Raw genomic sequence first — 51470 nt, 5'->3', positions numbered from 1 at the left:
CTGCCAGCCATCCAATGCAAGGCGCCGGGCAACTTCCCGGCCGATGCCGGTTCCCGCGCCGGTGACCCAGGCCATTTTCCGCGATGCCATGCTGCGCTCCTGTTCCACTTAGATACGGGCTGGAGGGAATACTGGTTCACTCATGCTCCCGAAACGAGGCGCGATTTGAGTCGGTCCGATGAAGGAGGCGGCACTGCGCGCGCGAGCATCACTTCTCATTGGATGCCCGCGACCGCAGCTCGGTTACAGGCCGCTTGTCGAGGGTCGATGATCGCTCAACGCTGTCCGATCGGATCAGGCATCTGGTAGGTTGTGACGGAAAAGCTCGAGAGGGTCGCGGGGCCAAATTGAGTGGACAGCGCAACATCCGTAGCATCGCGCCCTCTGGCCATCAGGATTCTCCCAATTCGCGGTTCATTGTGGCGAGCGTCCGCCGAATACCAGTGCCCCCCCAGGTAGACTTCGAACCACCCGGAGAAGTCCATCGGGTCCGGGTTGAATGGTACTCCGATGTCTCCCAGGTACCCGGTGCAGTACCTGGCCGGAATATTCATGCACCGGCAGAAGGTCAGGGCCAGATGGGCGAAGTCGCGGCATACTCCGGTCTGATCGATATAGGCACCGTAAGCAGTCCGGGTTCGGTCCGCCTTCTGGTAGTCGAACGCAATGTGCTGATGGACGAAATCAAGAATACCTTGGACGCGCGGCCAGCCCGGGGGAGTCTGACCGAAGAGATTCCAAGCAATGTTGGCCAGTTCATCGGTCTCGCAGTATCTGGATCCCAGGAGGTAGATCAGGGTTTCATCGGGGAGGTCGCGGATATCGTGCTGCCGAGCATCCAGGGGCACAATGTCAGGAAGCCCAGCGTCATAAAGCTCGAACTCAGTGGAGATCGTCAACTGACCTGCCGGGGCGGTTATTCGGGTGCAGACGTTCCCGTAAACATCCAGATATTCCCAGGGCTCTACCTCCGGTGAGAAGCTCAATAACTGCGGGGTGAGCAGGTCTACACGGCGCGATGGGTGGATGTTCAGGGTCAGCAGCATCGGGGTCGGCTGTGGGCAGTCGTAGGTCAGCGAGAATCCGGACTTGATCTGCATTATGGGTCGCACCTTCTTTGCGCACCCAATGTGCTAGATGCCGGCAGGTTCCGCAGGACGGCGCTATTTTGGGGCTCATCTTCACCTCTTGGACATCGTCACGCGGGACGCTGCCGGACACGAAGCGGACGGGGAACGGTCTAAGAATTGCGCCAGCTTGATTTCGCGAAACGCCAAAGGCGCAAAATCGTCGTCACGCCCGCAGGGCGATGCATCACTGATAGATCGAGTGCGAGAGGTGGCGGGGGGACGACTGCTGGATGGCCCCGAGTGCTCTGCGGCCGCTAAAGAAAGCTTAGGCCAAAACGCTCGTCCTGATGCCACACAAGGCGGCAAGGCTGCAGAGTATTGTCCGGAATCAGCATGTAAATCTCCCCATGGAGTGGGAAGGAAGGTCTAAATGCGAGGCGGGCGCCGAGGTCGGACATATCGGTTATTGCTACCGTCATGCGGTCAAGTCCGTTGCCGGCAACCAGCGTGGCGCTGATCTTCACTGGATGTCTGACTTGCCTGCGGCGCTCGGGTTCCATTCTCCTCTTATAGGAGTGCCGGTACTTCAAATTGCTCAACGAGGTCGGTAAAATCCTTATCGAAAGTGACCTTGGCCGAGAGGAAATCGTCAGCGACGCAAACTGGCAGCAGGTCAAGCCTCGCCGTTCTACCGGTGGAACTGGAACGAGGAGACGGCCATTCCCCCGGTCCATGTGGCAGCGTGGCGGCAGATCGACATTCGCCCTGAATTCAACCGGCCTTCGGCACGGCTTTGCCCTTCTGGATCGAGGCAGATCGAGGCGGCAGCCGCCGCGCTGCCGAGAAAGTTCATTTTCGGTGAAACGATGAAACCGGCCACAAACTGGGTTCGAGGGTGTTGGTAAAGTTCTAGCGGGCTGCCGACCTGTTGGACCACACCAGTTGAGCTATCGTTAACTAGAACGAGATTGCCAAATGACAGCAACCGCACCAACTAATTGTCTTCCCGCGCTGGAATTCTGCGCTCATTTCGATGCTACGACGACATTGCCGGCCCGCGCAGATGGTGGCCAATGATCTATACAGCGCCCACAGGTGCTCATGCCAGCCAACAGCGAGATAGTTGGTTGCCCAGCGTTCGAATACCCTGGGGCTGCGCCGGCATGGAACACCCACCTGTCCCTGCCGCTACGCGGTGGGTCCATGGCCGTAGGGAGCTGCGGATCGAAACGTCTTCCACTCCGCCCGCCAATACGAGCGCGCCACGAACCTGATCGTCGGCGCTGACAGTAGCCCATTTGATAGCCCGAACCGGCGATATCAAAGAACTGATCTATAGGTCACGTTGCATCACTGATGCAGGCACCTGTCTCGCCGGCTGCTAGCAATGGGCGGGAGGACGAGATCTAAAATACGGTGTCCAGTTGTTTCAAGAATGCAAGCCGTCAAAATTACTTTGACAATTAACCAGAGATTTACTCATATATATTCGATCGATAAGCAGATGATACCTCTTAATCTAGGATAATCTTCCGGAGCAAGAAATGCGTGACGGCAAGACTACCATCGCTATCGTCGACGATCATCCCATTGTGGTCGAGGGGGCCAGGATGGTGTTCCTGGCAGAACCTGGTTTTGATGTGGTAGCAACTGGAGCCACTGCAAGCGATGCAACGAGCATCGCTACGCTACTGGGCCCCGATGTCATGTTGATGGACCTCAGCATGCCGGGGGAAGTGTTCAATGCGATCACGCAGATCTCGCAGACCACAACAACCAAGGTCGTCGTGTTCACTGCCTATTCGAGTCTTGATTCAGCTCTGAGGGCGCTGGATGCTGGCGCATTGGGATTTGTTCTTAAGGGGGCAAGTTTTGACGAAGTGCTCAAGGCCATTCAATTCGCACAAAATGGCGAGCTCTACATTGCCCAGCAATACGCTAGCCAGGTGATGCTGGCGCTTCGGGCGCGTGGCCGTCCAGACGTCAATGCGCCGATGCGGTTGAACGTCCGTGAAAAGCAGATCGTCAGCCAGTTGCTTCACGCCAGGACAAATCGAGAGATTGCCACAACGCTGAGCCTCAGCGAAAAAACCGTAAAGCGCTATATGACGGTGCTGATGCAAAAACTACACGCGAGAAATCGCGTCGAGGTTGCGGTGAATGCCCAAAGGCATGAGATTTCCGAGAGGTCTATTGCAGAGGCAACTCTACAATAACCAATGTGCCCTGCCCCACAGCGGGCGATACGATTTCGATCGTCCCCTTTAGGGCATGGACACGATTGCGCAGCCCGTTCAGCCCCAGCCGGTGATAGGAAGGCGTTATCTCCGTTGGAGTGATGCCGTGCCCCTCGTCCGCTATCGCGATGCGCACCGACTCGTTTGTCACCGCAGACGTCACCATGACTGAGCCCGCTCCCGCATGTTTGTGCGCATTGTTGAGAGATTCTTGAACCACCCGATAGGCGCAGATCTTGGTCGAGCGCGATGCCTCGACGTCGCTATCTGCAATGTGCGTCACCACTTGAGCGCCCGTTATCTGGCGATGCCGGACCACGGCAAGCTCAATGACTGCCCCTAGCGACAAACCGTCAATCTCGGGCAGGATCAATCCAACCGAAATGTTGCGCAGGTTGTCGAGAACCTCGCTGGCAATCTGTTCCATGCGCTCGGTATCCAGCGATGGGTCGTCTGCCTGGCCAAACCTTGCGATCGCGCGGCGAAACATCGACATCCGGAGCGCGACCACGCTGAGGAGCTGGATTGGGCCGTCATGCAGCTCGCTCCCCAGACTCGACAGCAGCTTTTCGTTCGCATCGACCGCGTCGTGGCGGTCTTTTTCTGCAGCCAGCCTGAGTTGATCGTTCTGAAGCGCCAACGCTTCGGCTTCCCGCACTCGTATCCGCAATTCAGCTCTTTGCAGGGCAATAGTCCGGCTGCCCTTTTTGACGATGAGAAACAGCGCCCCCAGCGTCAGCAGCGTGGTTCCGCCCACCACGAGCCAGGTCAGCTCTCGTGATCGGTCGCGCTGCTCCTCGAACCATTGGGCGTTCTCGTAGTACTCGCCGATCGCGACGATCTTGCCCGTGCCGTAGTGGTGCAAAGGCGCATAGACTTCGATGACATGCAGGCCGGTTTCGCGCTCAAACCTGGCCTCGTCGTCGTCCTCGTCCATGACGTCGTAGGACGCCACGATTTCCCCCGCGGCCGCACGGGCAATTTCGTCGGTTTCGAACTTCTGGCCGACGATGTCCCGGTGGGTGCTGTACACTATCGTGCCGTCGAGCCCCCAGATCTTGACCGAGATAATCCTGTTGTCGAGCGGAGCCTCCTCCAGCGCCCGGTCCAACTGGTCCTGGGCCGCGACTGAGAGCGTGTCGCTGGTCAGGAGCGATTGCACGTTCGGTTCGATAACCAGGTCCATGAAGGTAGAGCTGGCAATTGCCGCGCTCTTGAGGGCGGTCTCCGAGACGATCACCGCGCTCCACACCGCCATGCCCCCCATTGCAACACTCAGCACTGCTCCGGCGGCGATCAGGAATTGGGCTGAAAGGCCCAAGTTTTGGAACAGGGTCGCCAACCATGCGATCGGTCCCCAAGGGCGATTCATTTTGGGCCCATTAGGGGACATCGGCGCTGCGACTGAAGTCATCATACTTCGCTCGACTTTCCGGGCTCGGCCCACGTGTCGATCTGATCAACATTAGGTCATCTTAACCGGCCTTTGCCAGCAACCCAAGTTACCGGCTGAAGGCCACATCTCGGTCAGGCGCACACGTCGACTGCGACAGGGGGTTTACTATGGCCAATTATATTAAGAGCGATCTGGAATTCATTCTGGAGCAGATCAAGATCGCCGAAAAACATGCCGCTTATGTTGCCAATCCGAACGATCCGAACGCTGCGCCACTGTATGGTGTGGGCGAGGCCGGACAGGTGGGTTCGGTGCCCGCCTATACGCTCAGTTTGGGGCTGCGGACGGTCGATGGCTCCTACAACAACCTGTTGCCGGGCCAGGAGCAGTGGGGCGCCGCTGACCATCCTTTCCCCGAATTGCTGGATCCGGTGTACAGAAATGCCGACGGTACGCCGCTGGTCATGGGTCCCGGTGCTCCTGTTCCCACCGCGCCGAACTACAATCCCTCAAACAATCCAGGCGCGATCGTCGTCGACTCCAGCCTACGCACCATTTCCAACCTGATCGTCGACCAGACGCTGAGCAATCCAGCCGCCATCATGACGGCCCTCAGGAGCGCCGGAATTGTAGCGGCAGACCAGATTTTGGCCGTCACCGGGCAAATCCTGACCGCGTTCCAGCCAATCAATCCGCTGTTTGACGCCGTTACTTTGGCTGAAGTGGCTTCGGCCGCAGCCTCGGCCGCCGCCGCCGCCAATCCTGGCGACGCGGGCCTTGCGGCAGCCGCAGACGCCGCCGCAGCGACGCTGGCCGACGCAACAACGGCCCTGACGTCGGCCCGTGGCGCGCTCGATGCCCTGCTCGAGGTCAATGGCATCGTGCTCGATGGCGAAAACGTGCAGATCCAGAACGTCGCGCCGGACGCTGGCCTGTCGGCGCCGTTCAATTCCTGGTTCACGCTGTTCGGCCAGTTCTTCGATCATGGCCTCGATCTGGTGAACAAGGGCGGCAGCGGCACGGTATTCATTCCGCTCAAGCCCGACGATCCCCTGTATGATCCAAACAGCCAGACCAATTTCATGGTGCTCACACGCGCCACCGTCACTGCAGGCGCCGATGGCGTGATGGGCACGGCGGATGACGTCCGCCCGATCAATACCACGACGCCCTTCGTCGATCAGAACCAGACATACACCTCCCACTCATCGCACCAGGTATTCCTGCGTCAATACGCTGTGGGTCCCGACGGCAAGCCGCATGCGACCGGCAACCTCATCGAAGGCGGTGGGGCCGAACCGGGCGGCATGGCAACGTGGGGCGAAGTCAAGGAACAGGCCAAGATGCTTGGCATCCTCCTGACCGACCAGGACGTGGGCAACGTGCCGCTGCTGCGCACCGACCAATATGGCAATTTCATCCCCAACGCGGCCGGATATGCCCAGGTCGTCATCGGAATCGGCGCAGACGGCATTCCCAACACAGCCGATGATCTCGTGATTTCAGGCACGCCGGCCGCGCCGGTTAGCCTGGTTGGCGCCTTGCGCATCGATCACGCTTTCCTCGCCGACATCGCCCATAACGCGGTTCCTTCGGGGCTTGCTGACGGCGACATCGAGGTCGGTCTGGGCAATAACTCTCCCAATGCCACTCCCGGCTATGACAACGAACTGCTCGATGCGCACTTCATTGCCGGCGATGGTCGCGTCAATGAAAACATCGGCCTGACCGCCGTGCATCACGTCTTCCATGCCGAACACAACCGGCTGGTGGAGCACACCAAGGAAGTGGTGCTGGCCAGCAAGGATATGGCCTTCATCAACGAGTGGCTGGACATCGACCTGACGCAGACGCAGGTCAATGCCATTCCGACGAACCCGGCGGCCCTTTCGGCTTATGCCGCTACACTGACCTGGGACGGCGAGCGCTTGTTCCAGGCCGCCAAGTTCGGCACCGAAATGCAGTACCAACATACCGTGTTCGAGGATTTTGCCCGCAAAATCCAACCCAACATCGATTTCTTCGTGGTTCCCGACGGCTATCATGCCGACATCAACCCGGCCATCGTGGCCGAGTTCGCCCATGTGGTTTACCGGTTCGGGCATTCCATGCTGACCGAGCAGATCGACCGGCTCGATGCCTCGTTTACCAATGATCAGATCAGCCTGATCGAGGGCTTTCTCAATCCGATCGAGTTCGATGCGGGCCATACCATCGCCGACAACATTGCGGCGGGTGACATCATCCGCGGCATGACGCGCCAGGTCGGCAATGAAATTGACGAATTCGTTACCAGCGCGCTGCGCAACAACCTGCTCGGCCTGCCGCTCGATCTGGCCACCATCAATCTGGCGCGTGGCCGCGATGCCGGCGTGCCGTCGCTGAACGCCGCCCGCCGCGAGTTTTTCGAGGTCAGCTCGCACGCCCCCGAACTCAAGCCATACGATAGCTGGGTGGAGTTTGCCGGCAACCTCAAGAACGAGGCATCGGTCATCAACTTCATGGCCGCTTATGGCCTGCATTCGTCCATCACCAGCGAAACGACGATCGAAGGCAAGCGCGCCGCGGCGATGGCCATCATCTTCGGCGTGCCACAAACAATCCTGGACAACCCCGCGACCGCTGCGAACGAAGCCCGCGTAATTGGCGTGCCGCTTGACGCGGAGGCTTTCCTCAACGGCACCGGTGCCTGGGCTAGCAACCCGACCACGGGCGTGACCAATACTGGCCTCGATAACATCGACCTGTGGATCGGTGGTCTGGCGGAAAAGATCCTGCCCTTTGGCGGCATGCTCGGCTCAACCTTCAACTTCGTCTTCGAAGTGCAGCTCGAGCAACTGCAGGACGGCGATCGGTTCTATTACCTGCAACGCCTGGATGGCATGCATTTCCTGTCCGAGATGGAAAACAACACCTTCGCCAAGATCATCAGCCTCAATGCCGACGCGGGACATTTGCCCTCCGACGTGTTCTCCACCCCCGGGCTGATCCTCGAAATCGATAGGACCAAGCAGTGGAACCCCGGTCTCGGCGAAACGGCAGGTGCCGATGGCATCTTGCTTGACGATCCCAACACGGTGATCGACGAATCCGCGGACAACCTCGGCAACGATCCGACCGGCGGCAGCATCCTTACCCCGCTGGTTATCCGCAACAATCCCGGCACCGTCGGCCCGGACTCCAACTATTTGAAATATACCGGCGTCGAGCACGTTCTGCTCGGTGGCACCGACGGCAACGATATCCTGATCGGCAGCGAGGGCGACGATACGCTCTACGCCGATGCCGGCAATGACCGGCTCGAAGGCGGCGCCGGCAACGACTCATACTTTGGCGGCGACGGCGACGACATCATCACCGATCTGTTCGGCGACGACATCATCCGTTCCGGCGCCGGACACGATGCCATCAATGCCGGCGCCGGCGTCGATCTGATCGTCGGTGACGCGGGCCAGGACTTCATCGTCCTGGGCGCCGACCTGCTCGATGAGGCCTTTGGCGGCGTCGGCAACGACTTCGTGCTGGGCAGCAAGACCACCGAGCAGACGCTTGGCGGCGAGGGTGACGACTGGATCGAAGTCGGCGCCTGGACCGGTGCCGTCGGCGATAACTTCGATGACCAGTTCCAGGCCGACGCGGTCAAGGGACACGACGTGTTCCACGGTGACGGCGGCTTCGACGAGTTCGTCGGCGAAGGCGGTGACGACATCTGGTTCGGCAGCCTCGGCCGCGGCAAGTTCGACGGCATGTCGGGTTACGACTGGACGACTTACGGCGACATGAACTTTGCTGTGGATGTCGATCTCGCGCGGCAGATCCTGCCCGGCGTCCCAGTCCTTCCGGCCAACGTGGCGCTGGATACCTTTACCCAGGTCGAAGGTGCATCGGGCTCAACCAAGGATGACGTGATCCGCGGCACTGACGTTACCGCTGCCGACGTGCCGACCGAAGGCTTCCGGGGCAGTGCCCTGGATGCCGAGGGCCGGGCCCTGATTCAGGGACTGCAGGCACTGCTGGTCGGTGCAGGGCCCGACTCGTTCGATGCCCAAGGCAACTTCGTCGGCGGCAATATCCTGCTCGGCAGTGCTGGCAGCGACCTCATGGAAGGCCGCGGCGGCGACGACATCCTCGATGGCGACAAGTGGCTGAGGGTGCGCATCGCGGTGATGTCCACCTTTGACGCCAATGGTCCGACCGGCACCACGGTGCTGAGTTACCACGACACGATGAAAACGCTGGTTTCACAAGTACTGTCCGGCGCGATCAACCCCGGCCAACTCAAGATCGTCCGCGACATCACGAGCGATGGCGTCAACAGCGCCAGCGACACCGACGTCGCCTTGTTCTCCGACATCCGTGCCAACTATTCGATCACGGCCAATGTCGACGGCTCGATCCGGGTCGAACATCTGGTTCCCGACGGGGCGGGCGGCTTCACGCCCGGCGGCATCGACGGCATCGATACGCTGCGCAACATGGAGCGGCTGCGCTTCTCCGACGTCGAGATCGACGTGCCAAGGGCACCCACCGATATCCAGTGGAACGGCGTGACGCCGAACAACACCACCCTGCCCGGTAACGGCACGATCGCCACCTTGAGCGCGCTTGATCCCAACGGCGCGGGTGCCTTCACCTACGCTCTGTTGGCGGGAAGCAGCGCGGGCTTTACAGTCAGCAATGGCGGCACCGTGGCGCGCACCGGCGGCACGATGGGCACGAACGCCACCTATACGCTCAATGTCCGGGTGACGGATGACACCGGCCTGACCCGTGTCGAGACCTTCACCATCAGAACCGGATCGAACGCCAGCGATACGATCACCGTAACGCTTACGAACGACGACATCGTCTACGGCGGCGTTGCTGGCAACGACATCCTGAGCGGCAATGCCGGCAACGACACCCTGTTCGGTCAAACTGGCAACGACACGCTGAACGGCAACGGCGGCAACGACGTGCTGCTGGGCCAGGACGGCACCGACACGCTGAACGGCGGCATCGGCAACGACACCCTGATCGGTGGCGACGCCAACGATATCGTCAACGGCGGTGCCGGCAATGACACCATTCGCTATGCGTTCGGCGACGACACCGACACCGTCGACGGCGGCGCCGATATAGATACGCTGGAAATCACCGGAACTGGCGGCGGCGAAACGCTCGACGTGACCTTCAACGGCACGGCGCTCACCGTATTCGAAGGCGGCACCATTGCGGGCGTTGAATCGGTTACGGCCGACCTGGCCGGGGGCACCGATACCCTGGTCTACACTTCGGCTGGTCCCGTCACGGTGGACCTCAACAACGGCGCGGCATCGGGCTTCTCGTTCGTGTCGTGTATCGAAAACGTCACCTGCGGCTCCGGCACCTATACGATCACCGGCGACTGCAATAACAACACATTGCTGGGTCTCGGCGGTGCCGACACCATCGAAGGCGGTGCTGGCGCAGATGCCATCAACGGCGGCGCGGCCAACGACACCATCCGCGGCGGCTCTGGTAGCGATACCATCACGCAACTCGCCACCGACGGCCGCGACATCATCGATGGCGGCACGACAGCGCTGGTTGCCGGTCGGGATACGTCCTCGGACACCTATGTGCTGACTGGCGTAGCCGCCGTCGAACAATTCCGCATCTACACCAGGGCAGCCTGGCTTGCCGTCGCCGGCAATACCGCCGCCTCGCTGGCCGCGGGTACGGAAATCGTCATTACCCGCAACGGCACCAACAATGCCTCGGTCATCGCCGAACTCGACAATATCGAGGAAATCCAGGTCAATACCACCAACGTCACTGCCAACGACGGCGGCGGCTTGAACGGCGGCGTATCGGGCGGCGATACCATCACCGTCATCGGCGACTTCAACCTGCCCAACACCAGCCTCAACTTCAGCACCATCACCATCGATGGCAATGTGGGCGACGACACGGTGGATATCTCGGCCCTGAGCTCCGCCCATCGCATCGTGTTCCGCTCCAATGGCGGCCACGACACCATCGTGGGCACGCTGCGGCCACAGGACGTCATCGAATTTCCGGACGGCATGTCGGCGGACGACTTCACCTCCAGCACCAATGCCAGCGGCGTGACGACCCTGACCAACGGGGAGCACACGATATCCTACGTTGCCGAGGGTGATGGCCCACAGGTTGGTGGCGGCGACGACGATGATGATGATGATTGCGACAACGACGACGATGATGACGATGACAACGGCGGCTATGTGCCCCCGGCCAATAGCGGCGCGCCGATCGTTGGAACGCCGAACCAGGATGTGCTGATGGGCACTTCCGGCGCCGACCTGATCTTCGGGTTGGATGGCAAGGACTACATCGTGGCCGGTGCCGGCGCGGACGTCGTTCGCGCCGATGAGGGAAACGACTTTGTCGACGGCGGAGCCGGTCGCGACGTCATCTTCGCCGGTAATGGCGATGACGACGTGTTCGGCGGTGACGACGACGACATGATCGATGGCGAAGCTGGTAACGATCGCATCTTCGGCGATGCCGGCAAGGACATGATCGATGCCGGAACCGGCGACGACGACGTCTTCGGCGGGGCGGGCAATGACATGTTCGTCGGCCATATCGGGGACGGCAACGACAAGTACGACGGCGGCGCGGGCAGCGACACGCTCGATTTCGGCTCGCTCACCCAAGCTGTCAGCGTCGATCTCGGCACTGGTGTGGGCGGACGTGGCAGTGTCGTCGGGGGCCAGTCGGGCACCGACACCCTCTATGATGTCGAAAACATCACTACCGGCTCCGGCAACGACACCATTGTCGCCAGTACCGCCGTCAACGTCATGGATGGTGGCGACGGCGATGACATGTTCGTCTTCGGCTCGGTGGCCGCAGCCGATGGCGACACCATAAGGGGCTTTGAAACCGGCGATACCATCGATCTATCCGGCATCGATGCCAATGCCGGTGCGGCTGGGGTGCAAAGCTTCACTCTGGTCAGCGGCCAGGCGGCAACGGCGCCAGCCCAGATCGTGATCACCCACGAAAGCCGCGACGATGGGGACTACACCATCGTCTCGGGCAATGTGAATGCCCAGCCCGATGGCGATTTCCGCATCGAGATCGCCGGCAATCACACACTGACCAACCAGGACTTCAATCTCTGACAACCACTGGCCCGGCCGAGCGATCGGCCGGGTTTCCACAACGCCAGTCGGGGGGATTGAATCATGGCATCGAGCAACACCAAGGCATTGTCCGAGCATCGCGGCGACGCAATGCTCAAGGCCGAGTTCAAGGGCATCGGGATATTCCTGTTCTGGATCTCGGGCATCATCAACGTGCTGGCGCTGACCGGCTCGTTCTACATGCTCCAGATCTACGACCGCGCCTTGACCAGCGGGTCGGTCCAGACCCTGGTCGCATTGTCCATGCTGGCCATCGGCCTCTATCTGTCGCAGGGCGTGTTCGACATCATCCGCTCGCAAATCCTGGTCCGCATTGGCGGCCGTCTCGACCGCATCCTGGCTCCCATCGCCCACCGCGTCAGCGTCGATATGCCCCGCTTCGGCTTTTCGACATCGGAAGCGCTGGAGCGTGGCCGCGACGTGGATACGCTGCGCGGCTTCATGGGCAGCCAGGGCCCGATGGCGCTGTTCGACCTACCTTGGGTCCCGATCTACATCCTCTTCGTCTATCTGCTGCACCCGGTCCTGGGAGCCGTGACGCTGGGCGGAGCAATCGTGCTCACCCTGCTCACGGTGCTCACCGAACTTCGCTCGCGCAAGCTGTCCAGCACCGCCCAGCAAGCCAACGTCCTGCGCAACAACATTGCCGACTCCAATGCCCGCAATGCCGATATCCTCAAGGCGATGGGCTTTGCCGGCCGCGCCGTGGCGCGCTTCACCGCGGCAAACCAGGAACACGTGCAGCTCCAGACCAAAGCCAGCGACATTATCGGCACGTTTAGCGCACTCTCGCGCGTGCTGCGCATGCTGCTGCAATCGGCGCTGCTGGGGATCGGGGCCTATCTGACCATCAAGGGGCAGATGTCAGCCGGCTCGATCATCGCCGTCTCTGTTGCCTCCTCGCGGGCGCTGGCGCCTATCGATCTGGCGATCGGCAACTGGAAAGGCGTCGTCGCGGCCCGTCAGGCGTTCAAGCGCCTGCGCGAAACCATGGTCGCGCTGGGCGGCGTCAGCGGGCCCCTTGATCTGCCCGCTCCCAAGCATTCGGTGAAAGTAGAAAAGATCACCGTCTCGGCGCCGGCTACCGGCCGTGTCCTGCTGTCCGAAGTCAGTTTCGAGCTCAAGGCCGGCCAGGCACTGGGTATCATCGGCCCGAGCGGTGGCGGCAAGACCACCCTGATCCGCGCCCTTACGGGTATCTGGCCCACCCTGCGCGGCGGCGTGCGCCTGGACGATGCCGACCTCAACCAGTGGGATGAGGACGTGATCGGCCAATATGTTGGCTACCTTCCCCAAGAGGTAGCCCTGCTCGACGGCAGTGTGATCGAAAACATCTCCCGGCTGGACCCACAGCGCGACGGCAAGGCTATCGTCGCCGCCGCGATGGCAGCGGGCATCCATGAGATGATCGTTCGCCTGCCGGAGGGTTACGACACCCAGCTCGGGCCGATGGGCACCGCTCTGTCGGCGGGCCAGCGCCAGCGCGTTGGCCTGGCCCGTGCACTCTACAAGGACCCGTTCCTCGTCATCATGGACGAGCCCAATGCGTTCCTCGATGCCGAAGGCGAACAAGCCCTTAACGTCGCCATCTCCCGCATCCGCGCCCGCGGCGGCATTGCCATCGTGGTGGCGCATCGTCCCAACGTGCTGGCGGAGGTCGATCTGGTCGCGGTGATTCAAAATGGCAAGCTGACCGCCTTTGGCCCCAAGGATCAGGTCATCGCCACCCATCGGCCGACCATCGTTCCGAACCCGGTGAACACCCCCGCGCCGGCGGCCGCTACTGCCGCGCGCACCGAGTACCGGACGATCCAGAACGGGAGTGCCACGGCATGATCATCGAGGCCAAGAGTACCAGACTGGACCCGGAGCCCGTCGACGGGCGCAAGCGCTACGAAACCAAGGGCGCCGAAAAGCTCTCCCGGATGCCGCTCTATTTCGTCCTCTTCGTCACCGCGATCGTGGCCTACCTCAAGAGCGCCCTCCCGGGGCAGGCGCAACCGCTGGAGGAGCCTGATACGGGCGGCGGCAAAGGCACCGGTGAAAACGGCACTGGTCCGCACAATCACGCCGATGAGGTTCCGGGCATAGACGACCTGATTGACCAGACCGAGACCGGCAGCATCGCGGAAGACGAGCCCGGCAACAGCATCGGTCGCAGACACGATTGGCATGTGGATTATCTTTACCCAGATCCGCCCGCGCTGCGCTTTGCCGAAATGGCGGATCCCGACGCCCGCCTCAGGGCGTTTTTCCCTGTCGCCTTCAGCTATTTCCCCTCCAACGACAACGGGTCGAGCGGCACCCCCGCCATGGTCGGCGGTGGCACCCGACCCGACCTAACAATCGTCCCTGACGACAGCGATGATGACCGCGACGACACAGACGAAGACGATGAAGAAGACGAGGATGACGACGACACGCACGCGCCCAACCGTCCGCCCGTGGTGGGCGGCCCCGTCAAACTGCATGATGTCTTGGCCGGTCAGGCCGTTCTGATCGCTCTCAGCCAGTTGCTGCGGGGTGCCAGCGACCCGGATGGCGATCCCCTCGTGGTCATGAACGTCAGCGTCGCCGGCGCGCCGGTGACGCATACGGGAAGTGGTTGGTCGATCGAGACCATGCCTGGCACGCTCGGCCGCGTCAGCTTCACCTATCAGGTCAGCGATGGCGAAGCCTCGGTCAGCCAGACGGCCTATTTCGATATTGTGCGCAACGTCGTCGTCCTGACGCCATGCGACGACCTATTCGTCGGCACTCCCTATGACGACGATATCGATGGCCTCGCGGGTGACGATATCATCGCTTCCCTGGCCGGCAACGACCTCGTCGTCGGCGGAGCTGGCGATGATCACATCGATGGCGGCGATGGCGACGACGATCTGTTCGGCAACGCCGGCAACGATGTGATCGTCGGCGGCAATGGCAATGACACCATTTCAGGCGGCAGCGGCAACGACCGCCTGTTCGGCGATGACGGCGACGACATCGTGACCGGCGACAGCGGCGACGACTATCTTGCGGGCGGCGCGGGCAACGATATTCTCGACGGTGGCTCTGGCGACGACGTCGCCGATGGTGGCGAGGGCGATGACCTGCTGGCTGGCGCATGCGGCGACGACACGCTCGATGGCGGCCAGGGCAATGACGGCCTCGATGGTGGCGACGGTAACGACACCATGCGCGGCGCCGGCGGCGCCGATGTGCTCGAAGGCGGCGACGGGTGCGACGACATCGACGGCGGCGCTGGCGACGATCTGCTGATCGGCGGACGCGGCGATGACAGCATTGCGGCCGGCGACGGCGACGACACCATTATCGCCGATGCTGGCGACGACGTGATCGATGGCGGCGCCGGCGCCGATACACTCAGCTTCGCCGAAGTCTGCGACGATGTGATCGTCGATCTCATCGGCGGCGTGCTGATGAGCGAGAGCCTTGGGGAGGATAGCCTCTCCAGCATCGAGCTGGTGGTTGGCGGCAACGGCGACGATCTGTTCATCGTCAGCGCCAGCGTCGAGGTCACTCTGACCGGCGGCAGGGGGCGTGACCTTTTCGTTTTCGAAGCGATCGGCGAAACCGCCACGGTCAGCGCCGATGTCGTTCACGACATTCTCGATTTCGTGGTCGGAGATCGCATCCGCGTCAAGGATTATGGCATCAGCCGACAGGCCGAAGACGCCGAGAGCGACTTCTTCCGCGCCCTTTACGAGGATGACAACGACGACTGGTTCGCGTCCGAGCTGCCCATCCTGATGCGGTACGAACGCTACGATGACGTCGATCACACCATCATCCAGGCCGACATGAACCGTGACACGATCTTCGAAGTCACGATCGACATTCACGGCATTCATCTGCCTGGCCCCCCCGAATACCAAGTCGCCTGAAGCATAACCCTCTAAACGCAGCGTATTGCGGAGTTGACGATGACGACCATGGATATGACGGCGCCCTACGGGTCCAGCCTTTCAACGTTCAAGAGCAAGGCGAGCAAACCCGATGCCTTCTCGATGCGCGGGCGGGTGATCTGGGGCCTGATCTTCGCCGTGCTGCTGGTGTTCGGGGTGGGCGGCTGGTCCGCCACCGCAAAACTGTCCGGCGCCATTATCGGCTCGGGCACGGTGCTGGTCGACGAGGATCTCAAGGTTGTCCAGCATGTCGACGGCGGCGTCGTGCGCGAGATCGCCGTTCGCAAGGGCGACGTCGTCGCCGCGGGGCAGTTGCTGATCGGGCTCGATGACGTCCAGATCCGCGCCGAGCAATCCATCATCCGCGGCCAACTCGCCGAATTGCTAGCTCGCCAGGCGCGTTTGACGGCCGAGCGCGACAGCGCAGAGACTATCGCCTTTCCGGCCGAATTCCTGTCGCTTTATCCCGGTGCGGACCTGATTGCGCAGGGCGAACGGCAATTGTTCGACAGCAATCTGGTCAACCGGCAATCCGAGGAACAGCAGCTCAGCCTGCAAGCCGATCAACTCGGCCAGGAGATTGGCGGCCTGAAATTCCAGCAGACTGCTTTGGCCGAAGAGCTGGCGCTGGTCACCGACGAACGCGATCGCGTCAAGCCGCTCGTCGCCAAAGGCCTGGTCGAAACCCCTCGCCTCAGTGGCCTGGACCGCGATATCGCCCGCATGATGGGCCAGCGAGGCGAACTTGAAGCCAATCTGGCCCGTGCCCAGTCCCGTATCACCGAAATCGAGTTGAAGGTCATCGGCCTGCACCAGGTGGTCCAGAACGACGCCCAGCGTGAATTGCGCGATATCCAAGCGCGCATTGCCGAACTCAAGGAGCGCCTGGGCGCCGCCGACGAGCGCTTCTCCCGCACTGAAATCCGCTCGCCCGTCGACGGCATCATCAACGAGCTCAACGTGTCGACGCTGGGCGGCGTTGTCACGCCGGCCGAGCGACTACTGACCATCGTGCCCGCCAATGCCGACCTGAGAATCGAATTCCGGCTCGCCACCCGCGACATCGACCAGATCAGCATCGGCCAGGCCGCCAAGCTGCGCTTCTCCGCCTTCAACCAGCGCACCACTCCTGAAATAGACGGGGTTATCTCGCGTCTCGCCGCCGCCGCCCAGCGCGATCCCCAGACGGGGGAGAGCTACTACCTCGCCCAGGTGGAGGTGACTGGCGATCTCTCGGTCCTCGGCACCCGCGGCCTGATTCCCGGCATGCCCGTTGAGGTCTTCGTCCAGACGGCCGAACAGACGGCAATCGCGTACTTCGCCAAGCCATTCACCGACCAGATCAACCGCACCTTCAAGGAAGAATAGCCCGCCAACCACGCGGCTATCCACCGCGATTTCATCCTGCACCAGCGCCTACACGCATACGACGATGGCCATAGCTTGTCGGCATCGTCTATGCAGTTGCCCCAGAAACGCCCTTGACCAACTCCGCTTAGAGACCCTAGTGAACACAGGCGTTTCGACGCAAAGGGCCTATAGCTCAATGGTTAGAGCCGACCGCTCATAACGGTCTGGTTCCAGGTTCGAGTCCTGGTGGGCCCACCAGCCTTTCCGGGCGTCTCCGAGCGATCGGCGACGCCCGCCTCCCGCCAGCCTGCGACAGGTCACCAGCGAGGCTGGCAGAACAGCGACGTCGCCGGCGCATGAACCATTTCGCGCGCCCCGCGAAGCGTCTCCGTAAAATTCCCGACGTCGCTGTCTGAATTCTCCCGCCCCGTTCGTCGTTGCCTTGAGAGCCCAAGGGCTCGCGCGGCCCGATGCCGCCGAACAGCAGTGAGAGGAGAATTCAAATGGCTCGCACAACCGCAGTGCTTCTTGGGCGGCTCATCTTCGGATGCGTATTCCTGATGGCCACCTATTTCAAATTCACCGGCATGGAGGCGACCGCCGGCTATATCGCCTCCATCGGTTTTCCGCTGCCACTGGTCTTCGCCTGGCTCGCAGCTCTTTTCGAGCTGGCGCTGGTCGTCGCCTTCTTCACCGGCATCCTGTTCTCACCGGCCGCAGCGCTGGCGGGGCTCTATGTCCTCTTTCTGGCCTTTGCGTTTCACGGCCCCGCCACCTGGACCGCCAGCCAGATGGAGTTCGGCCTCTTCGTCGATCATTTCAGCTTCTTCGCCGGCCTGATGTTCGCTGCCGCCCACGGGCCGGGCGACAAGCTCGTGATCAAATGGCCCCGATGATGGGCGTCAGTCCCAGCTCAGCGCCCCACCATTCTGATATTCGATGACGCGGGTCTCGAAGAAGTTCTTCTCCTTCTTGAGGTCCATCGCCTCGCTCATCCATGGGAACGGGTTTTCCGTCTCGGGATAGACCGGCGCCAGGCCAAGCTGGGCGCAGCGGCGGTTGGCGATGAAGTGCATATACTGCTCGCACAGCGCCGCGTTCAGCCCGAGGAACCCGCGCGGCATCGTATCGCGCCCATAAGCCGCCTCCAGCTCCGCGGCCGTGCGGATCATGCCGCGAACTTCCTCCTGGAACTCCGCCGTCCAGACATGCGGGTTTTCCGCCTTAATCTGGTTGATCACGTCGATGCCGAAATTGAGGTGAATGCTCTCGTCGCGCAGGATGTATTGATACTGCTCGGCAATGCCGACCATCTTGTTGCGGCGTCCCAGCGACAGTATCTGCGCGAAGCCGGTATAGAACCACATCCCCTCGAAGATCACGTAGAAGGCGATGAGATCGCGCACGAAGGCCCGGTCGGTGTCAGGCGTGCCGGTGGTGAAGTCGGGATCGTCCAGATGTTGCGTGAAGGTGATGGCCCACGCCGCCTTGTCGGTGATCGAAGGCACCTCGCGATACATGTTGAAAAGCTCGCCTTCATCGAGCCCGAGCGACTCCACGATGTACTGGAACGTGTGCGTGTGCACCGCCTCCTCGAACGCCTGCCGCAGCAGGTACTGCCGGCATTCCGGATTGGTCAGGTGCTTGTAGATCGCCAGCACGATATTGTTGGCGACGAGGCTCTCCGAAGCCGCAAAGAACCCCAGATTGCGCTTGAGCGTGTGCCGCTCATCATCGGTCAGTCCATCCTTGGACTTCCACAGCGCAATATCGGCCTGCATCGAGACTTCGGTGGGCATCCAATGGTTGTTGCAGCCATTGAGGTATTTCTCCCACGCCCATTTGTATTTGAGCGGCAGAAGCTGGTTCACATCGGCGCGGCAATTGATCATCGCCTTGTCGTCCACCGACACGCGACCGCCCTTGGGGTCGATGTGGGTTTCGGGGATGGCAGGACTTGGTTTAGGGAGGTCCGAGGACCAATCGAGGGACATTTGGATTCCTTGAGTTGACATGACGGACCCCGCCGGAGTCGGCTTCGTGCGCTATCGCGTACCGATCGCAGGGCGGCTCCTCCCCCTTGACGGGGGAGGATGGGTGGGGGTGTTCGGAGCCACGATGTTGGTATGGGGCCAACCGTCCCCCACCCTTAATCCCTGCCCGCAAGGGGGAGGGTATCGACTGCACCATCTCGTTCCTTCTTACTGACAAGCCTCACAGTCGGGATCGTCGATCAAACAAGCCGGCCCATCGATCACCGGCATGATCAGCGACGTGCGTAGTGACGCCGCTTTAACTACCGGCGCCGCCACCATTGGCCCACTCACCGCCACCGCGTTCAGCTTCCCATCAGTCCCCTTCAGCGTCGACTTCTCCACATGCGTCGCCGAGCGCGACCGCAGGTAATACGTCGTCTTTAGCCCCGCCTTCCACGCCGACCGATAGAGCTGGTCCAGCGCCTTGCCAGACGGATTTGCAAGATACAGGTTCAAAGACTGCGCCTGGTCGATCCACGTCTGTCGCCGCGACGCTGCCGCAATGATCCACGCAGAATCCATCTCGAATGCCGTGGCGTAAATCGCCTTGATGTCGTCCGGCACCCGGTCGATCTGCCCCACCGACCCATCGAAATATTTGAGGTCCGAGATCATCACCGTGTCCCACAGCCCGCGCGCCTTGAGGTCACGCACCAGGTGCGCATTCACCACCGTGAAATCGCCGCTCATGTTCGATTTCACATAGAGGTTCTGATAGCCCGGCTCGATCGACTGGCTCACCCCGCAAATGTTAGAAATCGTCGCCGTCGGCGCGATCGCCATCGTGTTGGAATTGCGCATCCCAACGCTCTTCACCCGAGCCCGCAACGTCTCCCAATCCAGCCGCTGGGTGCGGTCCACATTGATCTCGCTGCGCGTTCTCGCCAGCAATTCCTGGCTATCGATCGGCAAAATGCCCTGGCTCCACAGCGACCCTCGGAAGCTCGCATAAGCCCCCCGCTCCTCCGCCAGATTGGTCGACGCCGAAATCGCAAAATAGCTGATCGCCTCCATCGAGCTATCGGCAAATTCCACCGCTGCGTCGGACGCATAGGCAATGCCCTGCACCTGCAGCGCATCGGCAAATCCCATCAGCCCCAACCCAACCGGCCGATGCCGCAGGTTGGACTTTCGTGCCTCCGGAATGGTGTAGAAATTGATGTCCACCACATTGTCGAGCATGCGCATGGCCACATCGACCGTGTGCTTGAGCCGCGCCATATCCAGCCCGTTCGGCCCGATATGCGCCAAGAGGTTGATGGAGCCGAGATTGCACACCGCCACCTCGTCCTTGCTCGTATTGAGCGTGATCTCGGTGCACAGGTTCGACGAATGCACCACGCCCACATGTTGCTGCGGCGAGCGGATATTGCACGGGTCCTTGAAGGTGATCCACGGATGCCCGGTCTCGAAGATCATGGTCAGCATCTTGCGCCACAGGTCGAGCGCCTTGACCGTGCGATGCACCTTCAGCCCACCCGCTGCCGCCTTGGCCTCATAGCCCTCATAAGCCGCTTTGAATGCCGGCCCATAAAGATCATGCAGGTCCGGCGCCTCGTCGGGCGAAAACAGCGTCCAGTCCGCCCCCGCCTCGACGCGCTCCATGAACAGATCCGGCACCCAGTTAGCGGTGTTCATGTCATGCGTGCGGCGGCGGTCGTCACCGGTATTCTTGCGCAGGTCGAGGAACTCCTCGATGTCGACATGCCAGGTCTCGAGATACGCGCAGACCGCCCCCTTGCGCTTGCCGCCCTGGTTGACCGCAATCGCCGTATCATTCGCCACCTTCAGGAACGGCACGACGCCCTGGCTCTCGCCATTGGTGCCCTTGATATGCGCGCCCAGCCCGCGCACCGGCGTCCAGTCATTGCCCAGCCCGCCCGAATATTTGGCCAGCAGCGCATTGTCCTTCACCGCCTTGAAGATGCCGTCGAGGTCATCGGCCACCGTAGTCAGGAAGCACGAGGAAAGCTGCGGCCGCAGCGTGCCCGAATTGAACAGCGTTGGCGTCGAAGCCATGAAATCGAAGCTCGACAGCAGGTCATAAAACGCGATCGCCCGCGCCTCGCGATCGATCTCGCGCACCGCCAAACCCATGGCCACGCGCATAAAAAACGCCTGCGGCAGCTCGAACACAGTGCGTTCGACATGCAGGAAATACCGGTCATAGAGCGTCTGCAGGCCCAGATACTGGAACTGCATATCTCGCTCCGGCTTGATCGCCGCCGCGATGCGCTTGAGGTCGAACCGCGCCAGTTCCGGGTCGATCAATTCGGCCTTGATGCCAACTGCCAGATAGTCCGGAAAATACTCCGCATAGCGCGTCGCCATATCGGCCTGCGTCGCCAGTTCGGTGCGCCCGGAGATATAGCTCAGCGCCTCTCGGCGCAGCTTGTCGAGCAAGAGGCGCGCCGATACCAGCGCATAATTCGGCTCGGTTTCCACCAGCGTCCGCGCCGCCAGGATCGGCGCCAGCGCCAGCTCATCCAGCGAAATGCCGTTGTAGAGGTTGCGCCGGGTTTCCTCCAGAATGGTCTCGGCCGACGTGCCCTCCAGCCCGTCACAAGCCTCGCCAACCACCGTCGCCAACCTCGCTTCATCCAGCGGCACCAGAGTGCCATCCGACAGCGTCATGCTCAGCGCCGAGGTCGAAGTTACCACCGGCTGGGTCGCTGCGCGCGCCTTGGCGTGTTCCTCGCGATACAACACATAGGCCCGCGCCACCTTCTGGTGCTCCCCGCGCATCAGCGCCAGCTCGACCTGGTCCTGTACGTCCTCGATATGGAACACGCGCCCGTCCTTGGCCCGCCGCGTCAGCGCTGCAAACACCTCCCCCGTCAGCCCCTCGACAATCTCGTGCACCCGGCGCGAAGCGGCCGCCTTGTTGCCTTCGACCGCCAAAAACGCCTTGGTCAGCGCCACCGCGATCTTGGACGGATCGAACGGCACCGTGCCGCCATTGCGCTTGATGATGGAATAGCCCGGCTCGGCCGCAGGCCGGCGCTCCGCAGCGTCATAGGCGAAAGGCGCGACAGCATCGTCGGCGCGCTCAATAATATCGAGTTCAGTCATGTGGACCCCCAGAGACCCCGTAGGTGGAAGCGGGGATGGGGGACGCGCGCGAACTGGCCAACAACGGGCCACAGTTTCGCATGCGACCAACCGGACACCCCGCCGTGGACGAATTAACCTGTCGTGGCAGGTATCTGGCTGACGTGATTTTCCGGATTGTCGCGCTTCCGAACCGGAAAAGTGGTGTCCACTTTTCCTGGAAACGCTCCGGGGAGCACGCTTTCACAGTTGCGGGGGCAGCGCTGGACTGGAACCGAAGTTCGCACCAGCTTCCCTATTATCACCCGTCCTTGCGACCCGGATGACCACGACACACCACATATAGTGTTCCCGCGCATGATTCGCGTCAATGGCTTGTGACAGATTCTGTCGCAACGCGATCGCCACTGTGGAAAGCGGAGATATAAAGAAATCTTTATATCCCGATTGACAGCCCTGCCGCCCCTATTGCATGCTCACCCTGCCCAATGGTCCCCGCAAGGGATAACAGGGAATCCGGTGCGGCCAATGCCCAGTCCGGAGCTGCCCCCGCAACTGTAGGCGGTGACGGGTGCTCATCGAGCCACTGGCGCAAGCTGGGAAGGCGAGCATCCGGCGATACCCGCGAGCCAGGAGACCTACCTTGGGATTGAACGCTCACGTGACGCCGGTCGGGTGGACTGGTCGAGGACATGCTATGACGATCTACCCGCTGCCGATTGTATCAATGCCCAGGTTCCGAATGCGTCGCTCCTGACGCTCCGAACCTGGGACCGATCGATAGTCAGCTCAGGCTGAGCCGAAAATGTCGGTTTTCGAGAACCGGACCGGAGCGTACGTTTGGGTACGTGAGGACCGGAAGCGCAGAAAACCGGCATTTGCAGGCCAGCATCAGCTGAATAGCGATTGGTCTCCCCATTTTTCGACGCCCTGACCGTGGCGGCCCTTTGGCCCGCCGGCGGGCGCGTAACCTTGCATCGGCACCACCATGACCAAATCCGCCAATCTCGGCTTTCCCCGCATCGGCCTCCACCGCGAGCTGAAAAAGAGCCTCGAATCCTACTGGAAAGGCGAGACCGACGCCGCCGCGCTCCACGCCACCGGCCAGGCCCTCCGCGCCCGCCACTGGCAGCTCCAGCGCGATGCCGGCATCGACATCATCCCCTCCAATGATTTCGCCTATTACGACCACATGCTCGATACCACCGCCATGCTCGGCGCCATCCCGCCGCGCTTTGCCGGCATAGCCGATCCCGATCAGCTCTATTTCGCCATGGCCCGCGGCACCGCCGCTGCCCCGGCCATGGAGATGACAAAGTGGTTCGACACCAATTACCACTACATCGTCCCGGAGTTGCACGCCGGCCAGCGCTTCCATCTCGCCACCACCAAGGCGCTCGACCACTATCGCGAAGCCAAGGCTTTGGGCATCGACACTCGCCCGGTGCTGGTCGGCCCGGTGACCTGGCTCAGCCTCGCCAAGTCCAAGGACGACGGCCTCGATCCCGTATCGCTGCTCGATAACGTGCTGCCCGTCTATGCCGAACTGCTCGCCGCCCTCAAAGCCGAAGGCGCCACTTGGGTGCAAATCGACGAGCCCATCCTCGTGCTCGATCTCTCCGACTCCCAGAAAAACGCCCTGTGCCAAGCCTACGCCGCCCTTTCCACCCCCGGCCCGCGCATCATGCTGGCGACCTACTTCGACGCCCTGGGCGACAATACCGACCTCGCCACCCAACTCCCCGTCGATGGCCTGCACATCGATCTTGTCCGCGCGCCCGAGCAATTGCCCCGCGTCCTCAAGCTGCTCGACACGGACAAAACTCTGTCCGTAGGCGTCATCGACGGCCGCAATATCTGGCGTGCCGATCTCGACAAGCAGTTGGCCCTGATCACCACCGCTTGGGACGCCATCGGCCCCGATCGCCTGGAAATCGCCCCTTCCTGCTCCCTGCTGCACATCCCGGTCGATCTCGATGGCGAAACCGCGCTGGACGACGAACTGCGCTCCTGGCTTGCCTTCGCCAAACAAAAGCTGGCCGAAGTCTCCGCCCTCACCCTGGCCATGCAAAAGGGCCGCAGCGCCGCCAAACCCGCCTTCCATGCCAGCGCCACCGCCGTCGCCGCGCACAAGGCCTCAACCCGCATCCATAAGCCCGCGGTCAAAGCCCGCGCCGCCGCCAAAATTGCCCTCGGTCGCGGCGGCGTCTTCTCGACCCGCCGCGCCTTGCAGCGCCAGCGCTACAACTTGCCCGCATTCCCCACCACAACCATTGGCTCCTTCCCCCAAACCGCCGAAGTCCGCGAACAGCGCGCCGCCTTCAAAAAAGGCCAGATCGACCAGAGGACCTACGACGCCTTCCTCGAAGCCGAAACCAAACGCGCCGTCCGCATCCAGGAGCGCATCGGCCTCGACGTGCTGGTGCATGGCGAATTCGAGCGCAACGACATGGTGGAATACTTTGGCGAACAGCTCGACGGCTTCGCCTTCACCCGCAATGGCTGGGTCCAGTCCTATGGCTCCCGCTGCGTCAAGCCGCCAGTGATCTATGGCGATGTCAGCCGCCCTGCCCCCATGACCGTCCGCTGGTCCGCCTACGCCGCCTCACTCACCGACCGCCCGATGAAGGGCATGCTCACCGGCCCGGTGACCATCCTGCAATGGAGCTTCGTGCGCGTCGACCAGCCCCGCTCGGAAACCTGCCGCCAGATCGCCCTCGCCATCCGCGACGAGGTCATCGATCTGGAGACAGCCCGCATCGGCATCATCCAGATCGACGAGCCTGCCCTGCGCGAGGGCCTGCCGCTCCGCCACAGCGATTGGGACACCTACCTCCGCTGGGCCGTCGACTGCTTCCGCGCCTCCGCTTCCGGGGTCTCCGACGCCACCCAGATCCACACCCATATGTGCTATGCCGAGTTCAACGACATCATGCCCGCCATCGCCGAGATGGACGCCGATGTCATCTCCATCGAAACCTCGCGCTCCGATATGGAACTGCTCGAAGCCTTCCGCGATTTCAAATATCCCAACGAGATCGGGCCCGGCGTCTGGGACATTCACTCCCCGCGCGTCCCCAGCCAGGCCGATATGGAAGCCCTGATGCGCAAGGCAGCCGAAGGCATCCCCGCCGACCAACTTTGGGTCAATCCGGATTGCGGCTTGAAAACCCGCGGCTGGCCCGAAGTCGAGGCGGCGCTGGAAAACCTCGTCGTGACTGCCAAAGCCCTGCGCCGTTAGTCGCTAGCGCCGCGCATAGTCTGTGACGATACCATAGGCTTTGCGCGGCCCGCTCACATCGTGGGCAATGCGAAACCCAACGGGCAGATCGAACCGGTACGTGGAGGCATAGACATCGGGGGCACAATTGTGAAAGCCGCCGCCGATCAATGCGCCACCACTCAGGTCAAGATCGACATCCTGAAACAGCCGCGGCGGCTTTTCGTCAAACATCACGCGAAAGCCGCCGCCGCGCAGCTCGTAGATATAGCGCCGCTCGAACGCATAATCCTTGCCATCCGCCAGGGTCAGCGTCCCCGTCTCGGCATAGTTCAGGCAATTATCGCCGACCCGACCGAACGTCGCCTGCCCCGTCATGATCGATCCGCCCGTCACCGATCGCCTGAACGACCAGTCGCCGACCAGGCCCCGTAAATCGCCCGCCTGCACGTCGCGATCAGTCGACGCCAACCATGACGTCGGAGGCTTTGACGATCGCATAAGCGCTCTGCCCTACCTTCAGGCCCAGCTCATCCACCGCCTCATTGGTGATCGACGCCGTGACGATCGAGCCGCCAACATCGATCCGCACATGGGCCGTGGTCGCGCCCTTGACGACTTCGGTGACGACGCCCTTGAGGCGGTTTCTGGCGCTGATCTTCATGAGCTTCTTCCTTCGCTTGCGATAATGCCGACACTAGCATGAGCTGCGTCAGCTTTGCATGGTGCCGTTCAAAAGCATGTCAACCGCGCTTTCCATCGATCCCGCCAGCGTCACTGTCCCCGCATTAACGAAGAAAATCGCGTCTGCATTGTCGATGGTGTTGAGTCTGTGCGCGATGATCACCTTGGTCGTGCTCGCCGGCAGGCGTTTGAGAATATCCTCCAGCAATTGCTCGGTCACCGTATCGATATTGGCCGTCGCCTCATCGAGGATCAGCAATTCCGGATTGCGCAACGCCGCCCGGATAAAAGCGATCAGCTGCTTCTGCCCCAAGCTCATCGCATCGCCGCTCGAGGACACCGAGGTATCGAGCCCACCTTCGAAGCGCGACAGCAGGCTGTTCAGCCCGGCGCTTTCCAGCGTTGCCATCAGCACCTCGTCCGGCTTTCCGATATAGGCCGGATTGCCATAGATAATGTTGTCGCGCACCGTTCCGGTGAACAGGAATGGCTCCTGCAGGATAAAGCCGATCTTGGCCGCGCGCTCCTCTGGCGTATAGGCGCGAATATCCTTGCCATCGAGCCGCACCGTGCCCGAACTCGGATCATAGAGCCGCGCCATCAATGACGCCGTCGTGGTCTTGCCACCGCCGGTCGGCCCAATCAGGGCATAAGTCTTGCCGCGTTCCAGCGCGAAATTGATCCCGCTCAGCACATCCTTGCCATCGGGATAGCGGAACGACACGTTCTCGAACGCCATCACCGCATCCGACACGACCGCATCCGAAGGCACCACCACCATGTCCGATTGCAGCGCCAGCACTTCGGAAATGCGGTCCAACCCCGCCAGCGCCAATTGCAGCGACGACCAGATCGACGCCAACTGCCGCAGCGGATTGTAGAAATTGGTGACGTAGAGCAAAAACCCGATCAGCAGGCCTGTGGTCATATCGCCCGCATCGATCAAAATGATGCCGTAACCCAGCACGATCAGCGTGCCCAGCGTCGCCGCCAGGCCATACAGCGGCAGGAACACGTTGCTCGCCACCCCCGCGCTGACAGAGGCCGAATAGTTGACCTCATTGGCAACGGCGAACTTCTCGCGGAAGTAATCCAGCCGGTTGAACGCCACGATCACCTTGAAATTGGCTAGGCTCTCCTGCACTTCCCCGCTCAACCCGCCCAGCGTTTGCAAGCTCTTAAAGCTGGCGCGCTTGACCCAGGGGGACAGCAATTGCGTGGCGATCAGCACCAGCACCGCCGGCACCAGCGCCGCCGCGCCCAGCTTGATATTGAGCACCAGCAGCAGGATGCCCGCGCCGACGATCAAGAACGCATTGCCCAGAAACTGCATCAGCGCCTGGGCGAAAAACTGGTTCAGCTTGTCGGTATCATTGTTGATGCGCGAGATCAGGTCGCCCGAACGGTTCTGGTTGAAGAACGCAACCGGCAACTCCTGCAGCTTGGTGAAAATCGCATTGCGCAGGTTGAACAGGATACGCCGCCCCACCCCACCCATCGTCCGCGTCTGCGTATAGCTCGACACCAACTGCACTAGGAACACCGCCAGCAACAGCCCCGACCAGGTGAGCACGCCCGTATAGTCGCCCTTGGAAATGAACTGATCCACGATGTGACCGATGATGAACGGCGATGTCAGCGTCATCGCCGAGGTTATCGCGATCGCCGAAAAAGCGACCCCGATATTGCGCCATTCATCGGCCATGAGCGGGAGCAGCCGGGCCAGACCGGTCCAGATCGACTCTTTGCTCTCGCTGGCGTCCTTGGTGTTAAGCTTGTAGTTCATAGTCTTCGGTGCTTTGCTGAGAGCTATAAATCTGCACGTATTCGGGCGAGCGGTGCATCAGTTGCGCATGCGTGCCCTCGGCCAGCACCTTGCCCTCCATCAGCAGCACGATCTGGTCATAGTCCTCCACCGGCCCGATCTTCTGCGTCACCGAGATCAGCGTGATGCCCGGATAATTGGCGCTCACATTAGCCAGGATCTTCTTCTCCGTTCGCGCATCCACCCGCGCCGTGAAATCGTCCAGCAACAGCACCTTGGGATTGAGCGCCAGCGCCCGCGCCAGCATGATGCGCTGCTTCTGCCCACCCGACAGGCTGGTGCCGCGCTCCGAAATCACCGTATCCAGCCCCGCCGGCAGCGTGCCGATGAAATCCTCCAGCTCCGCCGTCTCCACCGCCTTGGCCAAGCTCGCATCATCCACCACGGCGCTGAACGCGATATTCTCGCGCACCGACAGGTTGAACGTCACGCTGTCCTGAAACACCAGCCCGACCTGCCGATGCAGCGCCTGCTTGTCATAATCGGTCAGCTTGCGCCCATCGACTTTGATGCTCCCGCTATCGGGCACGATCAACCCGCTGATCGCAAACAGCAATTGCGTCTTGCCCGCCGCCGTCGGCCCGATCACCGCCGTGCGCGTCCCAGCCTTCACCACCAGGCTGACATCGTCCAGCGCATCACGCTGTCCATAGCGCACTGTCAGGTGCTCGACAGCGATATCGCCGCGCAATTCCGCGGTCACATTGCCCCACGGCTTGGGCGCCTGGCTCACCAGAACCTTGGCGATGCGCTCATAGGATGCCGAGGCCTGCGCCACCACATTGCTCATGAAACCGATGATGATAATGGGGAAAATCAGGATGCCCAGATAGCTGTTGAACGCGGTGAAATCACCCAGCGTCATGGTGCCCGAAATCACCAGATGCCCACCGAACGCCACGATCACCAGCGTCGCCAGATTGGTGCAGAACGTGATGACCGGGATCAGCGTCGAGAACATGCGCAAAATGCTCATGCCGATCGATTTGGCCTCGCTATTGGCCTCCAGAAACTTAGTATATTCGCTGGCCTGCGAGTTCAGCAGCCGGATCAGCGAAGAGCCCAGGATGCTCTCGTTGATCACCTTGTTCAGCCAGTCGATCGCCTCCTGCGACTTGCGGAACAGTTTTCGCACCCGGCTCAGCACATAATAGAAGCTGAACCCGATGACCGGCACCACGGTCAGCACCGCCACCGCCAGTTGCCAGTCGATCAGCAGCAGCAGCACGCTGGCACCGATGATCAGGAAAAACGAAGACACGATGGACGAAATCGCCTGCGACACGAACGATTTGACCGCATCGACGTCGGACGTCAGATTGGTCAGCAGCCGCGACGGCGTCACCGTCTGCACATAGGCAAAGTCCTGCCGCGAAATCGTATCCACCAGCCGCGCCCGCAAATCGCGCGCCACCCGCTCGGCCGCCACAGTCTGCACGATCGACTGCCCATAGGTCAGCACGAACACGCCCGCCGCCAGCGTCAGGAACTCTTCAATCAGCGTCGTCAGCGAATAATCTGCCCCGCCAACGCTGTCGATTGCCCGCGCGATCAGTTGCGGTCCAACCAGGTTCAGCGCATTGCTGGCGATGGTCAGCGCCACCAGCAGCGCGATCCATGGCCAATAGGGGATCAATAGCGGCAACAGGCCGCCGGAACTGGGCTTGCCCTTGCGCCCTTCTTGAACAGACATGCGGCGCCTTTTCCCGGCCAATGCGACTCGCCAGACTGCAGATGCAAAATCCGGTCGGCTCTCCTATATCATGGTGGCTGGATTGAGGAACAAGCCATGCGCTCATCGCGCCAGGATACGGAGAAGCACCGCGAAGCCATTATCGACGCCGCCGCAAGGCTGGCGCGCGAGAAGGGTCTCGATGCCGTCAGCATACCCGAACTGATGGCCGAAATCGGCATGACCCATGGCGGCTTCTACAAGCATTTCGCCTCCAAGGAGGCGCTGGCCCCCGTCGCATTCGAGCGCGCCTTTGGCGCGGTCGATGGCCTGCTGGAGGCTTCCGCGACCAATCACCCAAACGACCCCACCGGCGCCCAGCGCGAATTCTTGGCCACCTACCTGTCACCCGCCCACCGCGACAATCCCGGCACCGGCTGTGCCACCTCGGCGCTGGCCGGCGACGTCGCGCGCGCCGATTGCGGCTGCGTCGCGCAACAGGCCTATGTCACTGGCGTCGAGCAAATGGTCAGCGAATTGCAGGCGGCGCAGGGCGATACCAGCCCCGACGCGCATCAGCAGGCGCTGGTCAAACTCTCCACCATGGTTGGCGCGCTGTTGCTGTCGCGCGCCACGCGCGGCAATGCCATTTCCGACGATCTGCTGACCGCCGCCTTGGGCGTGGTTTCCCCCAAGCCCGAATAGACCAAAAAATATCCGGCCCAGCCCCTTGCCGATTTAGATGACGATCATAATCTAATTGGAGCCGGACGAACCGTTCGGTATTGCGCCGCTCCTGCTGGCGCTGGGCTTAACGGAGAATTTCCATGTCCAACTCATCCCTCGGCACCGCCCTGATCACCGGCGCGTCCTCCGGTATCGGCGAAGTCTATGCCGACCGCCTCGCCAAGCGCGGTTATGACCTGATCCTGGTCGCCCGCAATGTCGACCGCCTCGGCGCCCTCGCCACGCGCCTCTCCACCGAAACCGGCCGCAACATCGAAACCATCAGCGCCGAACTCGGCAATGCCGCCGACCGCAATAAGGTCGAGGCCCGCCTCCGCGACGACGCCGCCATCACGCTCTTCGTCAACAATGCCGGCATCTATGCCGGCGGCCCGCTGGCTGAGGCTAATCTCGACGACATCGAGACCATGCTCGACGTCAACGTCACCGCCCTCACCCGCCTCGCCAGCGCCGCATCGGCCAATTTCGTCAAGCAAGGCCGCGGCACTCTGGTCAATGTTGCTTCGGTTCTGGCCCTGCTGGATACCCCGCAGACCGCATCCTATGGCGCCACCAAGGCCTACGTCCTCAGCTTTACCCACTCGCTTGATCTCGAACTGTCCCCGCTCGGCATCCAGGTCCAGGCCGTGCTGCCCGGCTACACCCGCACCCCGATGATCGGCAACGGCGCCGGCATTCCTCCGGAACTGGTGATGGAAGTTGATGACCTGGTCGACGCCGCCCTCGCCGGTCTCGACCGCAAGGAACTCGTCACCATCCCGTCCCAGCACAATGACGGTGACTACGCCCGCCTGATCGAAGCCCGCACGAGCCTGCTCACCGGCCTCGTCGGCAACCGCCCCGCTCCGCGCTACGCCGCCTGATCGAAACCGGCCGAAACACCCGGCCTAGTCTCCCAGCCGAATTCGGTGCTAAGATAAGTCTCGCCCGCCGCTCCTCCAGCCGCGCGCGAGACTCATTCAGATCGGAATTCGCAATGCGATACAAACCTTTAGGCGGGACGGGCTTGCTCGTTTCCGAAATCTGCCTTGGCACGATGACCTTTGGCGGCACCGGCGGCGGCATCTGGAGCAATATCGGCCAGCTCGATCAGCAGACCGCCGATGGCATCGTGACCCGCGCCCTCGATGCCGGCGTCAATTTCATCGATACCGCCGATGTTTATTCCCAAGGCATCTCCGAAGAAATCACCGGCAAGGCCATGGTCAACTCCGGCCGCAAGCGCACCGATATCGTGCTCGCCACCAAGATGACCGGCGCCATGGGCCAGGGCCCCAACGATCGCGGTTCCTCGCGCGGCCACATCATGGATGCGGTCAAGGCCAGCCTCAAGCGGCTCAACACCGATTACATCGATCTCTACCAGATCCACTCGCAGGATGCCCTGACCCCGGTCGAGGAAACCGTCCGCGCGCTCGATGACCTGGTCCGCCAGGGCCATGTGCGTTACGTTGGCGTCTCCAATTGGGCCGCCTGGCGCATCATGAAGGCGCTCGGCCTGTCCGACAAACACGGCTGGGCCCGCTTTGAAACGCTGCAGGCCTATTACACCATTGCTGGCCGCGATCTCGAACGCGATATCGTGCCCCTGATCGACGACCAGAAAATCGGCCTCATGGTGTGGAGCCCTCTCGCCGGCGGCCTGCTCAGCGGCAAATACAACCGCGACGGCAGCGGTCCCGATGGCGCACGTCGCGCCAATTTCGATTTCCCGCCCGTCAACCGCGACCGCGCCTTCAACGCCGTCGATGTCATGCGCGAGATCGGCGACGCCAAGGGCGTTTCGGTGGCCCGCATTGCCCTCGCCTGGGTGCTGCACCAGAAGCACGTCATGTCGGTCATCATCGGCGCCAAGACCATCGAGCAGCTCGATGACAACCTGGCCGCCACCGAGGTCAAGCTGACCGAGGACGAGCTCAAGCGTCTCGACGCCGTCAGCGCCCTGCCTCCGGAATATCCCGGCTGGATGGTCGAACGCCAGCTCGCCGGCCGCATTCCCGGCCAATAATCGCCCAGCCCTTGCGACGCGACTCAGATCAATCCGATCAGCCGCGCCGCCAGGGCAAACAGCGCCACTGCAACCACCCAGACCAGCCACTGCCCCGGCGCGCCGCGCACCAGCACTGCCCGCTCAGGCGATTTCGGATCGTAGTAGACATCGACGCTATCGCCGGGAACGAAGCGCTCGGCCTCCCGCTTCGCCAGCAGCGTAAAGCTGGCGTAGGTCTGCGCCCCATAGCTGGCGCGATCGCTTTTGTACTCAACCCCGTTGACGCGGTAGTCGTAGACCGTCCGCGACCGGAACAGATACCAGTAATAGGTGATCCCGTTGCCGCGCAGATAGTAGCTGCGCACCTTATCGACCCCCGACGTTGCGACCACGCCCTCCACCTTTGGCCAGGTAAACGTCGCCTGCCCGCGCTGATAGATGGCGTTGGCAAACAGCGCCATGAAACCGGCCATCACCGTCACGAAAATCCCGCCCGAGGTGCGCCCGTTCTGCGGCACATACTGGGCGACAATCGCCCCCACATCCTCGGTCAGCAGCATGGCCAGCACGGCCACCGCCGCAACCAGCGCGCCGATCAGAAACGTGATCTCAAACCCGCGCATCGACATCTCGCGCTCAAGCACGTTGTCGTTGGGCTTGTTGCGATCGTAAAACACCGTCACCTTGGCGCCGACGGGATACTTCGCCAGCTTCTCGGCCACCTGATAGTTCCCCACGTCATGGGCAATGCTGATCCGATTGCCGGTCTGCTTCCGGCCATCGGCATGAAACTCATAGGCCACCGTCGCAAAATTGCGAATTTCGGTGTCCACAACCCGGTCGCGGCCACTCCCCGAGCTCTTGTCGACCGTGCGCGCCTCCGAGCGCGATGCGGTGACCCTGCCCGGCACCGCCGCCCAGATACTGGCGCGCTTGACCTCGATATATTTCGTCACCGCGGCCACCATGACCAACCCGTCCATGGCCATCAGGATGGCGAACAAAAACCATTTCAGTTCCATTTACGGGCACCCGGTCAGCGTAAAGACGTCAAAGGACCACTTGTCCGGATTGGCTTCGATAAACGGCACGTGGTCGTGCAGCGCCCGGCCGAAATCGACGAGAAGAATGCTTTCTGGCGCAGCCATCTCGCTGTCGTCGACCAGACCGACCTTGCCCTTGTCGATTGCGTAGGCAGTGCTCACAGGCAGACCCTCGATACTGGGGTCCGGCCGCGCATTATTGCCGGCATTCCAGGTGATATCACCAGGGTATGAGCCGGCAACATTGGGCAGAGTGATGTCAAACATCGCCACGTTCAGCGGGCTGTCATCTGGCGACCTGGCATGAAACTGCATGGTCGCGCCCGATACCGGCTCGACATAGTGCGCCTGGTCGAGCCGGCACTCCGCCCCATTGGCAGCAATTGCGACACTCGCAAAAGCCAGAATGCACGCTGAACGGAAAATCATGAAAGCCCCCTGCACCGGCTCAAGGTGTTCGAGCGGCGCCGTCCCTATAGTGGGGCGAAGCTGTCGCGCCCCCCAATGGGCCGTTCAGTCTGGCTTCACATCCATAAGGGCATTGCTCGCCAATCAACTTGTAGCGCTGCCGATGCGCCATCCCCGGAAACCTCATGTTCCCCATCCGCCGCGCCTGGACCACCCTGCTCGCACTGACCCTCAGCACCATTGCGGCCTTCGGCGCCGAGACCGCGCCACCGCCATTCACCTATACGGATATCAACACCGTTGTGCCGGGCCATCCCGAGCTTCGCTATTCCGACTTGTTACGCCAACTGGTCCCCGACCTCCGCCTCAACGAGACCATCGCGACCGGCACCGCCCCGACCCAGCCCATCCCCCACGTCATGGGCAAGCCCTTCGTCGCCCATTTCGACACCACCGTCAGCTTCGCCTCATTCGAGACCCGAACCATCCAATCCGAGGGCGCCAACCGCCTGCTGATCCTGACGGCCGTCGGCCTGCGCACCAACCCGGATGATCCGGTGCTGCTGCTCGCCTTCAGCGACGATGCCAGCCCAAAACTGCTCGACGTCATGGATGTCAGCATGGGCGACACCGTCACCATCGGCCAGCCCTTCCGCATTGGCGCCCATGATCAAGCCATCGTCACGAGCAGCGATTATGCCAACGAGGGCCAGACCCAAAGCGCCGACGCAGTGCTGTTCATGCGCAACGGCAAGTTCAGCAGCGTCGGCGGCTTCTTCCGCACCGGCACCCTCCTTTGCGGCTTTGAGCGCACGCAAACCCTCGACCTGACGACACAGAAGCCGCTCGCCGCCGCCCCCTATGACGATATCAAGGTGACCATCAACGACATCGGCCGCCCCCTCAAGGACGGCTGCGCCCAACCCCTCGGCTTGGCCCCCTACGCCGATCAATATTCCGCGCTGTACCAATGGAACGCCGCCACCGGCTTTTTCGATGGCGACACCGCCGAAATCGATAAGCTCAAAGACCTCAACGACACCCGCCAATAGGCGCTCCCCAACATCGCTGGAACCCACCATGACCAAATCCACCCTCCCCGCCTTCGCGCTGCTGGCGCTGACCGTCCTGCTCAGCGCCCCCGCCTCCGCCCAGACCGGCCAACCCCCGCGCCCCGCCGATGACGGTTGCGCCTGGGAAAAGCTTTCCGACGCCAAAGTCGGCCTCGCCGCCTGGGTTGAACGCTGCGATTTCGGCGACCGCAAGATCGACCTGCACTTCGAAGGCAACACCGTGGTGCAAAAGTACTCCGACGGCGGCGACGCCGAACCGGTGATCCAGATTTTCGATCTCAAAGACGGCGAAACCGAAGAAGCGGGCCTGAACCGCATCTACGCCGAGCACACCGATCCTGCGACCGCCGCCCGTTGCGTCGCCGAAGACGCCGATTTCGGCCCCTTACCCGCCGGCACCCGCCGATATAGCTTCGTCCCAAATGCCGAATATGCCGCCGAACTGGAAAAGTCGGCTTCCCCCGACGAAGTTCCCGAACCGCCATGCGGTGACCTCGGCGATTGGCCCGACGGTATCCAGTATTTCGAGGCGCATGATAACGCGCATAAGATTCTGTTCGTCATCGCCGGCCAGGACGCACCCCTGTTCGATGAACAGACTTTGGAGCTGATTTCGCCCTAAATATCGTGAATCAAGAAATCCAGCATGCTGGCTGCCTGCGTGCTGGACGGCGTTGATTCAATCACAAATTCTGATACAGAATTGGTATCAACTCGTCATATGTGAAGTCATCCCCATGAGCCGCAATTTTCTCGTCGTCGACCCCGAAGAGGATTTCGAGGTTCTCCGGGGTCTGGCCTCGACGATCCGCATCCGGATCTTGAAGCTGCTACACGTCCATGGGCCGATGAATGGCAATGACATCGCCGAGAAACTGGAGCTGCCGCAGTCGACGGTCTCCACCAATATCCAGATTCTGGAAGAGGCCGGCCTGATCCGCACCGAGACGCAGAAGGCCCGCAAGGGCAATCAGAAAATCTGCCATTCCACCTTCGACGAGGTGCTGGTAATGTTTAAGGAGGACATCTCCCAGCAGCGCTCCAACGGCATCGAAGTCTCGATGCCGCTTGGGCTTTACACCAGTTGCGAAGTCTCGGCACCCTGCGGCCTGTGCTCCAGCGAGGGCATTATCGGGCTGCTCGACGTGCCCGATACCTTCCTCGATCCCGAGCGGATGAAGACCGGTCTGATCTGGTTTACGCGGGGATACGTGGAATACCAGTTCCCCAATAATGCCAAGCTGGCGCAAAACAAAATCGAGTCCATGGAATTCTCGATGGAACTGTCCTCCGAAGTGCCCGGCACCTCCGCCGACTGGCCCTCGGACATTACACTCTCAGTCAATGGCACCGAAATCGGCACCTGGATGTCGCCGGGTGATTTCGGGGACAAACGCGGCGTTTACACACCCGATTGGTGGAAATTGAAGGGCAGCCAGTACGGCAAGCTCAAGTCCTGGCGCGTCACCCATGACGGCAGCTTTGTCGATGGGATGAAGATTTCCCCGATCTCGCTGGTCGACCTTGACCTGGAAAACCACCACTCGATCCGTCTGCGCATTGCCGTCAAGGCCGATGCTAAACACCCGGGCGGCATCAATATTTTCGGCAAGGGCTTTGGCAATTACGATCAGGACATCGTCCTGCGCCTGCAAACCGAACGCTGAACCATCGTCGATAATTTCTCCCGCGCAGACGCTTGCGCGTCCCCGTTCCGTCACGTACAAACGGCACAACTGATATAAATCAGATAAACGGGACTACTGGGAGGATAAGATGAAGGCGACGGTAACGGCGCATCGGGATTACACGATCTCCAAAATCGACGATCGTGTCTATGGGGCCTTCCTCGAGCACCTCGGTCGCGCCATCTATACTGGCATTTATGAACCCGATCACCCGACCGCCGATGCCAATGGCATGCGAGGCGACGTGGCCAAGCTGGTCAAGGATCTCAACGTGCCGGTGGTCCGCTACCCCGGGGGTAACTTTGTTTCCGCCTATAACTGGGAAGACGGCATCGGGCCGCGCGATCAGCGCCCCACGCGGCTGGACCTCGCCTGGCACACCTCTGACAGCAACGCCGTGGGCGTGCACGAGTTTGCCGATTGGTGCGAAACCGTCGGCACCGAAATGATGCTTGCAGTCAACCTTGGCTCGCGCGGCGTCGATGAAGCCCGCAGCTTCCTTGAATATGTGAACCACCCCGGCGGCAGCTATTGGAGCGATCTGCGCATCAAGAACGGCCGCAAGGAGCCGTGGAACGTCAAGATGTGGTGCCTCGGCAACGAGATGGACGGCCCCTGGCAGGTCGGCCACAAGGATGCCGCCGAATACGGCAAGCTGGCCGCCAACACCGCGCGCGCCATGCGCATGTTCGATAGCAAGCTCGAACTGATCGTCTGCGGCTCATCCAACTCCGACATGGTCAGCTATCCCGATTGGGAGCGCATCGTGCTCGAACACACCTATGATCACGTCGATCATATTTCGCTGCACATGTACTTTGCCAACCGCGACAAGAACACCGCTAACTATCTGGCATTGAACCATAAACTGGATACTTACATCCAGACGGTCGCCTCCACGATCCTGCAGGTCAAGGCCAAGCGAAAGAGCAAGCGCGAGGTCTTCATCTCGTTCGACGAGTGGAATGTCTGGTATCATTCCAACAAGCAGGATCGCGAAATCCTCGACGGCAACAGCGGCTGGCCGCATGCGCCGGGCCTGCTCGAAGACATCTACAATTTCGAAGACGTGTTGATGGTCGGCCTGATCCTCAACACCTTCATCCGCCGTTCGGACGTGGTGAAGATTGCCTGCATCGCCCAGTTGGTGAACGTCATCGCCCCGATCATGACGGAAAAGGGCGGCCCGGCCTGGGCGCAGACCATCTACTACCCATACTACTTCGCCTCGATCTTCGGTCGCGGTACGGCGCTGAATCTGCTGGTCAATTCGCCCGGCTATGACAGCACTCATGCCGACAACACGCCCTATGTCGACGTGTCCGGCGTGCACAACGAAGAAGACGGCACCCTCGCCTTCTTCCTCGTCAACCGCCACGCCAGCGAAACGATCTCGGTCGATGTCAGCCTGCAAGGCTTCACCGCCGGCGCGGTCATCGATCACCAGATCATGACCCACAACAACCTCGAAGCCGTCAACGTCGCCCGCGACGAGAACGCCGTCGCTCCCCGCAAAGGCAGCGGCGCCACCATCGATAATGGCACCCTCACGGTCAGCCTGCCCCCCTACTCCTACCAGATGCTCCGCGTAAAAGTCTGACGCAACGGAGCATTCACCGACCTGACAATGGGCGCACCGGCAAAGGTGCGCCCATTCGTATTGTTCATCATGGTTTCGGGTTCATATCACATAACACGTTGACTTACTCGCCTTATGCGCTAGCATGACCCCACAGTGCTGGAGGGCACTTTCGACCGGAGAAGCCGAATGGCGCTCCGCCCAGGGAGGATGAGATGGATAGACGTGGCTTCATGGTGGGCACCGCCGTCGGTGCGCTTATGCTTGCGGCAAAAGGCCTGGCCTACGGGCAGGACGAGGCAGCGGCGCCGTCGCTGACCGATTTTCCGCGCAACGAAACGCTGATCATCAACAATCCGGAAAACCCCTCGGTCAATCCGAGCAACTTCAACCTGTGGGTTGCGGGCAACGGCGTGTCCAATTCCAACGGCACGCATCAGCTGGTGCTCGACACCCTGTGGTTCATCGATCCGGACAACGGCCTCAAGGGCTCGATGTACAACGAGCTGGCCAGCGAGCCGTGGCAGTACAACGCCGAATTCACCGAGATGACTGCCAAGCTACGCAAGGGTGTGCTGTGGAGCGACGGCGTCGAATTCACCGCCGCCGACGTCAAGTACACGGTGGAAACCCAGATTGCCAATCCGGGCATGACCTGGAGCGCGCCTTTCGCCGACGCCATCGACACCGTCGAGACACCGGACGATTACACCGTCGTCTTCAAGCTGAAGAAGGCCAATGCCCGCTTCCATGCTCTGTTCACCGTTCGCTGGAACGGCGCGTGGATCATGCCCAAGCACATCTTCGAGAAGCAGGCCGACGTCAAGGCGTACGACTTCAACCCGCCGGTGGGCCTTGGCCCTTATACGCTCAACTCGTTCGATCCGAACGGCGCCTGGTATATCTGGGAAAAGCGCGCGGATTGGGACAAGACCGCGATGGCCGAATGGGGTGAACCCGGGCCGAAATACGTCATCTATCGCTCGATCCCGAACAACGACAAGCGCCTGATCGAGATGGTCAACGGCGATCTGGACATGATCCACGATCTGTCGCCGGAAGGCATGTTCTCGCTGGCCAAGCAGGATTCCACTGCCCGCGGCTGGTTCCCGGGCTTCCCCTATGCGCATCCCGATCCGACCCTGCCAATGGCGATCTTCAACAATCAGAACCCGATGTTCCAGGACAAGCGCGTCCGCTGGGCACTGACCCTGATGCTCGATCCGATGGAAATGTCGATGGCGTCCTATCGCGGCGCGGCGACCCTGTCGGCCATCGCCATGCCGCCGACCGGCACCCACACCGACGACTACCACGGCCCCCTGCAGGACTATCTGGTGGCCTACGAACTCGACACCGGCAAGCAGAAGATCAAGCCATACGACGCCACCGTCGGCAACCGCATCGCCGAAATGGTTCGTCCGCAGTTTGGCGACGCCGTGCCGACCGACGAAAAGGCTATCCACAAGTCCTTCGGCTTCGGCTGGTGGAAAAAGGATCTGGCGGCTGCGGGCGAACTGCTTGAGGCCGCTGGCCTCACCAAGCAGGGCGATCAGTGGATGCTCGCGGACGGCACGCCGTTCAAGTTCACCGTCAAGACCTTCCCCGATGGGGTGATCAATCGTCTCGGCACCGACATCGCCCAGCAATGGTCGCAGGCCGGCGTGCAGGCGACGGCGGAAACCGTACCGAACATCTTCGGTAACGAGCTTCCCTTGGGTGACTATGAAGTCGCCATGGGCTGGTCGATCGAGACCTGGGGTGGCAATCCCGACCTCTCGTTCTTCCTCGACAGCTGGCACTCGTCCTATGTCGCCAAGCCTGGCGAACGTCAGACGCAGCGCAACTGGCAGCGTTGGACCAATCCGGGCCTCGACCCGATCATCGAAAAGATGCGCGTCACCGAGTTCACCGATCACGACGCCAACGTGGCGCTCGGCAACGAGTTCATCAAGCTGATGATCGACGAAATGCCGGTGATCCCGATCATGTCGTTCAACGTGTTCTCGGCCTACAGCACCCGTTACTGGACGGGCTTCCCGGCCGCCGAGTCCAATCCTTACGCCAACATCGTCAACAACTGGTCGAACTCCAAGTTCATCCTGACCCAGTTGAAGCCGACCGGCGCATAGAGCCTTTAGGAACTGTGCGTCGCGGTCTTCCGCCTCGGAAACGCGACGCACCAAGGACCTAACCGCCCTCCCACGCCCCAGGCGCTCGGCTTTGCCGGGCGCCTGACCAGAGGACCTTGCCGACGATGAAGGCCTATCTTCTTTTCGCCCTCAAGCGATTCATCCAACTGCTTGCCGTTATCTTTGCCGGATGCTCGATCGCCTTCGTGGTATCGCATCTGTCCCCCATCAGCCCGGTCGAATCCATCATCGGGCGGGTGAGCGGACAATCCAGCTACAGCCCCGAGGCCATCAAGTCGCTGCGCGATACGCTGACCGAATTGTTCGGCCTCAACGTGCCGCTGCATGAACAATATTTCAATTTCCTGCGCCGCCTGCTGGCGTTCGATTTTGGCCCCTCGCTGATGGCCTTTCCCCGTCCCGCCATGGAACTGGTCATGCTTGCCATGCCCTGGACTTTCGGCCTGCTGATGGTCTCAACGGTCCTGACCTGGCTGATAGGCAATGTCACCGGGGGCCTCGCTGGCTATTACCAGAATTCCAAGATCCTCAAGACGCTGGGTATTCTGGCCATCGCCGTGCAGCCGATCCCCTACTACATCGTGGCATTCCTGCTGGTCATCATCTTCGGCTTCTTCTGGCCGGTACTGCCGATCAGCGGCGGCTTTGCCATGAATGTGCGCCCCGCCTGGACGCCTGAATTCATTCTGTCGGTGCTGCACTATTCGATCCTGCCCGCCGCTTCGCTCGTCATCGTGGGCATCGGCACCTGGTTTTTGGGCATGCGAGCCCTCGTGTCCAATATCGTCACCGAAGACTACGTGACCTTTGCCGAACTCGGTGGCGTCAGGCGCAATCGCATCGTCTTCAGCTACGTCATCCGCAACGCAATGGTGCCGCAATTGACCTCGCTGGCCATGACGCTGGGCGGCATCTTTTCGGGCACCATCATCACCGAACAGGTGTTCGGCTATCCGGGGCTCGGCAGCCTGTTGGTCACTGCGGTCAATGCCGGCGACTCCGCCACCACGCTGGCGGTGTCCTGCATCGCCGTGATCGCCGTCGCCAGTGCCATCTTCATCATCGATCTGGTGCACCCCCTGATCGACCCGCGCGTTCGGGCGGAGTAAATCCATGTTTGCAGTCCTGCGCGACCTCGTCCGCTACAATATCGAATTCACCATCGGCGCCATCCTGGTCGCGCTGATCGTCACCTTCGCCTGCCTGAGCTTCTTCTCGCCGGTCGATCCGACCCAGGTTTATCTCGCCATTCCCGACCAGCCGCCCGGCGCCCAATACTGGTTCGGCAGCAATTCGCGCGGCCAGGACATGTTCTGGCAACTCAGCTTCGCCTTCCGCAACACCCTGACTTTCGGGCTGACCGTGGCGCTGCTCTCGCGCATCCTCTCGATCGGCGTGGGCCTGGCGGCAGGCTATCTGGGCGGCTGGGTCGACCGCGTGCTGATGTTCATCAACGACATCTTCGTCGCCATCCCGATCTTCCCAATCCTGATCCTGTTCTACTTCGTCATGCGCAGCAATCTGAACGGCTTCACGCTGGCGCTCGTGATGGCCTGCTTCGGCTGGCCCTATGACGCCCGCTTGATCCGTTCGGTGACTCTGGGACTGCGCCATCGCGAATTCACCCGGCAAGCGGTGTTCGCTGGCATGTCGCCGGTCAAGATTATGCTGCAGGAACACCTGCCCTATGTGATGCCGATTATCTTCGCCACCACCATGGCCAACATGATCTGGTCGATCGGGCTGGAAGTAACGCTCGCCGTGCTCGGCTTCACCAATATCAATATCCCCACTGTCGGCACCACGCTCTACTGGGCCAACAATCACTCAGCCATGGTGGTGGGCGTGTGGTGGTGGATCCTGATCCCGGTGATCATCGTCGTGTTGCTGTTCATCGGGCTGTTCCTGCTGGCCGTGTCGCTCAACGAATATATCGACCCGCGCAGCCGCCTGCGCCGCATGGGAGCATGACCTTGGCCCAGGACAACAAACCCCGCGATATCCTGACGGTGGAGGGCCTCAAGGCCTATTACCAGATGAGCTATTTCGGCGTGGACCGCGAAGTGCGCGCCGTCGACGACATCACCATGACGGTGCGCCGCAACGAGATCTACGGCATTGCCGGAGAAAGCTCTTCTGGCAAAACCTCATTCATCAAGGTGCTGGCGGCGGCCCTTCGGCCACCCTTCCGAGTCGTCGCCGGCTCGGTGAAATACGACTTCGCCAGCGGTCCAGTCGACGTCGCCAACGCCACCGACGCGCAGATCGAGGCGATCCGCTGGCGGCATCTGAGCTACATCATGCAGGGCTCGATGAGCGTGCTCAATCCGGTGCGGCGCATCGGACGCACCTTCGAGGACTTTGCTGCACGACCGCTCGGGTTGAGGGGGAAGGCGTTCGAGGACCGCGTGGTTTCTCATCTCGAAAAGCTCAAGCTGCCCGCCGACGTCTTGCGGGCCTATCCGCATGAACTGAGCGGCGGCATGCGCCAGCGCGTCACCATCGGGCTAGCGACCGTCTGCCGCCCCGAATTCATCATCGCCGACGAGCCGACCACTGCGCTCGACGTGGTGGTGCAAAAGGAGGTGCTGTCGCTGATCCGCGACGTGCAGCAGGAAATGGGCTCCTCCGTCGTGTTCGTCACCCACGACATGAGCGTGCACGCCAACATGGCCGACCGCGTCGGCATCATCTATGCCGGCCGCCTAGTCGAAGAAGGCCCCACGCGGCAGATGTTCTTCGCGCCCAAGCACCCCTACACCGCCCACCTCGTGGCCAGCCTGCCCCGCATCGGAGACACTACGCAGCGCCCCGCCCTTGAGGGCCGCCCGCCGAGCCTGGCCTCCCCACCCAGTGGCTGCCGCTTTCATCCACGCTGCCCGCTCGCAATCGACAAATGCAAGACCGACGTGCCGCCGCTCGAAACCGTGGCGCCCGATCATCGCACCGCCTGCTGGCGCTGGCAGGACGTCAAGCCGCTGGTCGCGCCGCACGCCGCCCATGGAGTGCCAGCATGACCACGTTGCTCAACGTCGACAACGTCTCCAAGACCTTCGCCATGGGCGGGGTATTGTCGCGCAAGACCACGGCTGCCGTTCAGGACGCCAGCTTTTCGCTGGCCGCTGAAAAGCCAGAGATTTTCACCATCATCGGCGAAAGCGGATCGGGTAAGACGACGCTGGCCCGCATGATCCTGGGGCTGGAAACGCCGACGACCGGCTCCATTACCTTTCGCGGCAAGCCTGTGGGCGGCGCCACCAAGGCTGAACGCATGGCGTTCATGTCGGCCGTCCAACCAGTGTTCCAGAATCCGTTCGAGGCCTTCAACCCGCTCAAGCAGATCGACCGCTATCTGGAATCCACTGCGCGGACGTTTTTAGGCCTGAAGGATCGGACTGCCGTCGACGCGGCAATGGATGGAGCCTTGCAAAAGGTCGGCCTGAGCCTGGCCGAAGTGAAGGGCCGCTATCCGCACGAAATGAGCGGCGGGCAATTGCAGCGCGCGGCGATCGCCCGGGCGCTGATCCCCAATCCGCCGCTACTGATCGCCGACGAGCCGGTGTCGATGGTCGACGCCTCGCTGCGCATGTCCATCGTCAACCTGCTCAAGGCTTTACGCGATGATTTCGGGGTGTCGGTGATCTACATTACCCACGATCTCGCGACTGCCTACTACATCTCCAACCGGCTCATCATCATGCAGCGCGGCCGGATCGTCGAAATGGGCGATGCGCGCACAGTGCTGGAAAACCCCGAACACCCCTATTCGCGCCTGCTCAAGGCCTCGGTGCTCTCCACCGAGGATGCCGGCGACGGCAAGCTGGCGACCAATCCGGATATGGTGGCGCTGGCCACGCGGCTGGCGACGGCGCCCGGCGGGCAACTGGTCAGCCGCCCCGATGGTCGACTGGTGCGGGTGTATGAGGGCGCAGCCTAAGCGTAGTCCTCCGCAATCATTGCGGCGGCCTTGGAGCCGATCGCCATGGCGGGGGCATTGGTATTGCCCGAGGGGATGAACGGGATGATCGAGCAGTCGATCACCCGCAGTCCTTCGACCCCGCGCACACGCAGCCGCTGATCGACCACGGCCATCGGATCACTGTCAGGCCCCATCCGCAATGAGCCCGACGGATGGTAATTGGTCTTGACGGTCTGGCCAGCGAACTTGGTCAGGCTCTCTTCGTCCTGCACGGCCCTGCCCGGCAAAAGTTCCTCGGCGATCTTGGATTTGAATGGCTCCGTCTCCAGCAATTGCCGCGCCACTTTCAGCGACGCCAAAGTCAGCCGCAGATCGTCCGGATGGCCAAAGAAGTTGCAATCCACCAGTGGCTGGTCATCGGGATTGGCCGACCGCAGTTTGACGCTGCCGCGCGCTTTGGGCCGCAATAGGCAGGACGTGAACGTCACCCCATAGGTCGGCTTGGCCGACGACACGTCGCGGTCGAGATAGACGATGGGCGCGCAATACAGCTGGATTGTCGGCCGCTCACCGCCATCGGGATCGTAAAACAGGCAGGCCTCGATACCTGTCGTGGTCACCGGCCCCGAATTGAACAACAGGTACTGCAGGCCGTTGCGAACCATCGGCCAGCCCTTGTCCTCGCCGAAATATCCGGATTTGGCCTTGGTGGTGGCGATCACCGGAACTTCGTGATGATCCTGCAGATTGGCGCCCACTCCGGCGATATCGGCCACCACATCCACCCCATGCTCGCGCAGGTGATCGGCAGGCCCCAAGCCCGACAGCATCAGCAGCTTGGCGCTGTTATAGGTCCCCGCCCCCACCAGAACTTCGCGATCGGCATGAACGGTCTGGCTCACGCCGTCCTTGGTGTAGCTTACCCCCACGGCACGCCCATTCTCGATAACGATCCTGTCCACCCGCGCGCCGGTGATGATGCTCAGCCGGCCATCATCAGCCAGCGGATCTAGGAACGCCTTCTTGGCATCCGAGCGCTCCTTGTAGCGGCCCCATTGCCCGTAGGTGTGCTGCATGATTCCGACGCCGTTCTGCCGCGCGCCGTTGAAATCGGGGTTGTAGGCGTGGCCCAAGCCCTGCGCGGCAAGAAGGAAATCCTGCGTGGTATCGCTGATATGGCCGGGTTCCGAGACCCGTAGATTGCCGCCTATGCCGTGGAATTCATTGTTGAAACGGCTATTGGCCTCGATGCTTTTGAAGTGCGGCAGCATGTCCGCGTAGGACCATTCGGTTTCGTTGCCCAAATGGGCGGCCCAGCCGTCATAATCCTCGCGCTGGCCACGCATGTAGACCATCGCATTGACCGCACTGCCGCCGCCCAAGGCTTTGGCCACCGGCACGATCGGCCCGCGCCCGCCTAGTTGCGGCTGCGGCACGGTGTGGTGCATTTCGAGGAAATCCTCGCGCGCCAGGTACTTCATGTAGCCGGCGGGATAGGCCATCAGCTTGGTCGTCTCGCGCGGGCCGCGCTCGAGGATCAGCACCGAAAAGCCGAACTCGCGCACCAGCCGCATCGCCGCGACCGATGCCGCCGAACCGCCACCGGCGATGATGAAGTCGTAGCTCTTGGCCATCACGCACCAATCTCCGCAAGCCGCCGCGCCTGTCGCGCCAACAGCAATTCCACGTCCGCCACATCCAGCGCCGACATCACCGGCCGCGGCTTGCGCAGCGCCCCCGATTTGATGACGCCGCGCTTGGCCAGCACGTATTTGCGCGCCGCCAGCCCGATGCCCTGCTGCTGCTCGTAGCGTGCCAACGGCAGGTAGGCGTCGAAGATATCATGCGCCCGCTCGACATTGCCCTTGGCGAATTGCTCCACCACGCCCACCATCATCTCCGGATAGCAGAATCCAGTCATCGCCCCATCGGCGCCCCGGCTCATTTCCTCGGGCAGGAATAGCCCGCCATTGCCGCAAAGGATGGAGATCCGCCGCGTTTCGCCCCTGTCGCTGGCAGCGCGGAGAGCAGTGATCTTGGCCAGCCCCGGCCAGTCCTCATGCTTGAGCATCACGCAATTGGGCACTTCGCGAATGATCCGGTCGATTACTTTGGGAGCGATGGTAACATTTGTGGTCAGCGGATAATCCTGCAAGACGAACGGGATATCGCCCAACGCCTCGCCGACCGACTGGTAGAAGGCAAAACTCTGATCGTCTGTCTTTGTGGTCCATGGCGGCGCTACCATGACGCCCGCCGCGCCCTGGTCCATCACCGTCCGTGCCAGCTCTGTCATTGGCGCGAGGCCGGGGGCCGAGACGCCGACCACGACCGGCAGGCGGCCATCGAGCCGCTTGAGCACCCGCTCCACCACCAGCGCCGACTCCGCCGACGTCAGCTTGGGCGCCTCACCCAATTGCCCGAGTACGGTGATACCGCTCACCCCGGCGCTTTGGTAGAAATCCACCATGGAATCCACGCTCGCAAGGTCGAGCGCGCCATCGTCCTCGAACGGGGTCACCGCGATGACATAGACGCCCTTGGCCTGTTCATTGAGGATTGCCATGCGTGATCTCCAGATGTGCCCGAGCGGCGGCCGATGGTTCGGTATCGGCCAGCAGCCGCCGCAGGGCAAGCCGTGCGCAGGCCCCCTGGGCGGGTTTTGCCCGACCAATTCGACCGGCAGCAAAAATCGCTGTAGGATGAGCATCGTTACGTGGAGATGACCTTGGCTGCAGCGACCCAAACCGAACAAATCTCTATCGAGCACGACGATCTCAGCATCGCCCGGGCGCTGGAAGAGGACATCATCTTCGGCCGTCTCGCCCCGGGCACGCGGCTGACCGAGGACACCCTGCTCGCCCGCTTCGCCGTGACGCGCCACTTCGCGCGCCAGGCTCTGGTGCAGCTTGAAGCCATGGGTATCGTGGTGCGCGAACGCAATCGCGGTGCCACCGTACGTTCGCTGACGCCCAAACAGATTCAGGAAATCTACGACGTGCGCGAACTGCTGCAACGGCAGGCCGCGCTGTGGATTCCGCTGCCGGCCCCCCCCGCGTTGATCGCCGAGCTCGAGGCCATCCACCAAGAGCATGGCCTGCATATGGAAGCCGGCTTTCTGCGCGGTGTCCACGAGGCGAATGACCGTTTCCACCTGACCCTGTTCGGCGCCTGCGGCAACGCGCATCTGGTGCAATCGATCGAGCTCTATATGCGGCTCAGCCTGCCGGTGCGCGCTAACACTATGGGCGACAAGGAATCCCTGCGCATCGCCCACCAGCATCATCGCATGATGATCGACATGCTGCAGGGCCACGATAACTGGGTTCTGGCCCAACTCTGCGTCGACCACTTGCAGCCGAGCAAGCAGCGCTATCTGGAGCGGGTGACGTAGGGCGAGCGCAATCCCCCTTAAGCTACCTGCGCGAACCGCTCGTCAAACGCATAACCGGCGCCGCGCACCGTGCGGATGGGATCGCTTTCGCGGCCGCGATTGATGGCGCGGCGGAGACGGCCGATATGGACGTCCACGGTGCGCTCGTCGACGTAAACGTCATTGCCCCAGACGCCGTCGAGCAATTGCTCGCGCGAATAGACCCGGCCCGGATGGCGCATCAGATATTCGAGCAGGCGGTACTCTGTCGGCCCTAGATGCACGTCGCGGGTAGCGCGGCGCACGCGATGGGTGGTGCGGTCCAGTTCCAGATCGCCGACCTTGAGGGCGGCGGTCACCAGGTTCGGATTGGCCCGGCGCAGCAGCGCGTGGATGCGCGCCAGGAGCTCAGGCACCGAGAACGGCTTGACCACATAGTCGTCGGCCCCAGTGGCGAGGCCGCGCACGCGCTCTTCTTCCTCACCGCGGGCGGTGATCATGATGATCGGTACGCGGGCAGTTTCCTCGCGGGCACGCAGACGCCGGCACAGCTCGATGCCGGAGACTTCGGGCAGCATCCAGTCGAGCAGGATCAAGTCCGGCAATTTGTCCTGGATGCGTTCCTGTGCCTGATCGCCGGTTTCGGCGGTCAGGACGCGGAAGCCCTCGGCTTCAAGATTGTAGCGCAGGAGGATCGAGATATCTTCCTCGTCCTCGACGACAAGTATCGTTGCGGGCATTATTGTGCTCCCAAGGTCGCTCGGCCGCAGCCGGCTACGCCTTGATCTGGGTCCGCTGAAGTTCCTGCACGTCGGCCGTCAATTGCTTGCCGGTCTGCAGGTAATAGGCGCGTTCGGCGATATTGGTCGCGTGGTCGCCAATGCGCTCCAAATTCTTGGCGCAGAACAGCAGATGCGTGCACTGCGTGATGTTGCGCGGGTCTTCCATCATATAGGTCAGCAGCTCGCGGAACAGCGAGGTATGCATGGCATCGACCTCGTCGTCGCGATTGCACACTTCAATGGCGGCTTCGGCATCGCGGCTGGCATAGGCATCCAGCGCGTCCTTGATCTGGCGCAGCACCAGATTGGTCATGTTGCGCACGCCATTGTAGAAAGTGGGCTGCAGGCTGAGACCTTCGAGCTTGAGCGAACGGCGGGCCAGTTGCTTGGCCATGTCGCCGACGCGCTCCAGATCGGAGGCGACGTGGATCGAGGTAATGATGGCGCGCAGATCGCTGGCCATCGGCTGGCGGCGCGCAATCATCGACACTGCCATGTCGTCGATGCGGCGCTGCATGTCGTCGATACGCTGATCGGCGATGATGGTGACATCGGCCAGCTCGCGGTCGAGCTTGAGCAGCGCCTTGGTGCCGTTCTCGATGGCGACTTCAACCTGACCGCCCATTTCGGCGATCAGCTGGGCAAGCGTGGTCAATTCGTCAGTGTAGGAGCTGACGATATGTTCTGGGGACGTGGTGGCCATGTCGTAATCCTCTAATGTTGTGGAGGGCACTAGGAGCGTCGAGCTTCTGGTCAGGCCGAGTCGAAAATGGCCGGCATAGCCTGAAGATCGATGCTCCTAGCCGATGCGGCCCATAATGTAGTCTTGCGTCTGCTTGTTGATCGGGTTGGTGAAGATGTCTTCGGTGACACCCTCCTCGATCAGCTTGCCCAGATGGAAGAACGCCGTCTTCTGGCTCACGCGTGCAGCCTGCTGCATCGAGTGGGTCACGATGACGATGGTGTAGTTCTCGCGCAATTCGTCGATCAGCTCTTCGATGATGGCGGTGGCGATCGGATCGAGCGCCGAGCAGGGCTCGTCCATCAGGATGACTTCGGGACCGACCGCGATGGCGCGGGCAATGCAAAGACGCTGCTGCTGGCCACCGGACAGGCCGGTGCCGGGCTCGTTCAGGCGGTCCTTGACCTCTTCGAACAGGCCGGCCTTGCGCAGGGAGGAAATCACGATCTCGTCGAGATCGGTCTTGGTGCGGGCCAGGCCATGGATCTTGGGGCCGTAGGCGACATTCTCATAGATCGACTTGGGGAATGGGTTTGGCTTCTGGAACACCATGCCGATGCGGGCGCGCAGTTCCACCACGTCGAGGGACTGATCGTAAATGTCCTCGCCGTCCAACTCGATCAGCCCGCCGACCTTGGCGCCTTCGATAGTGTCGTTCATGCGGTTGATGCAGCGCAGGAAGGTCGACTTGCCGCAGCCCGAGGGTCCGATGAACGAGGTCACGGCGCGGTCGGGAATATCGATGGAAATGCCGAACAGGGCTTGCTTGGCGCCATAATGGACGGTGACGTCCTTGGCATGCAGGCGGATCGGGCGTTCAAGCATATCTGTCGGGTTCATGGCACTATTCACTGATGTATGCGTCATCTTAACCTTGCCAGCCAGCATGTCCATTTGAGTGTCTCCGGAATTGTTTTGCGTCATGCTCGGCGCTCCAGTCGAGTGCGCAGGAAGATCGCGACGGCGTTGAGCAGGATCATGAAGGCCAGCAGCACCATGATAGCGGCCGAGGTGCGCGACTCGAAGAAGTTGCGGTTTTCATTGCCCTGCCAGAGGAAAATCTGCACCGGCAGCGCTGTCGCCTGATCGAGCGGGGTTGCCGGTACCGAGGCCACGAAGGCGTTCATGCCGATCAGCAGCAGCGGCGCGGTTTCGCCCAGCGCCTGGGCCACGCCGATGATGGTGGCGGTCAGGATCGAGGGGAAGGTCACCGGCAGCACATGGTGAAACACCATCTGCGTCTTGGAGGCGCCCATGCCGAGCGCCGCCTGGCGCAGCGACGGGGACACGCCCTGCAAGGCGCCACGGGTGGCGATGATGATGGTGGGCAGCGTCATCAGCGTCAGCACCAGGCCACCGGCAAGCGGGGCCGAGAGCGGCAGATGGAAGGTGTTGATGAACAGCGCCGCCCCGAGCAGACCGAAGACGATGGAGGGCACGGCCGCCAGATTGTTGATGTTGACCTCGATCAGATCGGTCCAACGCGATTTTGGCGCGAATTCTTCGAGATAGATGGCGCTGGCCACCCCGATCGGCACCGCGAGGATAATGACGATCAGCATCATGAACAGCGAGCCCATGAAGGCGCCGAGCAGACCGGCAGAGGCCGGAGCAGCGCGGCTATCGACATTGGTGAAGATACTCCAGGCGAAGCCGTTGGAGATCGTCCCGTTGTCGACGAACTGATCGATCAGCACACGCGCCGCCGGTGCCAGCTGCTGCTGCGCGTCGGTTGCATCGCGGGAGATATTGCCCTTGATCCAGTTGGCCGCATTGGCCGAGGCCAGCACGTCGATCTCGGTCGTCTTGCCCAGCAGCGAGGGGTCGGCGACAAAGCGTTCGCGGATTGTGTGGCGGCTATCGGTTTCGGCGATGGCCAGCAGGTCCTTGCTGCCGATCTCGTAGCCCGCCGGAGCTTCGGCGCGCAGCGAGGCCTCGACAACCTTGTTCCAGTTCAGCAGCGCGACCTTGCGCTGCCAATCCAGGTTCGCCCGATTGAAGTCGGCGTCCGACTGGCCCGCGACACGAACCGGGGCCGGCTCGATCTTGATGATCGCTGGATCGTAAGTAACCGTCAGATGCAGATTGGCCTGCGTGAAGGCCGGAATGCCTTTGACCAGCACGTCGGCAAACAGGATCGCCACGAAGCCAAGGGCCAGGACAATAGCCCCCAGGCCCGACCACTTGAAGATGGCCTCGGTCGTGTGCCGCTTGCGCAGGCCGTCACGGATCAGTTTGGTGCGGTCGCGCGAGGCCTGTAGGCCAGTCGAGATCGCGGAAGCTGTTGTATTGGCCATGATTATTCGTACTGCTCCCGGAAGCGGCGGACGATGTAGAGCGCGACAATATTGAGCACCAGGGTCATCA

37 protein-coding genes, 1 tRNA gene and 2 riboswitches are annotated in these 51470 nt (G+C 61.7%); of the genes, 21 read left to right on the top strand and 17 right to left on the bottom strand.

Translation table 11 applies throughout. From position 1 onward, the window contains the following. Positions 1 to 275: 275 nt before the first annotated feature. Positions 276 to 1100, bottom strand: a complete 825-nt coding sequence (locus JWP26_RS22365) for a transglutaminase family protein (protein WP_299733349.1) — start codon at positions 1098 to 1100, stop codon at positions 276 to 278. Positions 1101 to 1384: 284 nt separating this feature from the next. Next, positions 1385 to 1630 (bottom strand): PilZ domain-containing protein, encoded by a 246-nt coding sequence (locus tag JWP26_RS22455; RefSeq protein WP_367184200.1) that lies wholly within the window; start codon positions 1628 to 1630, stop codon positions 1385 to 1387. A gap of 984 nt (positions 1631 to 2614) precedes the next feature. On the opposite strand from JWP26_RS22455, the gene JWP26_RS22360 reads away from it, so the two are divergent. Beyond that, on the top strand, positions 2615 to 3286 hold the full coding sequence (locus tag JWP26_RS22360) for a response regulator transcription factor (RefSeq protein ID WP_299733346.1): 672 nt from the start codon (positions 2615 to 2617) through the stop codon (positions 3284 to 3286). On the opposite strand, the gene JWP26_RS22355 is transcribed toward JWP26_RS22360, so the two are convergent. Further along, entirely contained in the window at positions 3261 to 4649 is a 1389-nt protein-coding gene (locus JWP26_RS22355) for an ATP-binding protein (protein WP_299733343.1), read from the bottom strand. The genes JWP26_RS22360 and JWP26_RS22355 overlap by 26 nt on opposite strands. 221 nt (positions 4650 to 4870) lie before the next feature. Here JWP26_RS22355 and JWP26_RS22350 point away from each other — a divergent pair, with 221 nt between their 5' ends. The 6 genes from JWP26_RS22350 to JWP26_RS22325 all read left to right on the top strand — a co-directional run bounded on the left by JWP26_RS22350 (position 4871) and on the right by JWP26_RS22325 (position 18014). Next, positions 4871 to 11836, top strand: coding sequence for a peroxidase family protein (locus JWP26_RS22350; protein ID WP_299733340.1), 6966 nt, complete (start codon positions 4871 to 4873; stop codon positions 11834 to 11836). Between the two features lie 63 nt (positions 11837 to 11899). Beyond that, complete coding sequence (locus tag JWP26_RS22345) at positions 11900 to 13693, top strand: type I secretion system permease/ATPase (RefSeq protein WP_299733337.1); 1794 nt, start codon at positions 11900 to 11902, stop codon at positions 13691 to 13693. Next, the gene (locus tag JWP26_RS22340; RefSeq protein WP_299733334.1) at positions 13690 to 15747 is read left to right on the top strand and encodes a cadherin-like domain-containing protein; all 2058 of its coding nucleotides are present in this window, start codon (positions 13690 to 13692) and stop codon (positions 15745 to 15747) included. The genes JWP26_RS22345 and JWP26_RS22340 overlap by 4 nt, the downstream gene beginning before the upstream one ends. A 39-nt stretch (positions 15748 to 15786) precedes the next feature. Beyond that, a complete protein-coding gene (locus JWP26_RS22335; protein ID WP_299733331.1) occupies positions 15787 to 17136 on the top strand; it encodes an HlyD family type I secretion periplasmic adaptor subunit in 1350 nt (449 codons plus the stop codon). Between the two features lie 164 nt (positions 17137 to 17300). Then, positions 17301 to 17376: transfer RNA gene (locus tag JWP26_RS22330), tRNA-Ile, on the top strand. Between the two features lie 245 nt (positions 17377 to 17621). Next, a complete protein-coding gene (locus JWP26_RS22325; RefSeq protein ID WP_299733328.1) occupies positions 17622 to 18014 on the top strand; it encodes a DoxX family protein in 393 nt (130 codons plus the stop codon). 6 nt (positions 18015 to 18020) lie between these two features. Here JWP26_RS22325 and JWP26_RS22320 read toward each other — a convergent pair whose 3' ends face one another. Further along, complete coding sequence (locus tag JWP26_RS22320; protein ID WP_299733325.1) at positions 18021 to 19112, bottom strand: ribonucleotide-diphosphate reductase subunit beta; 1092 nt, start codon at positions 19110 to 19112, stop codon at positions 18021 to 18023. A gap of 207 nt (positions 19113 to 19319) precedes the next feature. After that, positions 19320 to 22226 (bottom strand): ribonucleoside-diphosphate reductase subunit alpha, encoded by a 2907-nt coding sequence (locus JWP26_RS22315; protein WP_299733322.1) that lies wholly within the window; start codon positions 22224 to 22226, stop codon positions 19320 to 19322. Between the two features lie 107 nt (positions 22227 to 22333). Beyond that, positions 22334 to 22551, bottom strand: a riboswitch (cobalamin riboswitch). A 126-nt stretch (positions 22552 to 22677) separates the two neighbouring features. Beyond that, positions 22678 to 22866: riboswitch (cobalamin riboswitch) on the top strand. Between the two features lie 327 nt (positions 22867 to 23193). Between JWP26_RS22315 and metE the strand changes: the two genes are divergently transcribed. Further along, positions 23194 to 25446 (top strand): 5-methyltetrahydropteroyltriglutamate--homocysteine S-methyltransferase, encoded by a 2253-nt coding sequence (metE, locus tag JWP26_RS22310; RefSeq protein WP_299733319.1) that lies wholly within the window; start codon positions 23194 to 23196, stop codon positions 25444 to 25446. Between the two features lie 3 nt (positions 25447 to 25449). Here the strand turns inward: metE and JWP26_RS22305 are convergent, their stop codons facing one another. Genes JWP26_RS22305 through JWP26_RS22290 form a run of 4 tightly spaced genes read right to left on the bottom strand, consistent with a single transcriptional unit; the run spans position 25450 to position 29627 of the window. Further along, the gene (locus tag JWP26_RS22305; RefSeq protein WP_299733316.1) at positions 25450 to 25896 is read right to left on the bottom strand and encodes a DUF6314 family protein; all 447 of its coding nucleotides are present in this window, start codon (positions 25894 to 25896) and stop codon (positions 25450 to 25452) included. Then, the gene (locus JWP26_RS22300) at positions 25883 to 26089 is read right to left on the bottom strand and encodes a molybdopterin-binding protein (RefSeq protein WP_299733313.1); all 207 of its coding nucleotides are present in this window, start codon (positions 26087 to 26089) and stop codon (positions 25883 to 25885) included. The genes JWP26_RS22305 and JWP26_RS22300 overlap by 14 nt, the downstream gene beginning before the upstream one ends. 48 nt (positions 26090 to 26137) lie before the next feature. After that, positions 26138 to 27895 (bottom strand): ABC transporter ATP-binding protein, encoded by a 1758-nt coding sequence (locus JWP26_RS22295; protein ID WP_299733310.1) that lies wholly within the window; start codon positions 27893 to 27895, stop codon positions 26138 to 26140. Next, positions 27879 to 29627 carry an ABC transporter ATP-binding protein gene (locus tag JWP26_RS22290; RefSeq protein WP_299733306.1) on the bottom strand — a complete coding sequence of 583 codons (1749 nt, stop codon included), beginning with the start codon at positions 29625 to 29627 and terminating at the stop codon, positions 27879 to 27881. Before JWP26_RS22290 ends, JWP26_RS22295 begins: the two co-directional genes overlap by 17 nt. Before the next feature lie 96 nt (positions 29628 to 29723). Between JWP26_RS22290 and JWP26_RS22285 the strand changes: the two genes are divergently transcribed. The 3 genes from JWP26_RS22285 (at position 29724) to JWP26_RS22275 (ending at position 32361) form a co-directional block, all read left to right on the top strand. Next, positions 29724 to 30311: a TetR/AcrR family transcriptional regulator gene (locus tag JWP26_RS22285; RefSeq protein WP_299733303.1), complete on the top strand. Its 588-nt coding sequence runs from the start codon at positions 29724 to 29726 to the stop codon at positions 30309 to 30311. A 122-nt stretch (positions 30312 to 30433) separates the two neighbouring features. Next, entirely contained in the window at positions 30434 to 31216 is a 783-nt protein-coding gene (locus JWP26_RS22280; protein ID WP_299733301.1) for an SDR family oxidoreductase, read from the top strand. A 113-nt stretch (positions 31217 to 31329) separates the two neighbouring features. Continuing rightward, positions 31330 to 32361 carry an aldo/keto reductase gene (locus tag JWP26_RS22275; RefSeq protein ID WP_299733298.1) on the top strand — a complete coding sequence of 344 codons (1032 nt, stop codon included), beginning with the start codon at positions 31330 to 31332 and terminating at the stop codon, positions 32359 to 32361. Positions 32362 to 32384: 23 nt separating this feature from the next. Here the strand turns inward: JWP26_RS22275 and JWP26_RS22270 are convergent, their stop codons facing one another. After that, a complete protein-coding gene (locus JWP26_RS22270) occupies positions 32385 to 33365 on the bottom strand; it encodes a DUF3592 domain-containing protein (RefSeq protein ID WP_299733296.1) in 981 nt (326 codons plus the stop codon). Beyond that, positions 33366 to 33815 carry a hypothetical protein gene (locus JWP26_RS22265; RefSeq protein ID WP_299733293.1) on the bottom strand — a complete coding sequence of 150 codons (450 nt, stop codon included), beginning with the start codon at positions 33813 to 33815 and terminating at the stop codon, positions 33366 to 33368. Between the two features lie 164 nt (positions 33816 to 33979). Between JWP26_RS22265 and JWP26_RS22260 the strand changes: the two genes are divergently transcribed. From JWP26_RS22260 to JWP26_RS22220, 9 genes are all read left to right on the top strand, one after another. Beyond that, on the top strand, positions 33980 to 34846 hold the full coding sequence (locus JWP26_RS22260; protein WP_299733290.1) for a hypothetical protein: 867 nt from the start codon (positions 33980 to 33982) through the stop codon (positions 34844 to 34846). A 28-nt stretch (positions 34847 to 34874) separates the two neighbouring features. Beyond that, positions 34875 to 35489, top strand: coding sequence for a hypothetical protein (locus JWP26_RS22255; protein WP_299733287.1), 615 nt, complete (start codon positions 34875 to 34877; stop codon positions 35487 to 35489). A 115-nt stretch (positions 35490 to 35604) separates the two neighbouring features. Then, entirely contained in the window at positions 35605 to 36534 is a 930-nt protein-coding gene (locus JWP26_RS22250; protein WP_299733284.1) for a helix-turn-helix domain-containing protein, read from the top strand. Positions 36535 to 36643: 109 nt separating this feature from the next. Further along, complete coding sequence (locus JWP26_RS22245; protein WP_299733281.1) at positions 36644 to 38155, top strand: alpha-N-arabinofuranosidase; 1512 nt, start codon at positions 36644 to 36646, stop codon at positions 38153 to 38155. A gap of 194 nt (positions 38156 to 38349) precedes the next feature. After that, a complete protein-coding gene (locus JWP26_RS22240) occupies positions 38350 to 40266 on the top strand; it encodes an ABC transporter substrate-binding protein (RefSeq protein ID WP_299733278.1) in 1917 nt (638 codons plus the stop codon). Between the two features lie 125 nt (positions 40267 to 40391). Next, a complete protein-coding gene (locus JWP26_RS22235; protein ID WP_299733275.1) occupies positions 40392 to 41396 on the top strand; it encodes an ABC transporter permease in 1005 nt (334 codons plus the stop codon). Positions 41397 to 41400: 4 nt separating this feature from the next. Next, positions 41401 to 42258, top strand: coding sequence for an ABC transporter permease (locus tag JWP26_RS22230; protein ID WP_299733272.1), 858 nt, complete (start codon positions 41401 to 41403; stop codon positions 42256 to 42258). Next, the gene (locus tag JWP26_RS22225; protein WP_299733270.1) at positions 42255 to 43304 is read left to right on the top strand and encodes an ABC transporter ATP-binding protein; all 1050 of its coding nucleotides are present in this window, start codon (positions 42255 to 42257) and stop codon (positions 43302 to 43304) included. The genes JWP26_RS22230 and JWP26_RS22225 overlap by 4 nt, the downstream gene beginning before the upstream one ends. Beyond that, the gene (locus JWP26_RS22220; RefSeq protein ID WP_299733268.1) at positions 43301 to 44224 is read left to right on the top strand and encodes an ABC transporter ATP-binding protein; all 924 of its coding nucleotides are present in this window, start codon (positions 43301 to 43303) and stop codon (positions 44222 to 44224) included. The genes JWP26_RS22225 and JWP26_RS22220 overlap by 4 nt, the downstream gene beginning before the upstream one ends. Here the strand turns inward: JWP26_RS22220 and JWP26_RS22215 are convergent. Together JWP26_RS22215 and JWP26_RS22210 are read right to left on the bottom strand one after the other, a co-directional pair. After that, a complete protein-coding gene (locus JWP26_RS22215; RefSeq protein WP_299733265.1) occupies positions 44221 to 45840 on the bottom strand; it encodes a GMC family oxidoreductase in 1620 nt (539 codons plus the stop codon). The genes JWP26_RS22220 and JWP26_RS22215 overlap by 4 nt on opposite strands. Continuing rightward, entirely contained in the window at positions 45840 to 46772 is a 933-nt protein-coding gene (locus tag JWP26_RS22210; protein ID WP_299733262.1) for a dihydrodipicolinate synthase family protein, read from the bottom strand. The genes JWP26_RS22215 and JWP26_RS22210 overlap by 1 nt, the downstream gene beginning before the upstream one ends. A 162-nt stretch (positions 46773 to 46934) precedes the next feature. On the opposite strand from JWP26_RS22210, the gene JWP26_RS22205 reads away from it, so the two are divergent. Then, the gene (locus JWP26_RS22205) at positions 46935 to 47600 is read left to right on the top strand and encodes a GntR family transcriptional regulator (RefSeq protein WP_299733258.1); all 666 of its coding nucleotides are present in this window, start codon (positions 46935 to 46937) and stop codon (positions 47598 to 47600) included. Between the two features lie 17 nt (positions 47601 to 47617). Here the strand turns inward: JWP26_RS22205 and phoB are convergent, their stop codons facing one another. The 4 genes from phoB to pstA form a co-directional block, all read right to left on the bottom strand. Then, positions 47618 to 48319, bottom strand: coding sequence for a phosphate regulon transcriptional regulator PhoB (gene phoB, locus JWP26_RS22200; protein ID WP_299733256.1), 702 nt, complete (start codon positions 48317 to 48319; stop codon positions 47618 to 47620). Positions 48320 to 48353: 34 nt separating this feature from the next. Next, complete coding sequence (gene phoU, locus JWP26_RS22195) at positions 48354 to 49064, bottom strand: phosphate signaling complex protein PhoU (protein WP_299733254.1); 711 nt, start codon at positions 49062 to 49064, stop codon at positions 48354 to 48356. A gap of 96 nt (positions 49065 to 49160) precedes the next feature. Beyond that, positions 49161 to 49943 carry a phosphate ABC transporter ATP-binding protein PstB gene (gene pstB, locus JWP26_RS22190; protein WP_299733251.1) on the bottom strand — a complete coding sequence of 261 codons (783 nt, stop codon included), beginning with the start codon at positions 49941 to 49943 and terminating at the stop codon, positions 49161 to 49163. 80 nt (positions 49944 to 50023) lie between these two features. Further along, positions 50024 to 51400, bottom strand: coding sequence for a phosphate ABC transporter permease PstA (gene pstA, locus JWP26_RS22185; protein WP_299733248.1), 1377 nt, complete (start codon positions 51398 to 51400; stop codon positions 50024 to 50026). Between the last annotated feature and the right edge of the window lie 70 nt (positions 51401 to 51470).

The sequence above is a fragment of the Devosia sp. genome (genome assembly GCF_028290435.1).
Taxonomy (GTDB): domain Bacteria; phylum Pseudomonadota; class Alphaproteobacteria; order Rhizobiales; family Devosiaceae; genus Devosia.
The sequence above is the reverse complement of the archived record's forward strand: the minus strand, read 5'-3'. Positions and strand labels throughout refer to the sequence as shown.

Coding starts and splice junctions, on each gene's coding strand:
- JWP26_RS22340 (WP_299733334.1), top strand. CDS start 13,690: ATGATCATCGAGGCCAAGAGTACCAGACTGGACCCGGAGCCCGTCGAC.
- metE (WP_299733319.1), top strand. CDS start 23,194: ATGACCAAATCCGCCAATCTCGGCTTTCCCCGCATCGGCCTCCACCGC.
- JWP26_RS22320 (WP_299733325.1), bottom strand. CDS start 19,112: ATGTCCCTCGATTGGTCCTCGGACCTCCCTAAACCAAGTCCTGCCATC.
- JWP26_RS22260 (WP_299733290.1), top strand. CDS start 33,980: ATGTTCCCCATCCGCCGCGCCTGGACCACCCTGCTCGCACTGACCCTC.
- JWP26_RS22290 (WP_299733306.1), bottom strand. CDS start 29,627: ATGTCTGTTCAAGAAGGGCGCAAGGGCAAGCCCAGTTCCGGCGGCCTG.
- pstA (WP_299733248.1), bottom strand. CDS start 51,400: ATGGCCAATACAACAGCTTCCGCGATCTCGACTGGCCTACAGGCCTCG.
- pstB (WP_299733251.1), bottom strand. CDS start 49,943: ATGAACCCGACAGATATGCTTGAACGCCCGATCCGCCTGCATGCCAAG.
- JWP26_RS22455 (WP_367184200.1), bottom strand. CDS start 1,630: ATGGAACCCGAGCGCCGCAGGCAAGTCAGACATCCAGTGAAGATCAGC.
- JWP26_RS22325 (WP_299733328.1), top strand. CDS start 17,622: ATGGCTCGCACAACCGCAGTGCTTCTTGGGCGGCTCATCTTCGGATGC.
- JWP26_RS22265 (WP_299733293.1), bottom strand. CDS start 33,815: ATGATTTTCCGTTCAGCGTGCATTCTGGCTTTTGCGAGTGTCGCAATT.
- JWP26_RS22365 (WP_299733349.1), bottom strand. CDS start 1,100: ATGCAGATCAAGTCCGGATTCTCGCTGACCTACGACTGCCCACAGCCG.
- JWP26_RS22350 (WP_299733340.1), top strand. CDS start 4,871: ATGGCCAATTATATTAAGAGCGATCTGGAATTCATTCTGGAGCAGATC.
- JWP26_RS22255 (WP_299733287.1), top strand. CDS start 34,875: ATGACCAAATCCACCCTCCCCGCCTTCGCGCTGCTGGCGCTGACCGTC.
- JWP26_RS22345 (WP_299733337.1), top strand. CDS start 11,900: ATGGCATCGAGCAACACCAAGGCATTGTCCGAGCATCGCGGCGACGCA.
- JWP26_RS22315 (WP_299733322.1), bottom strand. CDS start 22,226: ATGACTGAACTCGATATTATTGAGCGCGCCGACGATGCTGTCGCGCCT.
- JWP26_RS22280 (WP_299733301.1), top strand. CDS start 30,434: ATGTCCAACTCATCCCTCGGCACCGCCCTGATCACCGGCGCGTCCTCC.
- JWP26_RS22240 (WP_299733278.1), top strand. CDS start 38,350: ATGGATAGACGTGGCTTCATGGTGGGCACCGCCGTCGGTGCGCTTATG.
- phoB (WP_299733256.1), bottom strand. CDS start 48,319: ATGCCCGCAACGATACTTGTCGTCGAGGACGAGGAAGATATCTCGATC.
- JWP26_RS22210 (WP_299733262.1), bottom strand. CDS start 46,772: ATGGCAATCCTCAATGAACAGGCCAAGGGCGTCTATGTCATCGCGGTG.
- phoU (WP_299733254.1), bottom strand. CDS start 49,064: ATGGCCACCACGTCCCCAGAACATATCGTCAGCTCCTACACTGACGAA.
- JWP26_RS22270 (WP_299733296.1), bottom strand. CDS start 33,365: ATGGAACTGAAATGGTTTTTGTTCGCCATCCTGATGGCCATGGACGGG.
- JWP26_RS22230 (WP_299733272.1), top strand. CDS start 41,401: ATGTTTGCAGTCCTGCGCGACCTCGTCCGCTACAATATCGAATTCACC.
- JWP26_RS22295 (WP_299733310.1), bottom strand. CDS start 27,895: ATGAACTACAAGCTTAACACCAAGGACGCCAGCGAGAGCAAAGAGTCG.
- JWP26_RS22245 (WP_299733281.1), top strand. CDS start 36,644: ATGAAGGCGACGGTAACGGCGCATCGGGATTACACGATCTCCAAAATC.
- JWP26_RS22225 (WP_299733270.1), top strand. CDS start 42,255: ATGACCTTGGCCCAGGACAACAAACCCCGCGATATCCTGACGGTGGAG.
- JWP26_RS22300 (WP_299733313.1), bottom strand. CDS start 26,089: ATGAAGATCAGCGCCAGAAACCGCCTCAAGGGCGTCGTCACCGAAGTC.
- JWP26_RS22220 (WP_299733268.1), top strand. CDS start 43,301: ATGACCACGTTGCTCAACGTCGACAACGTCTCCAAGACCTTCGCCATG.
- JWP26_RS22360 (WP_299733346.1), top strand. CDS start 2,615: ATGCGTGACGGCAAGACTACCATCGCTATCGTCGACGATCATCCCATT.
- JWP26_RS22250 (WP_299733284.1), top strand. CDS start 35,605: ATGAGCCGCAATTTTCTCGTCGTCGACCCCGAAGAGGATTTCGAGGTT.
- JWP26_RS22215 (WP_299733265.1), bottom strand. CDS start 45,840: ATGGCCAAGAGCTACGACTTCATCATCGCCGGTGGCGGTTCGGCGGCA.
- JWP26_RS22275 (WP_299733298.1), top strand. CDS start 31,330: ATGCGATACAAACCTTTAGGCGGGACGGGCTTGCTCGTTTCCGAAATC.
- JWP26_RS22335 (WP_299733331.1), top strand. CDS start 15,787: ATGACGACCATGGATATGACGGCGCCCTACGGGTCCAGCCTTTCAACG.
- JWP26_RS22285 (WP_299733303.1), top strand. CDS start 29,724: ATGCGCTCATCGCGCCAGGATACGGAGAAGCACCGCGAAGCCATTATC.
- JWP26_RS22235 (WP_299733275.1), top strand. CDS start 40,392: ATGAAGGCCTATCTTCTTTTCGCCCTCAAGCGATTCATCCAACTGCTT.